The following is a 57,322-nucleotide window of genomic DNA, read 5'->3' on the forward strand; positions in this document are numbered from 1 at the left end:
GAGCGCGCGGCGGAGCGGTACGACGCCGAGCGGCTCGTACGACGCGTTCAGGACCAGGACATGCGGCACGGATGCCTCCTCGGGCGTCGGCGGCGCGTGGCTCGCGCCGGGACGATCTGGTAGTCAGTCTCCCCTCTTGCCTGGTGAACGCGCCACCATCTCCCGGTAACGGGCTGGGAGTGTTTTCGACCACATGTGATGCATCCCCCGAACCGAGCCTGGTTCACCCTCCAGGCGTCCGACCTGTTTCTTTACGTTCCCGGCGGTGTGATCACGCCCTCTCCCCAGGAGAAGGCAACGATGCACACACGATGCCCCGATAGTGTGGTGGACCTGCCCGTCCGGTGACCTTTCCGTGACCTTGACCGCCATGCCGGGGGGCAGGTTGCTGCACCTGGAGGTACCTGCCGTGTCCTTGCCCGCCGCCCTGCCGGCCGCCGGTTCGTCGCCGTCGCCGTCTCCCTCGGAGTCGCCGACGGTGACGGTGCCCACGCTCCAGGACGCCCAGGAGAGCGCGACGAACGCGGCCAGCTGGGTCGAGCAGAACTGGTCGACCTGGCTGGCGATCGGCCTGCGCGTCCTGCTGATCGTGGTGATCGCGGCGGTGCTGAGAGTGGTGGTGCGGCGGGCGATCACCAAGCTGATAGACCGGATGACCCGGACCGTGGAGTCGGTGGACGGCACCGCGCTCGGCGGGCTGCTGGTCAACGCCGAGCGCCGCCGGCAGCGTTCGCAGGCGATCGGTTCGGTGCTGCGTTCGGTGGCGTCGTTCCTGATCCTGGGCACGGCGGCGCTGATGATCCTGGCCACGTTCCAGATCAACCTGGCGCCGCTGCTGGCCTCGGCCGGTGTCGCCGGTGTGGCGATCGGTTTCGGCGCGCGCAACCTCGTCACGGACTTCCTCTCCGGTGTCTTCATGATCCTGGAGGACCAGTACGGCGTCGGTGACACGATCGACGCGGGCGTGGCCTCCGGCGAGGTCATCGAGGTGGGCCTGCGGGTGACGAAGCTGCGGGGCGCGGACGGTGAGATCTGGTACGTCCGCAACGGCGAGGTCAAGCGCATCGGCAACCTCTCCCAGGGCTGGGCGACGGCGGGCGTCGACGTGACCGTGAAGGCGAACGAGGACCTGGACCGGGTCAAGGCCACGCTGGACGAGGTCGCCGAGAAGATGAGCGCGGAGGAGCCCTGGAACGAGCTCCTGTGGGGGCCGATCGAGGTCCTCGGTCTGGACAGCGTGCTGCTGGACTCGATGGTCGTGCACGTCTCCGCCAAGACGATGCCCGGCAAGTCCCTCACCGTCGCCCGCGAGCTGCGCTGGCGCATCAAGCGTGCCTTCGACGCGGCGGACATCCGCATCGTGGGCGGCGCGACGGCCGCGCTGCCGGCCGAGGAGGAGCCGGCCGACCCGGCGGCCGCGGTGGCGGCCCCGTCGGCCCTCGCCAACCCGGACTCGCCACAGGTGGCGGCGACGACCCCCATCACCCCGCCCCGCGCACCGGCCTCGGGCTCGGCCGCGGGGAAGTAGGGGGACACAACGCCGAGTGGGGAAGTAGGGGAACACAACCCCGCACCACCGACCGCCGACGCCCCCGAGGTAACGAGTCCGTTGCCTCGGGGGCGCTTTGCGTGGGACGCCCTTGACGGCCCCTTCGCCCTGGGCTTACGTTCCCTTCCAGCCAATAGGAAACTTTCCTAACAGTGATCTAGGGGCGGTCCGCCGATGATCAGCCGGTGGACTTCCCTCCCAGGTCACTGAGAAGCTGGGCAGTTGAAAGGCAGGTGTCGACCCACATGGCAGGAACCGCCGGTACGCCGGGCACTCCGCGCGTCCTGCGCGCCATGAACGACCGCGCCGCCCTGGACCTCCTCCTGGAGCACGGGCCGCTGTCCCGCACCCGGATCGGCAAGCTCACCGGCCTGTCCAAGCCGACCGCCTCCCAGCTGCTGGCCCGCCTGGAGGCGGCCGGGCTCGTGCTCGCCACCGGCACCACCGAGGGCCGCCCGGGACCCGGCGCCCAGCTCTACGAGGTCAACCCCGCGGCGGCGTACGCCGCCGGCCTCGACGTCACGCCCGAGCGCATCCTCGCCGCGGTCGCCGACATCACCGGCCGCACGGTGGGCTCGTACGAACTCCCCACCCCGGGACGGCGCCCGGCCCGGCCCGTGGTCCAGCAGGTCACCGAGGCCCTCGACGGCGCCGTGAAGGCCGCCGGGCTCGCCCGCGACGACGTCCACCGGCTCGTCATCGGCACCCCCGGCGCCTTCGACCCCAACACCGGCCGGCTGCGCTACGCCTCCCACCTGCCGGGCTGGCACACCCCGGCCCTGCTGGACGAACTCGCCGCCGCGCTGCCGATGCCGGTCGAGTACGAGAACGACGTCAACCTCGTCGCCGTCGCCGAACAACGGCTGGGCGCGGCCCGCGGCCACGAGGACTTCGTGCTGCTGTGGAACGAGGGCGGTCTCGGCGCCGCCCTGGTCCTCGGCGGCCGGCTGCACCGCGGCTGGACCGGCGGCGCGGGAGAGGTGGGTTTCCTTCCCGTCCCCGGCGCGCCGCTGGTGCGACAGGTCACCAAAGCCAACAGCGGCGGCTACCAGGAGCTCGCCGGCTCCCAGGCCATCCCCCAACTGGCCCGCCAGCTCGGCATGGAGCACATCCCCTCCGGCCCCTACGCCGAGGCCGCCGCCGCCCTCGTCGAACGGGCCGCCGCCGAGGACACCGTCCTGGGCCGGCTGCTGCTGCAGACGTACGCCACCCGGCTCGCCACGGGTCTGGCCTCCCTCGTCTCCGTGCTCGACCCCGAACTCGTCGTCCTCAGCGGCGCCTCGCTGACCGCCGGCGGCGAGGTGCTGCGCGCCCTGGTCCAGGCCGAACTGGAGGAGCTGGCCGCCTCCCGGCCCCGGCTCGTGGTCGGCGACGTCCGCGAACACCCCGTGCTGCGGGGCGCGTTGGAGAGCGCGCTCGCGGCCACCCGCGACGAGGTCTTCGACACCTCGCGCTGACCTCGGCCCCACCCCCCGTCCCGCACGCTTCCTCCGCCCTTCCCGTCCCGCCCCTGGGAGACCTCGCCATGCCCGAAAAGTCCAGGAAAGTCGCACCCGGTGTGTCCCGGAGGACGGCCGTCGCACTGGCCGCCTCCGCCTCCCTCGCCCTGCTGGCCACCGCCTGCACCGGCCAGTCCTCCTCCGGCGCCGACGACGACGCGTCCAAGGAGACGACCATCAACTTCTGGCACGCCTGGAGCGCGCCGAACGAGGTGAAGGCCGTCAGGTCCCTGATCGCCGGCTTCGAGAAGGCCCACCCCAACATCCACGTCAACGTCGTCGGCAACATGACCGACGACAAGATCAACCAGGCGCTGCGCACCGGCGGCGCCAAGGCCCCGGACGTCATCTCCTCCTTCACCACCAACAACGTCGGCAAGTTCTGCTCCTCCGGCGCCCTGGTCGACCTCAACCCCTTCTTCGAGAAGTCCGGCGTCGACCCGGAGAAGACCTTCCCGAAGCCGATGAACGAGTACACCCAGTTCGACGGCAACCGCTGCACGGTGCCGCTGCTCGGGGACGCCTACGGCCTCTACTACAACAAGACCGCGTTCAAGAAGGCCGGCATCACCAGCCCGCCCAGGACCTGGTCCGCGTTCGAGGCGGACGCGAAGAAGCTGACGATCCCCGACGGGAACGGCTACCAACAGTTGGGTTTCATGCCGGACTACCACGGCTGGGAGACCACGACCGAGCACTACTTCGCGCAGTTCTCGCCGACGTACTTCGACAAGAACGGCAAGTCCACGCTCGCCACCGATCCCGCCTTCCAGGCCGGTTTCACCCTCCAGAAGAAGCTGGTCGACGAACTCGGCGGCTTCAGGAAGCTGGAGGCCTACCGCTCCAAGCTCGGTGACGAGTGGGGCCCCAAGCACCCCTTCCACACCGGCCAGGTCGCCATGCAGCTGGACGGCGAATGGCGCCTCGGGATGGCCCTGGACGCCAAGCCGGCGTTCGACATCGGCGTCGCCCCGCTGCCCGTCCCCGACGACCAGGCCGACCAGTACGGCAAGGGCTACATCACCGGCACCATCGCCGGCATCGCCGCCACCAGCCACAAGCAGAACGCCGCCTGGGAGTTCGTCAGGTACATCACCACCAACACGGACGCGGTGGTCGGCTTCGCCAACGACATCCACAACGTGCCCTCCACGCTGGCCGCCCTGAAGTCGCCGAAACTGAAGTACGACCCGCGCTTCAAGACGTTCCTGGACATCGCCGCGAACCCGTACTCCACCACCACGCCCGCCTCCATCAACGGCGGTGTGTACCTCACGACGATCCAGCAGCTCGGCTACGACTACGAGAGCGGCAAGGTCACCGATCTCAAGGCGGCCCTGAAGTCGACGGCCGCGCAGATCGACACGGACATCGCGCAGGCGCGGTGATGACCACGATCACCCTGGCGTCGAAGCGCCGGCGCTCGGCGCTTCGCACCCTCGCCTTCATGTCGCCCTGGCTGATCGGCTTCGCGGTCTTCTTCGCCTATCCGCTGATCTCGACAGTCTACTTCTCGTTCATGCACTACGACGGCTTCAAGGCGCCGACGTGGAGCGGGACGAAGAACTGGACGTACGTCTTCGAGCACTACCCGTTCTTCTGGCCGGCCCTGCGCAACACCCTGTGGCTGGTCGTGGTCATGGTGACCTTGAGGGTCGTCTTCGGCCTGGGCGTCGGCCTGCTGATCACGAAGATCAAGACGGGCACGGGGGTGTTCCGCACCCTGTTCTACCTGCCCTACCTCGCCCCGCCGGTGGCCGCCACGATGGCGTTCGCCTTCCTGCTCAACCCCGGCACCGGCCCGGTCGACTCGATCCTGGAGAAGGCCGGCATCCCGGCCCCCGGCTGGTTCAACGACCCCTCCTGGTCCAAGCCCGCCCTCACCCTGCTCGCCCTGTGGGGCATCGGCGACCTGATGGTCATCTTCATGGCCGCCCTGCTCGACGTCCCGCAGGAGCAGTACGAGGCGGCCGAGCTGGACGGCGCCTCGGCCTGGCAGCGCTTCCGGTACGTCACCCTTCCCAACATCTCGCCCATCGTGATGTTCGCCGTCGTCACCGGCGTGATCCAGACCATGCAGTACTACACACAGCCCCTCATCGCCGGGAAGGTCGCCTCCGGCGTGATCCAGGGCGCGGGCACCCAGTTCGAGCCCGGCTACCCGGAGAAGTCGACCCTGACCCTCCCCCAGCTCGTCTACAACCTCGGTTTCCAGCGCTTCGACTACGGCTCCGCGTGTGTCGTCGCCCTCGTCCTGTTCGCCCTGTCCATGGCGTTCACCGCGTTCCTGATGCGGCGCCGGGGCGGCCTCAACCTGGCAGGTGACTGACCATGGCCCAAGTGCTGGACAAGCCGGTGCAGGTGAAGGCGCCGGTGTCGCCGGCCGAGCGCACCGCCCGCCGCCGCACACTGCTGGAGTGGATCGCGATCCACTCGCTCGGCGTGGCGGCCGCCCTGTTCTTCACCCTGCCGTTCGTGTTCGTGTTCCTGACCTCCCTGATGAGCGACACCCAGGCCCTCAGCCGGGACCTGATCCCGCACACCTGGGAGTGGGCCAACTACAAGAAGGTCTTCGACACCCCCGGCTTTCTGACCTGGTGGAAGAACACGCTGATCTACGCGGGACTGGGAACGATCCTTACGGTCGTCTCGTCCCTCCCGGTGGCGTACGCGCTCGCCAAGTTCCGCTTCCCGGGCCGCAATCTCGCGCTCATGCTGGTCATCTCGATGATGATGCTGCCGCCACAGGTGATCATCATCCCGATGTACCTGTTCTGGGCGAAGCAGCTGGACCTGTCGGGCACGCTGTGGCCGTTGATCATCCCGATGGCCTTCGGTGACGCGTTCTCCATCTTCCTGCTGCGCCAGTTCCTGCTGACCATCCCGAACGAGTACGTCGACGCCGCCAAGGTCGACGGCTGCGGCGACCTGCGCACCCTGCTGAAGGTCGTCGTCCCGATGGCCAAGCCGGGCATCGCCGCCGTCGCCCTCTTCCAGTTCTTCTACGCCTGGAACGACTACTTCGGCCCCCAGATCTACGCCTCGGAGAACCCGGGCGCCTGGACGCTCAGTTACGGCCTGGAGTCCTTCAAGGGCGCGCACCACACCGACTGGAACCTCACCATGGCCGCGACCGTGCTGGTCATGGCCCCCGTGATCCTCGTGTTCTTCTTCGCCCAGAAGGCGTTCGTCGAGGGCGTCACGCTCACCGGAGTGAAGGGTTGATCCCGTATGAAACTCACCGTGGTCGGCGGAGGCTCGACCTACACACCCGAACTCGTCGACGGCTTCGCCCGGTTGCGTGACACGCTGCCCATCGAGGAGCTCGTCCTGGTCGACCCGGCCGCCGAGCGGCTGGAGCTGGTCGGCGGTCTGGCCCGCCGCATCCTCGCCAAGCAGGGCCACGGCGGCCGGGTCGTCACCACCGCCGACCTGGACGCCGGCGTCGAGGGCGCCGACGCCGTGCTGCTGCAGCTCCGCGTCGGCGGGCAGGCCGCCCGTGAACAGGACGAGACCTGGCCGCTGGAGTGCGGCTGCGTCGGCCAGGAGACCACCGGTGCCGGCGGGCTCGCCAAGGCGCTGCGCACGGTGCCGGTCGTCCTCGACATCGCGGAACGGGTGCGCCGGACCAACCCGTACGCCTGGATCATCGACTTCACCAACCCCGTCGGCATCGTCACGCGCGCGTTGCTCCAGGCGGGCCACAAGGCGGTCGGCCTGTGCAACGTGGCGATCGGCTTCCAGCGGAAGTTCGCCGGGATGCTCGGCGTCTCCCCCGCCGACATCCACCTCGACCACGTCGGCCTCAACCACCTGACCTGGGAGACCGGCGTCCGCCTGGGCGGCCCCGAGGGCGAGAACGTGCTGCCCGGGCTGCTCGCCGAGCACGGCGAGGCGATCGCCGCCGACCTGCACCTGCCGCGCGCCCTCCTGGACCGCCTGGGCGTGGTCCCGTCCTACTACCTGCGCTACTACTACGCCCACGACGAGGTCGTGCGGGAACTGCGCACCAAGCCGTCCCGGGCCGCCGAAGTGGCGGAGATGGAGCGGCAGTTGCTGACGATGTACGGCGACCCGGCACTCGCCGAGAAGCCGGCGCTGCTGGCCAGGCGGGGCGGCGCCTACTACTCCGAGGCGGCCGTCGACCTCGCCGCCGCGCTGCTCGGCGGCGCGGGATCGCCGTACCAGGTGGTGAACGCGCTCAACCGGGGCACGCTGCCCTTCCTGCCCGACGACGCGGTGATCGAGGTGCAGGCCGCCGTCGGACCCAAGGGGCCGACGCCGCTGCCCGTGCCGGCCGTGGACCCGCTGTACGCGGGCCTGATGGCGAACGTCACCGCCTACGAGGACCTGGCTCTGGAGGCCGCCCTGCGCGGCGGCCGCGACCGGGTCTTCCGGGCGCTGCTCGCCCACCCCCTCGTCGGCCAGTACGCGTACGCCGACGCCCTCACCGACCAGCTGATCGCACACAACCGGGAGCACCTCGCGTGGGCCTGACCGCACGTGTCCTCGCCGTCGACGCGGGCAACAGCAAGACCGACGTGGCGGTCGTGGCGGCCGACGGGCGTGTCCTCGCCACGGCCCGCGGCGGCGGGTTCCGGCCGCCGGTGGTGGGCGTGCGGGCGGCGGTGGACGCCGTCGCCGAGGCCGTCGCGGAGGCCTTCGCCGCCGCCGGGGCGGAGGGGGTCGACCACGTCTCCGCCTGCCTCGCCAACGCCGACTTCCCCGTGGAGGAGGAGCAGTTGGCGGCGGCGCTGCACGCGCGCGCGTGGGGCACGACCGTCGAGGTGCGCAACGACACGTTCGCGATCCTGCGGGCGGGCGTCACCGAACCGCGCGGGGTCGCCGTCGTGTGCGGCGCCGGCATCAACTGCGTCGGCATGCGCCCCGACGGCCGCACCGCCCGCTTCCCGGCCATCGGCCGCATCTCCGGCGACTGGGGCGGCGGCTGGGGCCTGGCGGAGGAGGCGCTGTGGCACGCGGCCCGCGCGGAGGACGGCCGCGGCGGCCCCACCGCCCTGGCCCGCACCCTGCCCGCGCACTTCGGCCGCGCCTCGATGCTCGCCCTCATCGAGGCCCTGCACCTGGAGGAGATCGCCCCCGCCCGCCGTCACGAGCTGACCCCGGTGCTGTTCGCGACCGCCGCCGACGGCGACCCGGTCGCCCGCGCGCTCGTGGACCGGCTGGCGGACGAGGTGGCGACCATGGCGACGGTCGCGCTGACCCGTCTGGACCTGCTGGAGGAGGAGACACCGGTGCTGCTGGGCGGCGGCGTGCTGGCCGCCCGGCACCCCCAACTCGACGACGGCATCAGGGATCTGCTCGCCGTGCGCGCCCCCAAGGCGGTGCCCCGGGTGGTGGCCGCTCCGCCGGTGCTGGGGGCGGTGCTGCTGGGGCTGGACCGGACGGGGGCGCGCGCCAAGGCGCAGGAGCGGGCGCGGGCGTACTTCGGGGGGTGAGCTCACGGGAACCGAACGGATTCCGGCGGCGTATTCATGGGCAGGGGGGTGCTGCGGGCATCGCGTCGTGACGTATACCGGACCGGCAACGCACTGCGATCCGATCAAGATCCAGTGAAGGCTGGTGCGGATGTCAGTGCCGACGGCGATACTGGCGGCGACGGATGACCATGGGGGAGGTCAACAGTGACACACCCGCCGAAGAGCAGCGCGGCGCCACCGGGATCCGGCGTGCCCACCATGCCGGCCGTCCCGCCACAGCCGGGACAGCCCGCCTCCCCCACCTCGCCGGGCCCGTCCCCCGCCGCCCTGCCCGCGCCGGAGCGGCGCACCGCCTTCGCCGAGGGCGTCGACCGGCTGCGCGCGGCCGCCGTCACCGAGCCGGGCCGGCTGCGCATCATCGGCGCGCTGCTGGCCCTGCTCGTCGTCGCCTTCGGGGCGGTGACGGCCTGGCAGATGACGGAGCGTTCGTCGGCCGCCGACGACGTGCTCCACCGCAGCCAGCCGCTCAGTTCGGACGCGGCCGACATCTACCGCTCGCTCGCCGACGCCAACACCGCGGCGGCCAGCGGCTATCTCGCGGGCCCGCAGGAGAAGCCCGGGATGCGCCGGCGCTACGAGGGCGACATCGGCAACGCCGCGACCAAGCTCGTCACGGCCGCCGCCAGTTCCGACGCCGGGTCCCGCTCCGCGCGGACCATCGCCGAGCTCAACAAGCTGCTGCCGCAGTACAAGGGCCTGGTCGAGACGGCTCGGTCCAACAACCGCCAGGGCTACCCGGTGGGCGGCGCCTACCTGCGCGCGGCCAACGAGCTGATGCAGCAGCGGATGCTGCCCAGGGCCGAGGACCTCTACCAGCGCGAGAACCAGCGGCTGCGCGCCGACTACGCGGACGCCAAGGCGTTCCCGTGGGCCGCGATCGGCCTCGGCGTCGTCGTCCTGGGCGCGCTGGCCTGGGCCCAGCGGCGCACCTTCCTGCGCACCAACCGCGTCCTGAACCACGGCCTGGTCACCGCCTCGGCCGCCTGCGTGGTCGTCCTGCTGTGGCTGGTCGTCGGCCACACCGTCGCCCGCGCCGGCCTGAAGGACTCCTACGACCACGGCGTGCGCTCCCTGGACGTCCTGCACGACGCCCAGCTCGCGTCCCTGACCGCCCGCAGCGACGAGAACCTCACCCTCATCCGCCGCGGCGCGGACACCAAGGACCTCGGCAACGACAGGACCGTGGACGCCTACTCCTGGGGCTACGACGACCAGATCGGCAAGCTGGGCACGTCCCTGGACAAGGCCGAGGCGCTGGCGGACGACGCGGCGGGCAGGAAGCCGGTGACGGACGCGAACAGCTACATGCAGGCCTGGAAGGACCGGCACGGCGTCGCCCAGAGCATGAACGACAAGGGCGAGTACCAGCAAGCCCGCGACAAGGTCATCGGTGTCGGCGCGGACCCGACGAGCGTGTGCTTCGACAACATCGACAAGGCGCTCAAGGACGCGCTCGCCCATGAGCAGAGGGAGTTCAGGCAGGCCGCGGGCGACGGCCGGGACGCGCTGACCGGCCTGCCGACCGGCGCCGCCGTCCTCGCCGTCCTGGGCGCGGCCGGCGCGGTGCTCGGCATCGGGCGCAGGCTGTCGGAGTACCGGTGAGAGGGGGCGGGAGGATGAGTGCACGGCGGAACACACCACACACCGCACACCGTCTGGCGCAGCGACTGCGCTCCAGCCTGCGCGGCTGGGGCGGGGTGGGCGCGATGGCCGTCGTCTGCGTCCTCGCCGCGCTCTTCGCGCTGGTGCTGCCGCTGAGCCTGTCCCGGGGCGCCGACGGCAGCACCGGCACCGGCGGTCAGGGAGTCGCCCAGGGCCGCCAGGCCAAGGCGGAGAAGTGCGTCGACCCGCAGGACCGCAGTCTCTCGCCGTCCGGCGGCGACGGAAGGACGCCGACCCTGGACAGGATCAAGGCCCGCAAGGACCCGCGCCTGATCGTCGGCGTCGACACCAACAGCTACCGCTGGGGCTACCTGAACCCCAACAACATCTCCGGCGCGCTGGAGGGCTTCGACATCGACCTCGTCCACCGGATCGCCCAGGACCTGCTCGGCGACCCGGACGCGGTCTCCTTCAAGGCCATCCCGACCAACCAGCGCATCCCGGCGATCCAGAGCGGCGCGGTCGACATGGTGGTGCGCACCATGACCATCAACTGCGACCGCCTGAAGCAAGTGGCCTTCTCCGCCCCCTACTTCACCACCGGCCAGCAGGTCCTCGCCCCCAAGACCTCGACGATCACCGGGTACAACGAGAGCCTGGCGCACAAGAAGGTCTGCTCGGCGCAGGGTTCCACCGCCTACGACAACCTCAAGGCGGACCGGGGCGACGAGATACCCGCCTCCACCGACATCTCCACGCTGGTGCCCAACCAGCTCGACTGCCTGGTGAAGTTGCAGCTCGGCGAGGTCGACGCGGTCGTCACCGACGGCGCGCTCGCCGCCAGCCAGGCCGCTCAGGACCCGACGGTGGAACTCAAGGGCACCCAGTTCACCACCGAGTACTACGGCGTGGCGATGAAGCTGGGCGCGGACGATCTGGTACGCCAGGTCAACCGGACGCTGCAGAACTACGTCAAGAGCGGCGGCTGGGCCGCCTCGTACGAGAAGTGGCTGCACCCCACCATGGACACCGGCGGCAGGAAGTCGGCGTCGGCGACCCCTCCCGCAGCCCACTACAAGTGACGGACGATCGACACTGACGACAGGCAACACGACGGCACACGACAGCAGCGAGAGGTGATCGATGGGCGTCACGGACCCCGCCGGGCCGGTGATGGACCGGGACGAGGTGGACCGTGCGCTGGCGCGGCTCGGCGCCGAGCACGAGGCGATCGAGACCTCGCTCCTCGCGCTGCAGGACCACGCGGGCCGCAGGCTCCTCGAAGGCGCCCAGCTGACCGGCGTCACCAAGGAGCGCTGGCAGGCCACGGAGGCGTCGATCACCCTGCTGTGGGCGTACTTCGACGCCTACACCGACGCGCTGCACACCGCCCGGGAGATCCGTGCCCGCCGCCGCTGGTCCAGCCGCGAGGACCTGGTCGAGCTGACGGAGCTGCTGCGCGGCGAGTCCGTCACGGTCGCCGGTTCCGCCACGGCCACCGCCAACGCCCCCACGCTGCACGGCCCTTCGGGCAAGCTCAGCGAGGCCTTCTCGCTGTCGGCGCTGGTGGACCGGATGAACGAGCTGTACGCGACGAGCCTGGACATGGTCGTCGCCTGCGACGCGGTCTGGTCGGCGCTGCCCGCCCGCATCGATTTACTCGCCGCCGAACTCCAGCGCACCCGTGCCCTCGCCCACTCCGTCGGCGTACGCCCCGGCGAGCACCCGGCCGGTGACGACCTGGAGCGCATCACGCGCACCCTGACCTCCCTGCGCGAGCAGGTCGTCTCCGACCCGCTGGCCTACTGGGTGCCCGCGCAGGGCAGTTCCGCCCCCGGCGGCGGCAAGCCGGACACCACCGTGTACGACCGTGAGGCGCGCGCCCTGGAGGACGTGCGCCGGGAGATCGACGCCGTTCTGACGGTCCGTCAGGACGCGGAGGCGCGGCTGGTGAAGCTGCGGGACGTGCTCTCCCGCGCCGACCGCACCCTCGCCGAGGCGCGCACCGCGCGCGGGGAGGTCCTCGCCAAGATCGCCGCGACGGAGGTGCCGGTGGTCAGCGGCCCGCCGACCGCGCTGCAGGAGCAGCTGGCGACGGCGGCCGAGTACCGCCGGCACGCCCAGTGGCACCGGCTGTCCCCGCTGCTGGAGTCGCTGGAGCAGAAGGCGGAGGACGAGCTGCTGCGCGCCCGCGAGTCGCTCACCGCGGTCACCGCGCCGCTGGCGGTGCGCGCGGAGCTGCGCGGCCGGCTCGACGCGTACAAGGCGAAGGTGGCCCGGCACGGCCTGGCGGAGGACCCGCTGCTCGTCGAGCGCTACGACGCGGCGCGCCGGATGCTGTGGAGCGCCCCCTGCGACCTGCGCGTCGCCGAACAGGCCGTGCTGCGCTACCAGCAGGCGGTCGCCGAGCTGCTCGGCGGGCCGCGCGTGCCCGGACCGGGCGGACCCGAGGACCGTGTTGACCGTAGGGGGGAGGCGTCGTCATGAGTCAGGCGGGGCAAGCCTGTCAGCGGCCGGGCTGCGACGGATCGTACGAGGACGTCGGCGGCGGTGAGCTGTACTGCGACACCTGCGGACTGGCACCGGTGGTCTCGGCCAGGGCCGCGGGGACGGGCCCGGCGGGCTCGGCGCCCACCGGGGGCGGCGGGGGCGAGAAGGGTTCGGCGGGCAGCGGCAGCGCGCGCTCCACGGGCCGCGCCAGCTCCCGTACGTCCTCGCAGTCGTCGAAGTCCCGGCGCTCGGTGTCGGGGCGGCTCTCGCGCTCCCTGTCGGGCAGGTCCACGAGCCGGTCGGTGTCGGTGCGCAGCTCCGGTTCCGGCACGGGCAGCAGCGGCCGGGGCCGGCTGGGCGCCGGGCTGGTGCAGGTGCCGGCCGTGCCGCGGCCCGATCCGCGCGCGATGGTGCTGGACAACCCCGAGGTGCCCGAGCGCAAGCGGTTCTGCTCGCGCTCGGACTGCGGGGCGCCGGTGGGCCGTTCGCGCGGCGACCGGCCCGGGCGCACGGAGGGGTTCTGCACCAAGTGCGGCCACCCGTACTCGTTCGTGCCGAAGCTGAAGTCCGGTGACGTGGTGCACGGCCAGTACGAGGTCGTGGGCTGTCTGGCGCACGGCGGGCTGGGCTGGATCTACCTCGCGGTGGACAAGGCGGTCTCCGACCGGTGGGTGGTCCTCAAGGGCCTGCTGGACACCGGCGACCAGGACGCCATGGCGGCGGCGATCTCCGAGCGGCGCTTCCTGGCGGAGATCGAGCACGCCAACATCGTGCGGATCTACAACTTCGTCGAGCACCTCGACCAGCGCACCGGTTCGCTCGACGGCTACATCGTCATGGAGTACGTCGGCGGCAAGTCGCTCAAGGAGATCGCCAACTCCCGCCGCACGGCGGACGGCAAGCGGGACCCGCTGCCGGTGGAGCAGGCGTGCGCGTACGGCATCGAGGCGCTGGAGGCGCTCGGACACCTGCACAGCCGCAACCTGCTGTACTGCGACTTCAAGGTCGACAACGCCCTCCAGACCGAGGACCAGCTCAAGCTCATCGACATGGGCGCGGTGCGCAGGATGGACGACGAGGAGTCGGCCATCTACGGCACGGTGGGCTACCAGGCGCCGGAGGTCGCGGAGGTCGGGCCCTCGGTGGCGTCCGACCTGTACACGGTCGCGCGCACCCTCGCCGTGCTGACCTTCGACTTCCAGGGCTACACGAACGTCTTCGTGGACTCGCTGCCCGACCCCGACAACATCGAGGTCTTCCGCCAGTACGAGTCCTTCTACCGGCTCCTGGTGCGCGCCACCGACCCCGACCCGGCCCGCCGCTTCGCCTCCGCCCAGGAGATGAGCGAGCAGCTCACCGGCGTCCTGCGCGAGGTCGTCTCGCTCCAGACCGGCCGCGCCCGCCCCGCCCTGTCGACGCTGTTCGGCCCCGAACTGCGGGTGACGGACACGGAGTTGTTCCCCAAGCTGGCCGGCGAGGTGTCCCGGCTGGGGGCGCGGGCGGCGCGCAAGGGCACGCGGCCGTCCCCCGCGTCGCTCTCCGCGAACGGCACCCCCGCCCTGGTCAAGCCCGTCCACACCCCGACCGCCGCCCTCGCCCTGCCCGTCCCGCGGGTGGACCCGGCCGACCCCAGCGCCGGTTTCCTCGCCGGTCTGCTGACCACCGCGCCGACCGAGCTGCTGGCCGCGCTGGCCGCCGCGCCGGCGCAGTCGGTGGAGACGCGGCTGCGGCAGATCCGGGCCTGGCTGGAGAACGGCGACTTCGCGACCGCCGTGAACGCGTTGCAGGCCCTGGACAAGGAGCGCCCCGACGACTGGCGGGTGGTCTGGTACCGGGGTGTCGCGGCCCTGGTGACCGGCGACCACGAGGAGGCCGCCCTCGCCTTCGACGCGATCTACGACGCCTTCCCCGGCGAGATCGCCCCCAAGCTCGCCCTCGGCCTGTGCGCGGAGGTGCTCGGCCAGCTGGACAACGCCGCCGAGTACTACCGCCTGGTGTGGTCGACCGACCCCAGCTACGTCAGCGCCGCCTTCGGTCTGGCCCGCGTCCAGCTGGCCGGCGGCGACCGGCGCGGCGCGGTGCGTACGCTGGAGTCGGTGCCGGAGTCGTCCATCCACTACACGGCCGCCCGCGTGGCCGCCGTACGGGCGCGGCTGCGCGGCCGCACCGCCGCCCCCTCCGACGTACCCTTCCTGGACGACCTGACCGCCGCCGCCGGACAGGTCGAGGCGCTGGAGGCGTACGGTCTGGACCCGGCGCGCCGGGAGGAGTTGTCGGCGGAGGTCCTCGGCTGCGCGCTGGACTGGATACTCTCCGGTGGCCAGGCCGCCCGGCCCGACGGGCGGCGCGCGCTGCTCGGCAGCGACCTGGACGAGCGGGGCCTCCGCTTCGGCCTGGAGCGTTCGTACCGCACGCTGGCCCGGCTCGCGCGCGGCGGCGAGGAGAGGATCGACCTGGTGGAACGTGCCAATCGTTACCGCCCCCGGACGTGGGTGTAGTTGATGTCGCAGATGCCCCAGCGGGCCGCCCTGTCGAACTGCCCGAGCTGCGAGGAGCCGCTTGAGTCGGGTGACCGTTTCTGCGGTGCCTGCGGATACGACCTGTCCGCGGTGCCCGCCCGGCCGGACGACCATCCGACCATCGCGCTGAACGGCGCGGTGCCGCCCCCGCAGACGGACGGCTCCGACTGGCCGGTGGCCGCCGGCCCGGCCGGCTCGCCTGCGCATCTGCCGGCGGAGCTGCCCGGCACGGACTCCGGTGGGGGCCCGCTGCCGCCGGAGCAGGCGCCGCCGACGGGATCGCCGGTCTCCCCGGCCTCCGGCGTGCGCTTCGACCGGCCGCCGGAGCCCGAGGAGTACCCGCTCCAGGCGCCCGACCCGCGCCTGGCCGACCTCGCGGCCGGCACCGAGGAGGCCAGGACGTGCGTGGCCTGCCGCGCCGGCCGCGTCGACGACGACGGCTACTGCGAGCACTGCGGACACGCCCAGCCGCGCGAGCGCGACCACATGGAGCGCGACCTCGGCCCGGTGGCCGCCGCCGTCAGCGACCGCGGCCTGCGCCACCACCGCAACGAGGACGCGTTCGCCGTCGGTCACACCACCCTGCCCGACGGCACCCCCGCGAACCTGGCGATCGTGTGCGACGGCGTCTCCTCGGCGACCCGCCCCGACGACGCCTCGCTCGCCGCCTCCGACACCGGCAGCGGCGCGCTGCTGACCGCCCTGCCCCGCGGCACCCACCCGCAGCAGGCCATGCACGACGCGATCGTGGCCGCCTCGCACGCGGTCAACGCGCTCGCCGTCGAGCCCGCCACCGCCCGCGAGCACTCCCCGCACCAGAACGCCCCCGCCTGCACCCTGGTCGGCGCCATCGTCACCACCGGTCTGCTGGTCGTCGGCTGGGTCGGCGACAGCCGCGCCTACTGGGTGCCCACCGACCGCACCTCGCCGCCGGCCCGGCTCACCGAGGACGACTCGTGGGCCGCGCAGATGGTCGCCGCGGGCCTGATGAGCGAGGCGGAGGCGTACGCCGACGAGCGCGCCCACGCGATCACCGGCTGGCTCGGCGCGGACGCCTACGAACTGGAGCCGCACACGGCTTCCTTCAAGCCGGACCGGCCGGGTGTGGTGGTGGTGTGCACCGACGGGCTGTGGAACTACGCGGAGACGGCCGAGGAGATGGCCGAGATCGTCCCGACGGACGCGGCGGTACGCCCGCTGCACTGCGCCCGGGTGCTGGTCGGCCACGCCCTGGACGGCGGGGGCCACGACAACGTAACAGTGGCGGTCGTGCCGTTCCCGGCGGTGCCCCAGGGGGCAGGATCGGGCTGAGGTCGTACACGGGGAGACCTCGGGGGGCCGGAGGGGACCGGTCCCCGCACACTCGGTGCCCTGCCGACGCGGGGATTTCAAGGGGGATTTGAGCAGGTATGGCCAATTTCTCGAAGTCGAACGTGCCGCAGTTCTCGGTGGACGTGTACCAGAACGAGTACCTGCCCGAGGGCGGCCGGGAGGTCAACGCGATCGTCACGGTGACGGCCACCGGGGGCGGCACGATCGGAAGCGCGGTCGCGGCGCCGCACCTGTACGCGCCCGGCCAGGGTCCCTCCGCGGGCGTGGCGATCATGGTGGACTGCTCCGGCTCGATGGACTATCCGCCGACGAAGATGCGCAACGCCCGGGACGCGACGGCCGCCGCGATCGACACCCTGCGCGACGGAACGCACTTCGCGGTGATCGGCGGCACCCACGTCGCCAAGGAGGTCTACCCCGGCGGCGGCCGGCTCGCCGTCGCCGACGCCACCACCCGGGCCCAGGCCAAGCAGGCCCTGCGCAAGCTCAGCGCGGGCGGCGGCACCGCCATCGGCACCTGGCTGCGCCTGGCCGACCGCCTGCTGTCCTCCGCGGACGTCGCCATCCGGCACGGCATCCTGCTCACCGACGGCCGCAACGAGCACGAGTCGCCCGAGAGCCTGCGGGCGGCCCTGGACTCCTGCGCCGGACGGTTCACCTGTGACGCCCGGGGCGTGGGCACCGACTGGGAAGTGAAAGAAGTCACAGGGATCGCCTCCGCCCTGCTCGGCACCGCCGACATCGTCGCCGACCCGGCCGCCCTGGCCGCCGACTTCACGCAGATGATGGAGAAGGCGATGGGCAAGGAGGTCGCGGACGTCGCCCTCAGGCTGTGGACGCCGGTGGGCACCTCCATCAAGTTCGTCAAGCAAGTGGCGCCCACCGTGGAGGAGTTGACCGGCCGCCGCACCGAGGCGGGCCCGCGCGCCGGGGACTACCCCACCGGCTCCTGGGGTGACGAGTCCCGCGACTACCACGTGTGCGTGGAGGTCCCCACGGCCGCCGTCGGCCAGGAGATGCTCGCCGCCCGGGTCTCCCTGGTCGTCCCGCAACCGGACGGCAGCGCCCACAACTTGGGCGCCCAGGGCCTGGTACGGGCGGTGTGGACCGACGACATGGCCGCCTCGACCTCGATCAACCCGCAGGTCGCCCACTACACCGGGCAGGCCGAACTGGCACAAGCCATCCAGCAAGGGCTCGATCTTCGCAAAGCGGGCGATTTCGACGGAGCAACGGCCAAACTGGGCCGGGCCGTTCAGCTCGCCAGCGCCTCCGGAAACGCGGATACTGCGAAACTGCTTGCGAAGGTGGTGGACGTGGTCGATGCCGCGACGGGTACTGTGCGACTGAAGGCGAAGGTCGAGGAGGCCGACGAGATGACTCTCGAAACACGGTCCACAAAGACTGTTCGTGTAAAGAAGTGACACCAGGCGTGCGCACGGCGTGACCCACGGCGTGCGCGCGCGGAACGAGTAGGACCCTGAAGGAGAGGGGGAAGCGCCGACATGCCGACCTGCCCGAACGGACACCAGTCGGGTTCCGACGACTGGTGCGAGGTCTGCGGTCACCGCATGGCCGGTGCCGTGCCTCCGCCCCCGCCCCCGCCGCCCCCGCCCGGCGGTGGCTACGGCTTCCCGCCGCCCGGCGGCCAGCCCGGCCCCGGCCAGCCCGGCGGCCGTCCGCACCTGTCCGCCGTACCGGACCCCGAGCCGGAGCTGTGCCCGCAGTGCCGCACGCCCCGCGAGGGCGGTGCGCCGTTCTGCGAGGAGTGCCGGTGGAACTTCCTGACGAACACCGCCACCTCGTACACCCCGGCCGCCCCGCGCCCGCCGGCCCCGGGTCCGGCCGTGCGCTTCCAGCAGCCGCCGGGACCGCCTCCGTCGTACGGCGGCGGTGACTCGTACGAGTACCAGAGCTCCCGGCCGTCCCAGATGAACCGGCCCGCGGAGCCGATCCCGCCGTTCGGCAGCGAGCCGTCCGGCCCCTCGAACTTCGGCCCCGGCGGCCCAAACGGTCCGTCCGGCCCGTCCAACTTCGGCCCCGACCCGTCCCGCCCGGTCCCACCCCCCGGCCCCACGCCGACGTCGGGCCCCGGCGGCTTCGGCAGCCCGGACGGCCCCGGCCGCCCCGGTGGCTTCGGCGGCCCCGACGGTCCCGGCCGGCCCGCTCCCGGCGGTTTCGGCGGCCCCGACGGTCCCGGCCGGCCAGGCGCCGGAGGCCCCGGCGGCTTCGGTGACCAGGGCGGCCCCGGCCGTCCCGGTCCGGGCGGCCCCGGTGGCCCGAACGGTCCCGGCGGTCCCGGTACGACGGCGGGTGGTCCGCAGGCCTTCCAGCAGGCCGGTGCGCCGGCCCCGCCCGGCTTCCCGCAGGAGACCACCCGGCCCCCGCAGGGCGGCCCCGGCGGTCCGTCCTTCGGCGGCGGTGACGACGACTGGGTGATCTCGCCTCCGTCGTCGGGCCCCGGCGCTCCCGGTGGCCCCGGCGGTCCCGGTCAGGGCGGCGGCTACGGCTACCCGCAGCCCGGTTCGACCCAGGCCCCGCCCCCGCCCGGCCCTCCCTTCCCGCAGCAGCCGGCGACCTGGACGGCCACGATCGGCCCGGACCGCGAGTACTTCATGGCGATGATGCAGCGCTCCGGCCCCGAGGCCGCCGGTCTCAACCTGCCGGCGTACTCGCCCGAGCAGCAGCGCACGCTCACCGGCAACCAGATCACCATCGGGCGCCGCCGCCACTCCACCGGCGACACCCCCGACATCGACCTGTCGGTGCCGCCGGAGGACCCGGGCGTCTCCCACCAGCACGCGGTGCTGGTCCAGCAGCCGGACGGCAGCTGGGCGGTCGTCGACCAGAACTCCACCAACGGCACCACGGTCAACGGCTCCGAGGACCCCATCCAGCCCTTCGTGCCGGTCCCGCTGCAGGACGGCGACAAGGTGCACGTGGGCGCCTGGACGACGATCACGATCCGGCGCGGCTGAGCCTCAGTCCGGCAGGGGCCAGACGTACGGCCCCTCCGGGCCGTCCAGCCACGCCCACTCCTTCTCGCCGCCGACGGTGAGGCCGTAGCGCTGCCGCGGCGGCCGTCCCTCGCGTTCCCACAGGGCGTGGGCCTCCTGCGGGTCGAGGCCGCCCCGGGTGAGGGCGAGCAGGAAGCGGAAGAGGTCGTGGTCGCGGGCCTCGTGCGGCACCGGGCCCAGGTGCGCGGGCTCCTGATCGGGGCGGGATGCGCCGCGCAGCGGCACGAAGTAGGCGGGCGTGGACAGGAAGTGGCCCTCGGCGTGGCCGGGGTCGCGGACGGTGAGGGCGACCAGGCCGGTGGCGAGCGGGGCCAGGATGCGGGCGCCGGGGGCGCACTGGGCGAGCCAGGCCCGGGGGACCGAGGTCAGCGCGCAGGTCGCGATGATCCGGTCGAAGGGGGCGCGCTCGGGGACGCCGCGGGCGCCGTCGCCGGTGACGACGGCCGGATGGTGTCCGGCGGCGGCCAGGTGCTGCCGGGCCGCCTCGGTGATCTCCGGGTACAGGTCGATGGTGGTGACGAGGTCGTCGTCGCCGAGCCGGTGGGCGAGCAGGGCCGCGTTGTAGCCGGTGCCGGTGCCGATCTCCAGCACCCGGTCGCCGTCGGCGACCCGCAGCTCCGCCAGCATCCGCGCCATCAGCGAGGGCTGGCTGCTGGAGGAGACCAGGTCGCCGTCGCGCAGCCGGGTGGCGAGCGGGGCGTCGGCGTAGGCGCCGCGCAGCCACTTCTCGCGGGCCGCCGGATCGGGGCTCTCGCCCCAGCGCCGCTCGTAGCCGCCCCGGACGCCGACGTAGTAGTACGGCACGAACACGTGCCGCGGCACCGCCTCGAACGCCTCCCGCCAGCCCGGATCGTCCGCCCAGGCCCCGCTCGCGTCGATCTCCCGCACCATCGCCGCCCGCGCCGACGAGGCGACGGCGTCGAGTTCCCCACCGAGAGCGTGTACGCCCATGGCTCCACAGTAGGTCCTAGGGCCCAGGTCCTCGTCCTCCGCGTCTGAGAGCATGGAGGGCGTGAAAGAGATCCGGCGCGGCACGCTTGAGACGCAGACCTTCTACGAGCAGGTCGGCGGGGAGGAGACCTTCCGCCGCCTCGTCCACCGTTTCTACGAGGGCGTGGCCGAGGACCCCGTTCTGCGGCCGATGTACCCCGAGGAGGACCTCGGGCCGGCCGAGGAGCGGCTCACGCTGTTCCTGATCCAGTACTGGGGCGGCCCGACGACGTACAGCGAACGCCGCGGCCACCCCCGGCTGCGCATGCGCCACATGCCCTTCACCGTCAACCGCGAGGCGCACGACGCCTGGCTCCGGCACATGCGGGTCGCCGTCGACGAACTCGGCCTGCCCGAGGAGCACGAGCGCCGCCTGTGGGACTACCTGACGTACGCCGCGGCCTCGATGGTGAACGCCCCGGACTAGACACGACCGGTCACAATCCGGTCAAGGCCCGTACACAAGCGCTTACAAGCGGCCCCTCCCCTCTGACAGCATCGCCCGGAGGTCTGGACAACATCTGGACGGCCACGGGGGGGTCGGGGTGTCTGCGTTCGGCGCGGTCGCGAGGTTCGTGCTGCTGCGCGCCCGCGCCCATCGCCCGCTGCTGGCCGCCGCCCTGCTGACGGTCCTGCTGACCGCGGCCGTCCTGGCCACCCTCACCGCCTACTCGGCCGCGATCGGCGACGCGGCCCTGCGCCACTCCCTGGCCGCCCCCGCGAACGCCGCCGACGCCGCCCTGATCGTCAAGGCCGACGTCCCCGCCGCGCACCGCGCCGCCGCCGACGCGGCCGTACGCCAAGGCGCCAAACGCGTCTTCGACGGCCTCCCGGTGACCGTGCGGACCCTGGTGCGCTCGGGCCCGTACGCGCTGCCCCGCTCCCTCCAGCCGCCCGCCGAGCGCTCCGGCGACCCCGACCTGACCCTCTTCGCGGCCCTGGACCAGGGCGAGGTGCGGATCGTGGGCGGCCGCATGCCCCGCCCCCGGCCCGGCGGTGCCGTGGAAGCCGCCCTCCCGCAGAGCGCCGCCCGCGCCCTGGGCCTGAAGCCCGGCGCCCGTCTCACCCTCGCCGACCGGCTCGGCGGCCCGAAGGTGCGCGTCACGCTCACCGGCGTCTACCGGCCCGTGGCGACCGACGCCCCCTACTGGCGGCTGGACGACCTCGGCGGCCGGGGCGTGCGGACGGTCGGCTTCACCACGTACGGCCCCCTCCTGGCCGCCCCCGCGGACCTGACCCGGGTGAGCGCCGGGCAGTCGGCCTGGCTGGCGTCGGCCGACTTCGCCACGCTGACCACCGGCCGCATCGACGCCGTACGCGCGGCGGCCCGCACCGGCAACGCGACCCTGCGCCGGCAGCCCGCCCTCAGCGGCACCACCGCCGCGAGCACCTCCCTGCCCGACGTCCTCGACCGCGTCGAACGCTCCCTGCTCGTCGCCCGCTCCACCCTCCTGATCATCGCGCTCCAGCTCGCCCTCCTCGCCGCCTGCGCCCTGCTGCTGGTGGCCCGTCTGCTGAGCGCCGAACGCGCGGGCGAGACACGGCTGTTGCGGGCCCGCGGCGGCTCCCGGGCCCGGATCGCGGCCGTCGCCGCCCTGGAGGCGCTGTTCCTCGCCCTGCCCGCGGTGGTGGCCGCGCCGCTGCTGGCGGGCCCGCTCACCCGGCTGCTGGCACAGCGGGGCGCGCTGGCCCGCATCGGGCTGCACCTGGACGTGCCGGCCGGCGGGCGGCTCGGGGTGTGGCTGGTGGCGGCCGGAGTCGCCCTGGGCTGCGCCCTCGCCGTGACGCTTCCGGCGCTCACCTTCGAGGGCTTCCGCGCCGGCCGCGCCCGGGCCCTGCCCGCTGCGGTGCGCGCGGGCGCGGACCTGGGGCTGCTGGCGGTGGCCGGGGTGGCGTACTGGCAGCTCGGGCGGCAGGGCGCGGTGAGCGCCGGGCGGTCGGGCACGCTGGGCATCGACCCGCTGCTGGTCGCCGCGCCGGCGCTGGCGCTGCTCGCCGGCACGGTGCTGACCCTGCGCCTGCTGCCGCTCACGGCCCGGCTCGCGGAGCGGCGCGCGGCCGGCGGGCGGGGGCTCGCGGCGGCGTTCGCGGGCTGGCAGCTCAGCCGCCGGCCGACGCGCGCCGCGGGGCCGGTGCTGCTGCTGGTGCTCGCCGTCGCGCTGGGCATGCTCGCCATCGGGCAGGGCGCCTCCTGGGCACGCTCGCAGCGCGACCAGGCCGACTTCGCGGCCGGGGCGCCGGTGCGCGTGCTGGCCGCCGGCGAGGACGACCTGGGGCGCACGGAGACGTACGCGGCCGTCCCCCACGTCCGCGCGGCCACCCCCGCCGTACGCACCGAACTGCCGCTGTCCGGCGGCCGTACGGCGGCCGTGCTCGCCCTCGACACCGCCCACGCGCGGGACACGCTGCTGCTGCGCCGGGACCTGGGAACCGGGTCCACGCTCACCGGACTGGCCCCCACCGGGCACACCGCCGGGACGCACGTCCCCGCGCACACCGCCCGGCTGCGCCTGACGGCGACCCTGCGCACCTCCCGGGACCAGGGCACCGTCGGCGACGTGATCGTCACCCTGGAGGACCGCTACGGCACCCCGTTCCAGGTGCCGGCGGGCGAACTCCCCGCCGACAACCGGCCGCACACCCTGGACGTCGGCGTCGGACCGGGGCCGATGACGTTCACCGGGGTGCAGCTGGTGCTGCCCCAGCCGTTCGGCCACGCCGAGCAACAGCGCTTCTCACTCGACGAGTTGACGGCGACGGGCGCGGACGGCAGCGCGCGGCGGCTGTCCCCGCCGACCGCCTGGACGGCGGCCGTGCGCAGCGACGGGGACGTGTCGTCGCCGGTCGCGGACACCAACCCGACCCAGCCCACGGTCAGTTCGTCGGGCGTCGCCTACGGCACCGGGTACATCCCGCCCGAGGACACCTGGGCGGTCTCGTCGTTGACGGTGCGGATGCGGGTCCGCCAGCCGGCGCAGCGGCAGATCACCGCGGTCGCCACCGACCGCTTCCTGGACTCGGCGGGAGCGCGGGTCGGGCAGGAGGTCGACGTCGCGTTCGGCGGCGAGAACGTGCCGGTGCGGATCGTGCGGTCGCTGCGCGCGCTGCCGACGACCGGCGGCGCCAACGGCGGCGCCCTGCTGGTCGACCTGCCGTCCGTGAACCGGGAGTTGGAGGCGCGGTACGGGGAGAGCGTCACGCCGACCGAGTGGTGGCTGGGCGTCGACGCGGGCACGTCCGCCCGGGTCGCCGCGGATCTGCGGAAGCTGCCCGAACTCGACCCCGAGCAGGTCGTGGTGCGGGACGAGACGGCCGCGGGGCTGCGGGACGACCCGTTCGGGGCGGGCCCGGAGGCGGCGTTCGCGGTGGCGGCCGGGGTGGCCGCGGCGCTGGCCGCGGTCGGGTTCGCGGTGAGCGCGGCGGGCTCGCTGCGGGAGCGGGGTGCCGAACTCGCCGTGCTGCGGGCCCTGGGCGCGCCGCGCCGACGGCTGGCCCGGATGATCGCCGTGGAGCAGGGGGTGCTGGTGGGGCTGGCGCTGGTGGTCGGTACGGCGCTGGGGGTCGCCCTGGCCCGGGCGGTGGTCCCGCTCATCGTCCTGACCGCCCAGGCGACGCGCCCGGTCCCGGAGGTGCTGGTGCGGCTCCCGCTGCCCGGGGTGGCGGTCCTGCTGGCGGCCGTGGCGGCGGCTCCGCTGCTGGTGACGGGGGCGCTGGCGGTGCGGCGGGCGGATCCGGCGGTGTCGTTGCGGGAGGCGGGGGGTGAGTGACGTGAGAGCACGGCTCGGCGGACGGGCGCCGAACGGCGCCGTAGCCCCCTGGGTCCGCACCCGCCTGCGCACCGCCCCCGGTGCCGCCTGCGCGCTCGCCGTGCTCGTGGCGTTGACGGCGTGCCTGGCGGCCGCGTTCCCGCGCGCCGTCGACCGGTACGAGGACGCCGGACTACGCCGGGCCGTCGAGCGGGCGCGCCCGGCGAGCACCAGCGTGGGCGTCTTCGCGCGCCAGCCCGACCTCATGCGGCCGCAGCCGGTACGGGAGCAGGCCCTGCGGCCCGGAACGCTCGCCGCCCAGTACGCGAAGATCCTCGCCCGCGTCCCCCGGCCGCTGGCCGCCGACCCGCGCCAGTCGACGTACGGCGTACGCACCGCGAGCCCCCAGGCGGTGGACGACCCCTGGCTGCCCCGGCCGACCGGGCTGCCCGCGCAGATCGTCCTGGCCGCGCAGCACGATCTCGCCGGACACGCGACGGTCCGCGCCGGACGCCTGCCCCGCGCCGACGACTCGGTGACCGCCGCCACACCCGAGGTGGAGGCCGCGGTGAGCGCCGAGACCGCCGAACGCCTGCACATCAAGGTCGGTTCGGTGATCCACGTGCCCGGTGTGCAGCGCGCTCCCCTGGCGGTCCGCGTCACCGGCATCGTCACCCCGCGCGCCCCGCAGAGCGCCTACTGGGCGACCCAGCCGCTCCTGCACACGCCCAGCCTGGTGCTCGTGCCGGGCGGCGGCGCCGACGGCGACCGGTACTGGCTCGGCACCCTCCTGCTCGCCCCGGAGGCGGCCCCGGCGATGCTGGGCACGGCCGGAAACCCCTGGCGCTACTGGCAGTTGGCGCCCGCGACCGGCGACCTGCACGCCTACCAGGTGACCGGCCTGCGGTCCGCGCTCGCCTCCCTGGAGGGCGGCCCGGCGCTGCGCGGCATCCGCACGCTGACCGACTCCACCGCGGACGTGGACACCGATTTCGACGACGTGCTGGGCGATTTCGCGGACCTGCGCGACGGCGTCCGCCCGCTCGTCGCCGTCGCCGCCTTCGGCACCGGCACGGTCGCCGCGGTCGTCCTGCTCATGGCGGGCGGCCTCACCGCCGACCGCCGCCGCACCGAACTGACCCTGCTGCGCGCCCGCGGCGGCTCCCTGCGGGGCATGACGGCACGCCTGCTCGCGGAGACGGCGGTGGTCGCGCTGCCGGCGGGGGCGGCGGGCCTGGCGGTCGCCCTGCTCGCGCTGCCGGACGCCCGCCTGCCGTACGCCGTGGGCGCGGCGGTGGCGGTGACGGTCACCGCCTGCCTGGCCCTCCCCCTGCGCGCCGCGTCCGCGCACCGGGTCGTCCGGCTGCACGACGGCCGTACGGACGTCGTGTCCCTACGGCCGTCCCGGCGCCGTACGGTCGCGGAGCTCACCCTGGTCGCGGTGGCGCTCGGCGCGGTGGAGACCCTGCGCCGGCAGGGCGCCGACGGCGACCAACTGGCCGCCCTCGCCCCGGTGTCGGTGGGAGTGGCGGCGGCCCTGCTCCTGGTCCGCCTCTACCCGCTCCCCCTGCGCGGCCTGGCCCGTCCGGCCGCCCGGCTGCGCGGTGCGGTCGGCCCGCTGTCCCTGGCCCGCGCGGGCCGCACCTCCACCTCGGCCGTCCTGCCCCTGCTGGCGCTGCTGACGGCGCTGACCACGGCGGCGTTCGGCGGCTCGGTCCTGGCGGGTGTGCGCGACGCCCGCGCCCACGCGGCGCTGCTGGCGGTGGGCGCCGACGCGCGCGTGGAGGGAACGGGCGCCCTGCCCACCGGACTTGGGGAACGCATCCGGCGATCGCCCGGCGTACGGGGCCTGACCGCGGTGGCCGTCGCGTACCAGGCGAAGCCGCATGCCGAGGAGCGGTCGGTGCCGCTGGCGGGCGTGGACCCGGGCCCGTACGCGCAGTTGGCGCGCCGGACGGGCCTCGGGGCTTTCGGCGCCGGTGAGTTGAGGGCGCGGGAGGCCGACGGGGCGCTGCCGGCGCTGGCCTCCCCCACGGTCGCCCGGACCTACGGCACCCGGCCCTTCCCGGTGCGCCTGGAGGACGGCACCCAGGTCACCGTCCGCATCACGGCCGTACGGGACCGCACGCCCGCCGTGCCCGGCGACGACTTCCTGGTCGTCGACCGCGCCGGGCTGAGCCGGGAGGCGGCCCGGCCGACCGTGCTGCTGCTGACCGGCGCCCGCCTGGACGTGGGCGCGCTGCGGCGGGCGGCGGGCGGCGCGAGCGTCCGGACGCGGGCCGAGGAGGAGGCCCGGTACGTGGACTCGCCCCTGCAGTCCGGCGCCGAGCGCGTGTACACGGCGGCGGTGGCCGCGGGGGCGGGGTACGCCGTACTGGCCCTGCTCCTGTCCCTGGTCCGGGCCGCCCCCGAACGCCGTGCCCTCCTGGCCCGCCTGCGCACCATGGGCCTGACCCGCGCGCAGGGCCGCCGCCTGCTGGTCCTGGAGTCCCTGCCGCAGGCGGCCCTGGCGGCGACCGGCGGCGCGCTGACGGGTTGGGCGACGATCCACCTCCTGTCCCCCGGCATCGACCTCACGACCATCGCCCTCGCCTCCGCCCAAACACCCCTGGGCGAGGCCCGGTTGCGCCCCGACACCCTGTCCCTGACCCTCCCGGCACTGGCGATCCTGACGGTGACGGTGGGGGTGGCGGGGATGCAGGCGTGGTGGACGGGACGCCGGAGCTCGGTGGCGGAGCTGCGGGTGGGGGACGGGCGTTGAGACGAGATGGGGATACGCCGAAGGGCCGGGCATCGAGGCGAAAAGGGGACACGCCGAAGGGCCGGGCACCGAGGCGAAAAGGGGATACGCCGAAGGGCCGGCGACGAGCGGCACGAGTCGGTGCGAGTCGAGGGGACGGGCGTTGAGGCGATGAGCGGTATGAGTCGAGGAGACCTTGGATGACGACGACCAACCCCACCCTCGCCGACCTGGCGCACCGCGCCGCCGAGAAGCGCAACCGTCCCGCCTACGGCCACGACGCCCTGATCACCTGCGACCGCCTGGTCCGCATCTTCACCACCGACGGCATCGAGGTCCAGGCCCTCCAGGGCCTCGACCTGCTGGTCCGCGAGGGCGAGCTGATGGCGCTGGTCGGCGCCTCCGGCAGCGGCAAGTCCACCCTCATGAACATCCTCGCCGGCCTGGACACCCCCACCGCCGGCGCCGCCCGCGTGGCCGGCCACGACCTGCTGACGATGACCGCCAGGGACCGCCTGACCTACCGCCGCACCACCGTCGGCTTCGTCTGGCAGCAGACCTCCCGCAACCTGCTCCCCTACCTCACCGCCGCCCAGAACGTCACCCTCCCCATGCAGCTGTCCGGCACCCGCAAGGGCCGCCGCTCGAGAGCCGAACGCGCCATGGAACTACTGGAGTTGCTGGAGGTGGCCGACTGCCACAGCCGCCGCCCGCACCAGTTGTCCGGCGGCCAGCAGCAACGCGTCGCCATCGCCGTGGCCCTCGCCAACGACCCCGCGGTCCTGCTCGCCGACGAACCCACCGGCGAACTCGACTCGCACACCGCGGAACAGATCTTCGGCGCCTTCCGCGCCGCGAACGAACACCTCGGCACGACCATCGTCATCGTCACCCACGACCAGGCCGTGGCCGGCGAGGTCCGCCGCACGGTCGCCATCCGCGACGGCCGCACGTCCACGGAGGTCCTGCGCCGCAGCGAGGTCGACGAGGTCACCGGCCACGAGACGGTCGTCGCCCGCGAGTACGCCATGCTCGACCGCGCCGGCCGCCTCCAGCTCCCCGCCGAGTACACGGAGGCGTTGGGCATGCGCGACCGGGTGGCGCTGGAACTGGAGCGGGACCACATCGCCGTATGGCCGGACGACAGTGCGGACGGGCGGTGACCGGGCTCAGCGGACGCTGACGCCGAGGAGGGCGCCGGCCCCCGCCCGCCGTACGGCGATCGATCCGTAGGGCGTACGCAGCCGCAGCCACGGGCCCGACGAGAACAGGTCGGCCGGCGTCCCGGCCCTCAGGAAGCCCACGGACTGCGCCGCGTGCACGGCCCGGACCGGAAGGGGTGTCTCGCCGACCGTGCGGGACCAGATCTCCCGCCCGATCCGGTCGAGTTCGGCCCTCGTACGCCGCTCCGGCGCCAACTCCCTTGTGCGGGACCGGAATTCGGCCACCGCCGCGCCGACCATCGCGCGCAGCGCGTCCGGCGCGGGCAGTCCGGGCTCCGGCCGCCATCCGCCGCGCGGCGGCAGCACCCCCGCCCACGGCGGCCCGGTGACGGCTCCCGGAACGCCCGCCGTGGCGCCCGACTCGTCGATCGTTTCCAGGAGTTCACCGGCGGAGACGGTCACGTCGAGCGTGACGTCGAGGCCGTTCTCGTACGGCTTGGCGAGCCGCACCGCGCGGATCGCGAGCACCTCGAAGGAGGCCGGCCGCCCGAAGACGGCGAGCGCGGTACCGGCCGCCTGGAGCCGGACCGCGGCCGCGCGGTCGTAGTGGAGCAGCCGGGAGAGGAAGGCCGCGAGGTCCGCCGCCTCCCCCTCGTCGGCGAGGTGGAGGACCGTCATGCGGCGACGGCCTCCTCCTCGTCGTCATCCATGTCGTCGTCGTCCATGTACTCCCGGAGGAACTCCCGTTCCTCCGCGGTGATCCGGCGGGGCCGCTGCGCCTCGAAGTCGAACGGCACGATCACCGTGGAGGCGCGCACATAGACGACGTCGCCGTCCTTCACCTCGTAGGAGAGGGTGAAGGAAGCGGCCCGTATCTCGGTGACCCACAGCTCGATGTCCACCGGGTGGTGCCGGTGGACGAGCTGCCGTTTGTAGTCGATCTCGTGCCGGGCCACCACCGACCCCTGCTTGAAGTCCTTCTCCGGGCGGAAGAGGAAGTCGATACGGGCCTCCTCCAGGTAGCGCAGGAAGACCACGTTGTTGACGTGGCCGTACGCGTCCATGTCGGCCCAGCGCAGGGGGCAGCGGTAGATGTGACGCAAGGTCGATCAGCCCCGGGTCAGCTTCTTGTAGGTGGCCCGGTGCGGACGCGCGGCGTCCGGACCCAGCCGCTCGATCTTGTTCTTCTCGTACGACTCGAAGTTGCCCTCGAACCAGAACCACTTGGAGTCACCCTCGTAGGCGAGGATGTGCGTGGCGACGCGGTCCAGGAACCACCGGTCGTGGGAGACGACCACGGCGCAGCCGGGGAACTCCAGCAGCGCGTTCTCCAGGCTGGAGAGCGTCTCCACGTCGAGGTCGTTGGTGGGCTCGTCGAGGAGCAGCAGGTTGCCGCCCTGCTTCAGGGTCAGCGCGAGGTTGAGCCGGTTGCGCTCACCACCGGACAGGACGCCGGCCGGCTTCTGCTGGTCGGGGCCCTTGAAGCCGAAGGCGGAGACGTAGGCGCGGGAGGGCATTTCGACCTGGCCCACGTTGATGTAGTCCAGCTCGTCCGAGACGACGGCCCACAGGGTCTTCTTCGGGTCGATGTTCTCGCGGCTCTGGTCGACGTACGAGATCTTGACGGTCTCGCCGACCTTGATGGTGCCGGAGTCCGGCTCCTCGAGCCCCTGGATCATCTTGAACAGGGTCGTCTTGCCGGCGCCGTTCGGGCCGATGACGCCGACGATGCCGTTGCGCGGCAGCGTGAAGGAGAGGTCGTCGATGAGCACCTTCTCGCCGAAGGCCTTGCTGAGGTTGTTGACCTCGACGACGACGTTGCCCAGGCGCGGGCCCGGCGGGATCTGGATCTCCTCGAAGTCCAGCTTCCGCATCTTCTCCGCCTCGGCGGCCATCTCCTCGTACCGCGCGAGTCGGGCCTTGGACTTGGCCTGGCGCCCCTTGGCGTTCGACCGCACCCACTCCAGCTCTTCCTTGAGCCGCTTCTGCCGCTTGGCGTCCTTCTGACCCTCGACCTTGAGGCGCGCGGCCTTGGTCTCCAGGTAGGTGGAGTAGTTGCCCTGGTAGGGGTAGGCGCGGCCGCGGTCGAGTTCGAGGATCCACTCGGCCACGTTGTCGAGGAAGTACCGGTCGTGGGTGATGGCGACCACGGTTCCGGCGTACTTCGCGAGGTGCTGCTCCAGCCAGTTCACCGACTCGGCGTCGAGGTGGTTGGTGGGCTCGTCGAGGAGCAGCAGGTCGGGCGCCTCCAGCAGCAGCTTGCACAGCGCCACGCGACGCCTCTCACCGCCGGAGAGGTTGGTGACGGGCCAGTCGCCGGGCGGGCAGCCCAGGGCGTCCATGGCCTGCTCCAGCTGGGCGTCCAGGTCCCAGGCCTCGGCGTGGTCCAGCTCCTCCTGGAGCTTGCCCATCTCCTCCAGCAGCGCGTCGGAGTAGTCGGTGGCCATCAGCTCGGCGATCTCGTTGAACCGGTCGAGCTTGCCCTTGATCTCGGCGACACCCTCCTGGACGTTCTCCAGGACGGTCTTCTCCTCGTTCAGCGGGGGCTCCTGGAGCAGGATGCCGACGCTGTACCCGGGCGACAGGAAGGCGTCGCCGTTCGACGGCTGCTCGATCCCCGCCATGATCTTCAGCACGGTCGACTTGCCGGCACCGTTCGGGCCGACGACACCGATCTTCGCTCCCGGCAGGAAGTTCAGGGTGACATCATCGAGGATCACCTTGTCGCCGTGCGCCTTGCGCGTCTTGCGCATGGTGTAAATGAACTCAGCCAAGAGAAACCGTCCGGCAGCTTGAAATCTGGCAGTGGGCAGATACACCCCATCTTGCCGTACGGCTACCCCTGGGCGGAAACGCGTATGGCCGAGGGCCTGTGACCTGGGGTTTTCGTGTACGCCGACGGGGCGGCCGGCTCGCGTTCGCCGTCCGGGAGGACGGCCGCCCGCTGGGGTCTGCCTCACTGGAGCCGGGGACCGCCCCGCCGATGCCGTCCCATGGCCGGACGAGAACCGGCACCGACCGGGTCTGTCGATTTCCGTCCGAGACGGATCGCATTTGCCGGGCCCTGCAATTCAGGAAAAACAATGCCGCAGCGCTGTGTGATATACGCCTCCGTGGGCATAACAGGCGCTACAGCAATATCCCAGAATGCGGGGAAAACATGGTCGATCCCATCACCGCGACGATTGCCCTGATCGCCAAGAGTGCCCTTGCCGCGAAAGGAGCCGGCGCCGCGCACGCCGTCTACTACGGCTCCCACGCAGGCGCCTCCGCCGCTGCCGCGCACGGTGGCCTGCACGCGGGAGCGGTGCTCGGGGGCATCGCGCACCAGGCCGGGGGCATCCTGGCCGTCAAGGTCGCGGCCACGACCGTGGCCGGGGTGACGTTCCTCAACCTGTATCGCCGGGCGACCGACGACGCCTATGACGTCGTCAAGCGCAGGTTCGGTCGGACATGGCTCTCGCCGAACGAAAAGCGCGAGATCCTGGACAGCGCGTACACGGCAGCGAAGAACGATCTTCAGGCCAGGGGCATTTTCATCAGCGAGCAGACGATGCGGGAAGCCAACAGCCTTTACCGGCGGGAAAGGTACACGCTCGGCGCGTGAATGCGCAGAAAAGGAAAAGGTGCGGACCTCGTCCGCACCCTTTCTCTCGGTTCTGGACCTACCCCTGCGTCTCCTTCTTGCGGACCAGCACCAGCGCCGCCCCGCCGATCACCACCAGGCCGATGGCGATGCCCGTGATCAGCGGGGTCGCCGTGGAGCCGCCCGTCGCGGCGAGGTTGGTGTCGTCGGCCGCGGTGCTGCCGCCCACCGTCGCGGGACTCGGCTCGCTCAGGATCTGGGTCGCGTCGCCGCCCGTTCCCACGGCCTGGGTCGTCTTGCAGTCGAGGACCCCGGTGAAGCGCTGCTCGAAGCCGGACGGCCCCGTGATGGTGAAGTCGTACGCCTGGTCCTCCTGCAGCACGATGGTCACCGTGCGCGACTCACCCGCCGGGATGCTGTGCTCGACGCCCATGAGCTCGAAGGTGAACTCCTCGTCGCCCCGGTTCGTCGCCGTGATGTCCACGCCGCCCTTGGCGCAGTTCTTCACCGCCGACAGGGCCGGTATGGCCCCCTGCTTCGCCCACACCGCACTCGCCGTCGCCGAGACCGTCGACTCGCTGGACCCGGCGAGGATCTGCGTCTGACTGCGGCTCTCGGAGGTGAAGGCGCGGCCCACCGGGACGGTGGTCGACGCCTGCGCGGTGAGCTCGGCCGAGCCGTCCGCCGCGTCCTCGGGGACGTCGAAGAAGACCTGGCTGCCGTCGACCGCGCTGGTCAGCGGCTTGCCGTCCTTGCCGACGAGCCGTACGCCGCTGATCGCCGCGTCCACCGGCGGCGTCAGCGTCACCGCGGCCGCGTTGGTGTGCACGGTGACCGGGCCGAGCAGCTCCCCGGGGTGCCCGGAGACGGCGGGCGGGTCGAGCGTCAGCGACGCCCGGGGCTCGGCCACGTCGACCGCGTTCTTCTGGAGGTAGTCCGCGAGCTTCTCGGCGCCCGGGTCGACGGCGTCGACGTCGGCGCCGTCCGAGTAGCGCCAGATGGCCACCTGGGTGCCGGCCGCCGCGTCCTGCTCGGTCAGGCCGCCCTTGACGCCGGCCTTGGCGGCCAGCGACGCGAGGTCGTTGACCTGGGGGTAGGAGTTCTGCAGGATCCAGCGGATCCGGCCGGCGTTCTTGTTGGCGCCGAGCGAGGTGCCGCTCCACGGCGTCTCGTGGTACTTGGCGTCCCGCTGCGTGGGGTTGTGGATGTCGACGCAGTACGTCTGCAACATCCCACCGCCGTCCACCGACATCTCGAACAGCCCGGCCGAGACCTGCTCGTCGCCGCCGTCGTCGTGGATCACGGCGGCGCCGTACGTCTTGAGGCCGCCTATGGTGGCCGTCGCCCCGCCCTGGCCCTGTGTCGTCTCCTCGGCCGCGGCGGCCGTCCCGGCCCCGGTCAGCACTCCGGCGGCGAGCAGCCCGGACGCGAGCGCGGCGGCGGCGAGGCGGGCCGCCCCTCGCCCGCGCAGGGACAGCGCAGAGAACGAAGCAAACACCAAATTCCCCTTCGAGCAGGACCATTGGCGTGGGGGGTGTGGTCCCACCAGCAGAATCCGAAGCCCCGAGAACCCCCGGAGCTCTCAGGTCCAGAGAACCCCCGGAGCTCTCAGGCCCCGAGAGCCCCGAGAGCCCCGAGAGCCCCGAGAGGCTCGGAAGCCTTGCCCGGCATCCTAGGGACGCCGCCGCACCACGATTCCCGGTCGTACCGTCACACCGGTGATCCGACTCGGAATCGTTATCGCCTACACAGCCTGTGAGCAGGGCTTATCGACAAATCCACCGGCTGTTCGCAATGCATCGGCCGATAAGCCGCACTCGTCTCATCTCAGGATGTTGCCTGACATCACGTCACCACAGCGGGCTCCGACTCCTGTTGAGCCGCCGGCTCGTCCGCATCCCCAGCCGGCGTCTCCCAGTTGGGCTCCGGCTGCTGAGGTGTGGTGACGGCGGTCCCTTCCGGCCGTGCCGCCCGCCGGAAGGCCGACGTGCCGCGCGCCAGGTCGTGGCCGATCGCCACCGCGTCGAGGTCCGCCGACGTCCAGCTCTGCCCCTCGCGCACGTCCGTGCGCACCTTCAGCCTGCCCTGCACGATCACGGGGTCGCCCACGTTGAGCGACGCCGCCGCGTTCGTGGCCAGCTGCCGGTTGGCCCACACGGTGAAGAAGTTGGTGTGGCCGTCGGTCCAGACGTTCTTCTCCCGGTCCAGATAGCGCGCGGTCACCGCGAGCCGGAACCGCGCCGACGGCCCCGAGGCGAGCTCCCGGTACACCGGCTGGGTCGCCACGTTGCCCACGGCGCAGATGATCGTCTCGTTCATCGCGTATCGCTTCCCTCCCTGACACGCGTACGGGCCCCTCCCGTACGGCTGCCCCGACACGCGTACGGGCCCGTCCCGTACGGCTGCGTCTGCCGCCGCGACCACGCCGTTCGCGATCGCCGCACCGCCAGACTGCCTCCGTCGGGCCGGGCCCGCAGAGCGCTGTGGATCACCGCCCGCCTGTGGAAAAACCCATCACCCGGACGAGGGACAGGTGATCGACGCGCCGCCGTTCACCTCGCCCCCGCCCCGACCCCCGTGACCCGGCCGTACTGCTCGCGCACCTCCCGGTAGCGCAGCAGTTCCGCCGCCACCGGATCCAGCACCCGGGCCCGTCCGCACCCGGCCGCCGCCTCCCGCAACCGCCGTTCCGCCTCCGTGCCGTACCGCCGGGCCGGCCCCCGCGCCGCCATCCGGCAGCCCCACTCCACGAGCGGCCCGCCGATGATCCCGGCCACCATCAGCAGCACCGGCACCCCGAGGTTGGGCGCCATGAATCCGATGATCTGACCCAGCAGCCACAGTCCGCCCACGACCTGGAGGATCGTCATGGACGCCTGCGCCAGTACGGCCGCAGGCCACCAGCCGGGCCGCGGCGGCCGCCCCGGCGGCAGTCCGGCCCGCGCCGCCAGGTCGTCCAGCGCCTCGGGCAGCCCCTGGGAGCCTCGTACGGCCGCCTCGCGCACCGCCTGCGCCCACGGCGCGGGCAGCCCGGCCGAGGCCCGGTCCGCGAGTGTCCGTACGGCGTGCTCGACGCGCTGGCGGGCCGTGGCCTCCTCGTCCACCTGCGCCCGCACCGGCAGCCGTCCGGTGGGGGCTTCCCGCCGGTCGTGGTACCACCGCCACAGCCGCAGCCAGGGCGTCCCGCACGCGCGGTTGGCGTTGCGCATCCAGGCGCGTTCGGCGGCCTCGCCCGCCGCGGTGGCGCCGACCGCGTCCGCGAGCCGGGCGGCGAACTCGTCGCGCGCCTCCTCGCTCAGCCCGGTCCGCCGGCGTGTCGCGTACACCGGCCACAGTCCGGCCGCCGCGGCGTCCACGTCGGCGGCGATCCGCCGCGCGGGTGCACCGCGTTCGGTCACGAACTGGCCGAGCGCCTCGCGCAGTTCGCCGACGCCGTCACCGGTGAGCGCGGACAGCGCCAGCACGGTGGCACCCGGCTCGCCGTACTCCCCCAGGGCGATCCCGTCCTCGTCGAGCAGCCGCCGCAGGTCGTCGAGGACCTGCTCGGCGGCCTCTCCGGGCAGCCGGTCGACCTGGTTGAGGACGACGAACATGACCTCGGCGTGGCCGGCCATGGGCCGCAGATAGCGCTCGTGGAGGATGGCGTCGGCGTACTTCTCGGGGTCGACGACCCACACGACCGCGTCGACGAGCGCGAGGATCCGGTCCACCTGCTCGCGGTGCTGCACGGCCGCCGAGTCGTGGTCGGGCAGGTCGACGAGGACGAGCCCGCGCAGCTGCGCGTCCGCGTCGCCGTTGTGCAGCGGGCGGCGGCGCAACCGGGGCGGGATGCCGAGCCGTTCGATGAGGCTCGCCGCCCCGTCGCTCCAACTGCACGCGATGGGCGCGGCGGTGGTGGGCCGTCGTACGCCCGTCTCCGAGATGGTCACCCCGGCCAGCGCGTTGAACAGCTGCGACTTGCCGCTGCCGGTCGCGCCCGCGATGGCGACGACGGTGTGCTGCCCGGACAGCCTGCGCCGCGCCGCCGCCTCGTCCAGCACCCGTCCGGCCTCGGCGAGGGTCCTGCTGTCGAGGCGGGTGCGCGAGAGCCCGACGAGCTCGCGCAGCGCCTCCAGACGGGCGCGCAGGGGGCCGTCGTAGGCGAGGGGCGCGGGCGTGTGGTTGCGGGTCTCCACGGCGGCGGGCTCGGCGGCGGTGGCGTCGGCGGTGACCCGCCGGGCGATCAGCCCGTCGTCCCAGGGGCCGGCGGAGTCCGTAGCGTCCGTAGCGTCCGTGGCGCACGAAGAGCCCGGGTCCGTACGACCGGAGGTGGCGGAGTCCTTACGACCGGAGGTGGCGGAGTTCTTACGAGCGGAACCGCCCGCACCCGTACGGCGGCGGCGGCTGGTGTCGCAGTCGTCGTCCACGCGTGCGTGGCCGCTCTCTTCAGGGCCGTCGTCGCTCCCTCCGGAGATGCCGTTTTCGGAATCGTTCTCCCCGGGGAGGGCGTTTTCGTGGTCGTCGTCCTTGGTCACCGTGTCCCCCGCGTGGTCGGCGTGCTCGGTGTGGTCCTGGTCAGTGACGGCGGTCACCGGTCACCTCTCCTTCTGCAGTACGGACAGCGCGGCGATGAGTTCGGCCTGCGGCTCGGGGTGGACGTCGAGGGCGTCGAGGGGCGCGAGACGACGCTCGCGCTCGGCGTGCAGCACGCGGTCCACGTGCTCGGCGAGCAGACGTCCGCCACGGTCGCGCAACCGCAGCGCGCCGTGCGCGCCGATCCGCTCGGCGAGCCCCTCGCCGGCCGAACGCGCCCGCCGTCCGCCGAGCAGCGCCGTGGCGACCAGCGCGGCGACCGCCTCGGGATCCGGTGCGGCACCGCGGTCGAGGTCGCGCACCTCGTCCTCGGCGAACTCCTCCAACTCCCGCCGCCAGCGCCGTACGGCCAGACCGATCCGGTGTTCGGCGCTCTCCAGGGAGGGATCGCGGTCGGCGAGTTCGGGGGCGTGCGAGGCCGGTTCGCGCCGCCAGGCCTCGTCGACGCGCTCGTCGGCGGCGGTGACCGCGCACAGCAGCAGCGCCGCCAGGCTCTCCACGAGGGCGTCCAGGAGCTCGCCGGCGGTGCAGTCGAGCGGGAACGCGCGCCAGCGCTTGAGGGCGTCCCCGGCGAGTACGGCGCCGGCCTGCAACCGCCCTCGCACGCGCGCGTGCTCGCTGTCGTAGGCGGCGTCGACGGCGGAGGTGAGGCGCAGCGCGGCGGCGTACTGCGCGGCGGCGGCGCCGGCCAGTTCGGGCATGCGGGACTTGAGCGAGTCGAGTACTCCACGGGCGGTACGGGCCATGGCGTACTGGCGTGCGGCGGGGTCCTGGGCGTGGTGCACGAGCCAGGTCCTCAGCGACGCCACGGCGGTGGCCGGCAGCAGGCCGCCGCCCCAGGCGGACTCGGGCAGTTCGGGCACGGTGAAGCGCGGCACGTCGCCGAGGCCGGCCTTGGTCAGGAGCGCGGCGTACTGCCGGGACACCTCGGAGACCACCTGGTGGGGCACCCGGTCCAGGACGGTCACGAGGGTGGCGTCGTACTCCTTGGCGGTGCGCAGCAGATGCCAGGGCACGGCGTCGGCGTAGCGCGCGGCCGTGGTGACCATCACCCAGATGTCGGCGGCGCAGATGAGTTCGGCGGCCAGGACGCGGTTGTCGGCGACGAAGGAGTCGACGTCGGGCGCGTCGAGGAGGGCGAGTCCGCGCGGGAGCGTGTCGGCGGTCTCGACGCGCAGCACGCGCGCGGGGTCCTCGCCGGGCAGCAACAGGTCGTCGGACGGCTCCCGGTGGGGCACCCACACGCGCGTGAGGTCGGGCAGTACGCGCATGCCGCTGAACCAGTGATGGTCCTCCGGATGGCACACCAGCACCGGCGTCCGGGTGGTCGGCCGCAGCACGCCGGCCTCGCTCACGCGCCGCCCCACAAGGGAGTTGACGAGGGTCGACTTGCCGGCCCCGGTCGAGCCGCCGACCACGGCCAGCAAGGGCGCTTCGGGCTCCCTCAACCGGGGCACCAAGTAGTCGTCGAGCTGTGCGAGCAGTTCGTCGCGGTTGGCACGCGCGCGTGGCGCCCCCGCCAGGGGCAGCGGGAAGCGTGCGGCGGCGACACGGTCGCGGAGGGCGGAGAGTGCGTCGAGCAGCTGAGGCCGTACGTCCAAGGTCACCACATGCGAAGAATGCCCAATTTTAGGGGATATCTAAAGCATATGGGCATGTCTGCGCGCCGACTGGACACAAGGGACGGAAGGGGCGACTGGGACGAGGGCAAAGCCCAGGCATAACGAGTGCACAACACCCGGTGCGCGAGGCGCCAAAAGCGATGCACGATTCGTACCTGCCTGCGATTATCAGGACCGCTTCACCGAACCTCCACATCGAGCCACGGAGGCGAAGCAACAGGGACAAGGTCGCGGGAGCCCTATCCTTGTCCCCGGCAACGTCACGGAACGGCCCACACCCGGGCACCCACGACAGAGGCCACCACACCGGCCCCCGTAGCTCAGTGGATAGAGCAGGCGCCTTCTAAGCGCTTGGCCGCAGGTTCGAGTCCTGCCGGGGGCGCCGCCGCTACTTTGCGTGTTTCCGCAGGTCAGATGGGGCATCCGCCGCGACGATGTCGCCGCCGGCAAAACCGGCGCCCTGTTCACCCGGGCCGAGGGCCGCGACGCCATCGACGTCGACGGCCTGCTCAGGACCGGCTACAGCCGCGAGCGCTGATCGAACTCGCCACACAGGACGACGCCGGATCCGACCGACGGATGTTCGCCGACGCCCTCCGCCGTGTGCAGCGCTGCACCGACCAGCAACATGCCGCCTACGTCCTCGACACCCAGGCAGCCGCCGCGCCCCGCCAGCAGTTCAACGACTGGCAACAACTGCACGGCTGGCACCCCGGCCGCCGCCGCGAGACGTCCGGTGGCCCGTCGTACCCGGCAGGCAGCCGAGCAGACGGCACAACTGCCTGGCGGGGTCGGAAAGGCCCTGGCAGGCCAGGGCGAGAACCGCGCTCACCGATGGGGTCCTGTCCTCCGAGTGTGGTTGGCCGCCGGTGCCGAATACCAGTACCGCGTCGTTGAGGCTCAGCTGAGGGCGCTTCTCCACCAGCCCTTCGCCGGCCGCGCGCAGCGCCAGCGGCAGGCCGCTGCGGATCCCGAGCAGCGCCCGGGCCGCGCCGTCCGCGTCCGTGACGCGCCAACTGCGTACGACCTCGACCGCCGATCGCTCGTCGAGCGGTTTGGGGGGAAGGGCCACCACCACGCCGTCCCATGGCCGGCCCCGGCAGGCCGGTGCGGCTGGGGAACACGAACAGACCGGTGGCCGGGGCGGACTTCGGCTGTCTGACGGGGCGTCGTCGATGACGAGGGTGTCGCCTGCGGCGGTGACAGTGCGGAAGAGCGCGGTTCGCTCGCGCAGGTCCGTCTGCCTTCCAGGACGGCGCAGAGGTGACTGCCGGGGTAGGACGGCTCAAGCGCCCTGGCGGCGCTGTCCGTGCCGAAAACCCTGTCCGCGCAGGTCAGGGTTTCGGCACGGACACACCAGCGCAGGACCACAGGCCAGGACGCGCTCACCGCCTCACGACCGCTCAGCTACCTCGGCGGGCTCGCTCGACGATCTCGTCCTCCTTGAGCGGCACATCGTGGTGACTGAGGCAGATCGGCACCTGGATCTTGCTGAATCCGGTCCCCTCGCTTGCGGCGTTGAACATGCCGGCCTTGAGGCCGGCGAGGTTGTCGAGGACTGCGTTCCGCGCCTGTGCCATGGTCTTGGCCGCCTCGATGTGGGCGGGTTGTGTGAGCCGGCCGATGAACTGGTTCACGGTGTTGCCCAGCGCCTGGTTGTGGATCCCCCTGGGGAGCTGTGAGGCGAGGACCATCCCGAGTCCGTACTTGCGTATCTGGCGGATGAGTTCGACCGTGCTGTCCGTACTCGGATTCGACGCACCGGAGGGCACGAAGTTCTGCGCCTCGTCCATGACCAGCAGCCCGCCCAGGGCACGGTCGCCGACCGGGTGTGCCCTGAACCATGAGAACAAGGTCGCCTGGAGGCGGCTGACGAATTGGGCCGGTCCATCGCCGGACAGGCCGATGAAGCTGATCACCGAGATACGGGCGGCCTTTCCCGGCGACGGGATCAGGAGCATGCCTGGATCGGCGGGTGCGCCGGACTCCCCGAACAGCGGGTCGGTTTCCATCGCGGCTTCCAGCGTGTCCGCCATCTGAACCGCGAAGCGGCTGGTCCTGCTGTTCACGATGTCGCTCGGGGGCTCGGCGAGCAGCTCGACGAAACCGGCCAGGGTCTTGCCGCCGTCGCGCGCGTACCGTTCGAGGGCACGTTTGAGGACCCCCAGCTGCTGGGTCGCGCGAGCACTGCTGCCGCGTACACCGGCATGTGGCGCGAGTGAGGTCACGGTCGACCTGACCAGACGGGGGAAGTCGTCCTCGTCGTCGAGGACGGGACCGAAGTCGGGAAGCGGGTAGAAGGAGATCGGACGCCCCCGGTTCAGACCCGGTGTCCACACCACCACTTCGACATCCGCGAAATAGCGTCGGGCCTCGCGCTCATGGTCGTCCGTCCAACCCTTCGGCGGGCGCGACCAGGGGTCGCCGAGCCGTGCGAGGTCGTCGTTCGGATCCAGCACGATCGCCGAGACGCCGCGCAGAGCGCACTGCTCCACAAGCCGCTTGATCAGGACCGTCTTGCCCGATCCCGCCCCGCCCACCACCGCGGTGTGCATCCGGAGCCGTTCCATGGGCACCGCGAACGAACGGCCGCCCCGGACCGTGGTTCCGACGACGATGTCGGTACGAGCGGGCTCGGCGTCCTCCGGTGTGCCCGCCGCATCCACCGCCGCCCTGGAGCCGACTTCCGTGGTCGCGATGCCGAGATGCTGCCGCAGGTCTGCCAGCACCGGCGCGAAGACCTCGATGCGGGAAGCGGGGCGCTCCTGTCGCAGCCATTCGTCCAGGCCTGGCGTACGGTCGTCGAGCATGGCCCGGAGGGCGGCCAGGGTCCGGAGGTCGGCGGCGCCGATCGGTAACGACACCCCGCCCCGCGCCTCGAAGTCGTCCTTGATGTCCTTGGTCTTGGGGCCGCTCGGGTACGGCGTGTTCCGCAGCAGGATCAGCCGGCGGCTCGCCAGGTCGGCCGTCAGGCCGGCCTCCACGGCCGCGTTACGGATCCGGTTCTGGGCGGCGATGGCGTTGTTCGCGGCGATCGCCCGGAAGGACCAGTGGAATTCGTTCTCGCTGGCCTCGTCCACGACATAGCGCAACCGGGCGTGCAACGCCGCCTTGCGGCCGAAGTCGGTCTCGATGGAGAACCGCGTCTCGTCGGCACCCAGTTCCCTGACCAGACTCCGCAGCCCCGCGCCCAGCAGGGCAGGCATCAACCCGTCCTCGGTGGTGGGGTCGAGCGGCCCGAGGTCGTCCGCCTCGGCACGGAGCTTGTCGAAGGGCTCCGTGAGGGTGCTCGGGTTGACGGCCCTCGCCGGTGCGGGCGGTGCGGCCGCCGTGGGCTCTGCGCCTGCCAGGGAGATCAGTTCGGCCACCGTGCCGGTCTGCAGACACGCCTCGATGTGCTTCTGGACCCGGATGAGCAGCCGCCGTGCGGTGTAACGGTGTGGGGCTTCGGCCAGCGCCGCCGAGGTGACCGGCCAGGTGGGATACGGCGGAGTGAACCCCACCGACTCGTAGGAGGCCCGGAAGCGGCTGCTGACGATGGCGGCGGCGGTGGCCTCGTCGGGAATCGCGCCGAGCGTCGGCAGAACCTCGAACCGGTCCAGGGCCGACCGGACCGCCGCCCGGGAAATCTGCTCCCAGGTGTCCTCGTGGCACGCCACGACCATCAGGGTCCGGCGGGCTTCCTCCCGCAGTTCCATCAGGCCGGTGGCGATCTCACCGCTCAGCCGCTTCGCGGCCCGGCCCTCGCCGGAGGCGGGCGACGTCAGCGACGACGTCTCCGCGGCGGACACCAGGGTGTCAAGCTGGTCGAAGGCGAAGACCAGCGGTCCGACCAGGGCGAACAGGCGCGTCAGATCGCGGAGGACGAGTTGAGCCTGTCGCACGCCTGGCGACATCCCCCAGGCGGCGCGCTTGTCCCCGTCGTCGTCGTTGAGCGCGAAGTAGGCCCTGCCGATCTCCACGCGATCGCCGGTGGAGGCTATGAGCGCCAGCGCGCGGGCCGTGTCCGCGGCCTCGTTGCCCACCTGCCGGTCGATGGTCCGGATACCCCGGACGAACGCATCGACATGGGCGCGCGTCAACTCGCGCCGGCCAGTGACGGCGGTATGGGTGTCCGTGTCCAGACGAGCCTGACGCGAAAGCCTGTCGAGCAGGCGAATCAGTTGTTCCTGGCCGCCTTCATCCTCCCGGTAGAGACTGTCGACGAGACTGTTGGCGGCGCTCTCCCAGAAGTTCCGGCCGGTGACCAGCTTGATGTAGAAGAAAGAGCCGCCGCGCTCCTGGATCTCGTGGCGGGTCCAGCCGAGCAGATGCGTCTTGCCCGAGCCGCTCTCGCCACGCACCACGGTCGCAACCGGCGAGTGGGCGCGCTCGACGGCGCCCATCGCCCTCCTCAGCCGCCGGAACACCTCGGGATGAAGGCCGTCGACATGGTAGGAGGTCACCGGTGTCCAGATCTCTTCCTGGGTCAGCGCGGTGTTGATGTACAGCGTCTCCAGGGCAGCGAGTTCCCCGTTCACGCCGGTCCGATCCGCAGCAGGTGGCGCGGTTCGCCGCCGATGTCGACGGCGGCTTTGCGGTCCTCGTCGCTGAGCGTGCGCCGGTTGAGCTCGCCCATCAGATGTACGTCGGGCTGCTCGATCATCCGGTCGAGTTCGGCGTCGACGGCCCCTCGCGGCAGGTTCTCGAGCCATGGGCGCAGCGCCGACAGTCTGACCCAGCTGCCCGGTTTCCGGCGGACGGTGAGTTCCTTGTAGACCGCGCGGATCCAGTCCTCGACGTCGGGCTGGAAGAACTCGCCGAACTTGGTGCCGGAGCGGGCCAGGTACTGTCCGACGTTCTCCAGCACCGCATAGAGCACCCCGGCCGGAAACTTCGCTCCGTCCGGGCGTCCGGCCACCAGAGCGGACTCGCACCAGGTCCGGCCCGCGGTCGTGAGCTGGTGCGTGTTGACCGCACCGCGCTTCTTGGTCACGATCCGCTCGGCATCCTCGTTCACTCGCCGTCGCACCGCCGCGGTGATCTCCAGGCCGGCGAGTTCGCGCAGTTCCCGGTTGGTCACCGGCCGCGCGACCACCATCAGGGCGAACAGCGACGCATGATCCCGTACAGTCAACTCCGTCGGCACAGACCCCTCCTCGATGAGCCGAAATCCGGTCAGATGTCGAACCCCCGCCCGGGCACCAGTTCCACCCGGCCGGTCACGCTGGACAACTCGCCCATGACAGTGATCTCTCGCCGTTCCCGGTGCGCGGTGATCGCACGGTCGTACGAGACCTGGTCCGGGAGCCGCACCCAGACGGCCCGCCGGGCCAGTTCGGTGTGCTCGGTGCGCAACTCACCGCGGACCTTGATCCGCCACCGGTCGTTGCCGGAGGAGTCGTCATGCAGCCCCTCGACCACACCGGTGACCGTCGCGGCACCGGTGGCGTTGAGGCTGCGAAGCCGCAGGGACGCGGCGTGCAGAAGCGATCCCGAGCTCTCCGGGAACGCGACGACGCGTGACGGCTCATCGAGTGGCTGCGAACGCGCCCACCGGAAGCCAATCTCGAAGGGCTCGCTCCGGTCGAAACCGGAGAGCTCGCTGAGCGCCTTGCACAGATCCGCGGAGACGCCGGCCGTGACGGTCTCGTCGAAGGCTGCGGGCGTGTCCGCCGCTACGGCTGCCTGGGCCGCGCTCACCGCCTCAAGCATCTGGACCAGCACGGCCCGACCGGTGACCTGCTCCCCGCTCGGGGTCCGGGCCGTCGCGTCCGCTGCCACCCGGATCTCGACGACGTAGCTCCCGGCGCGGGAGGGGCCGAGTTCGGCGGCGCGCAAGAGGTCGCCCACCACGCCCGGTTGTCGGCCGGCGAAGGCGAAGTGCGGCCCCTGCACGACGGTACGCGCCGCCGCCGTCAGGACGTTGCGGACGCCCAGAACCGTCTGCGTACCCAGGAGCAGCGAGGTGTAGCCGGGGTCGTGGCCGGTGGGAAACGTGTGGAAGGACTGCTTGTCCAGCTGCGGTCTGGCGATCTCCAGAGCGATGTCGTCCGCCGGCCGGTCCTCCAGCGCGCACAGACAGCGCAGGATCTCCCGTACTCGGAGGTCGTTGTCGCCCATGCCGTCGCGAGCGGGTACCAACACCTCGTAGTCGCCCGGGTGTTGCCAGACACTCGCTCCGCGCCAGCCTTGTGGATCCCGCTCCCAACCCGTTTCCGCCAGATAGCTGGCGATGTCGTCGACCTTCAGCGGGATCGTCATCGATTCCCCTACCAGTCGGACTGCGTCTCGGCGAGCCGGCGCAGTGAGGCGGCGGTGAGCACGTTCGCTGTCGGAACCCTGACCGGACGCTTCCGGTTGCGGTCCGGGTTCTTGATCGGCTCCTCGGAGCGGAGCGAGACGAAGTAGCCGAGGTGATGGAGCATCACCCCGTCGGTGCTCATGACCGCGTACGCCTGGTTGTCGGCGGGGACGCAGATGACGAACAGAAACCGGGGCACGGTGAAGTCGGGACCGGCGAGCCTGTTGAACTGCCACTCGTTGAGCCCGCGGTAGTTCAGGTGGCCGGACGACACGGACGGCGCCGACCATGTCTTGATCTGAGCCTCGACAGTGGGTGACAGCGTCCGTCCGTAGCGGCCGGTGGCGCGGAACCCGAGGTCGACCCCGTCCGCATCGAGATCGCCTTGCAGGACGATCAGCCCTGCCGCAGAGGCCAGCACACGGACGTAGTCTTCGCCGAACTTGCCCTGATGCTGCTTCGCATCGAGCACGAAAGCCCCCCTATGTCCCCCCACGGTGGCACACAGTAGGGGGCATCTTACGGGACGTGCTCACGACTGTCAGAGCCCCATAATGAGCCTTCCGAGAGGTCTGCGAGGGAGACAGCGATCCCCAGCGGAAAGGCCAGCCGCACCACGTGCCGCGTGCGCCGGTCGCGCATGGTCGGCCGCCTCAGGACACCGGCCGTCGCCAACAGGAGCAATGACAAGCTTCCCGACCGAAACCCCCAGCTCAGATCGCCGTCCCTCTGCGCCGCGCCCCGCCGGCACGTTGGTGTCGCTCTCGCCGGCGCTGGCCGGGCCTTCAGCTGAACGTCACCGCCCCGGCCAGGCCCTCCAGCGGGGCCCGTTGCGGGGAGTCGGCCTCGGTGAGCGATGCCCCACGTCAGTGCTCATGCGGCCCCGGCCGGTGGACCGGTCCGTGGGCGTCGTCGCAGTGGTCCGGTGTGGCCGTCGGCGGCGTCGTGATCTGCAGCAGTTCCTCCGCCTGGGCGTCCTCCCCGAGGTGGTCGACCTGGAGGGTCGCGTGGCTGATGCCGTGCCGTTTGCCGAGCAGTTGCTGCAGATGGCGGCGTACGGCGTGGCAGTCGCCTGACGGCTCGACCAGGACGTGGGCGGACAGGGCCGGTTCGCCGGAGGTGATGGTCCACACGTGCAGGTCGTGGATCTCCACGACCAGCGGCTGCCCGGCGAGTTCGTCGCCGATCGCGTCGGGGTCGAACCCGACCGGCGCCGCCTCCAGGAAGATCCGCCCGGAGTCGCGCACCAGCCCGTAGCCCGCCTTGGCCATCAGCGCCACCACCACCAGCGTGGCGATGGCGTCGGCCCGTGCGAACCCCGTCACCACCACGACCAGCGCCGCGACGGCCGTCCCGACGAAGGCGAACAGGTCGTTGAGGATGTGCTGGTAGGCGCCCTCGACGTTCAGGGAGCTGCGGTTGGCCCGGGACAGGCACCAGGTGGCGACCACGTTCACGACGATCCCGGCGAGCGCGGTGGCCAGCATCAGGCCGCCCTCCACCTCGGGCGGGCTGACGAGCCGCCGTACCGCCTCGTAGGCCAGCCAGGCACCGAGCAGCAGCAGCGTCAGACCGTTGGCCTGGGCGGAGAGGATCTCCGCGCGCTTGAGGCCGTACGTGAAGCCGCCGCGGGCCGGGCGGGCCGACAGCCGCATCGCGACGAGGGCGAGCACGATCGAGGCGGCGTCGGTGAGCATGTGCGCCGCGTCGGAGATCAGGGCCAGGGAGCCGGCGACGACACCGACGACGACCTCGGCCGCCATGAACACCGTGATCAGGGCGAGCGCGATGGCCAGCCAGCGCCGGTCGGCGTCCAGCGACACGCCGTGGGAGTGACCGCCGTGTCCGTGGCCGTGGCCGTGCCCGTCACCGTGGCCGTGCCCCTGGCTTCCGTGGTCGTCCATGACGTACGACTTCCCCCCTCGCGTCGAGTGGTCCGGTTCGCAGTGAAACGCATGGTCACGGCAATCGCCAAAGGCTGCACCGGTGACCGTTGTCATCACCGTTAACAACGCCCTGAGCTGCGCGGACGTGACGGCGGCCGGCGAGGCGCTACGGTGACCCGCATGTCTGACACCAGTGCGCCCGCCGAAGTGGTCCTCCTCCCGGTCGGCCGCGTGACGGGCGGCCGGGCCGACGTCCGGGACGACGACTGGGGTGACGTGACGGCCGTCATCCGCCTCGACGCCGGCCGTTTCGGCACCGACGCCGTGGCCGGTCTGGACGCCTTCTCGCACCTGGAGGTCGTCTACCACTTCGACCGCGTGCCCGAGGACCGGATCGAGACCGGCGCCCGGCACCCGCGCGGCAACCCCGACTGGCCGCTCGTCGGCATCTTCGCCCAGCGCGGCAAGAACCGCCCCAACCGCGTCGGCGTCTCCCGCTGCCGCCTGCTGCGCGTGGACGGGCTGGACCTGCACGTCCAGGGCCTGGACGCCGTGGACGGCACCCCCGTCCTCGACGTCAAGCCGTACCTGAGCGAGTTCGGCCCGCAGGGACCCACCAGCCAGCCCGAGTGGGCCACGGAGCTGATGCGCGAGTATTACCGGCGTGCCTGACAACACGACATCCGTACGGCTGCGCTGCGCCGTCCTCGACGACTACCAGCAGGTCGCGACCGAGGTCGCCGACTGGTCCCCGGTCACCGACGAGGTCGAGGTCGTCGGCTTCGCCGAGCACTTCGCCACCGAGGACGACCTGGCCGCCGCGCTCGCCGGCTTCGACATCGTCGTCACCCTGCGCGAACGCGTGCCCTTCGGCGCCGGCCTCCTCGCCCGCCTGCCCCGGCTGAAGCTGCTGGTCGCCTCCGGCATGCGCAACAGCGTCATCGACTACGTCGCCGCCGAGGCGCACGGCGTCACCGTGTGCGGCACGGCGAGCGCCTCGACGCCTCCCGTCGAGCTGACGTGGGCGCTGCTGCTGGGCCTGGCCCGGGGGATCGTCGAGGAGAGCACCGCCCTGCGCTCCGGCGGGCCCTGGCAGCAGACGGTGGGCGCGGACCTGCACGGCCGCCGGCTCGGACTGCTGGGCCTCGGGAAGATCGGCAGCCGGGTCGCCCAGGTCGGCCTCGCCTTCGGCATGCGCGTCAGTGCCTGGAGCCGGCACCTCGACAAGGAACGCGCCGACGAGGTGGGTGTCGAACTGGCGTCCTCCAAGGAGGAGTTGCTGGCGAGCAGCGACTTCGTCTCCGTCCACCTCGCCCTCAGCGACCGCACCCGCGGCCTGCTCGGCCCGGCCGAGCTCGCGCTGCTCAAGCCCACCGCCTACCTCGTCAACACCTCGCGCGCCGCGATCGTCGACCAGGACGCGCTGCTGACGGCGCTGCGGGAGGGCCGTATCGCCGGGGCGGGCGTGGACGTCTTCGACGTGGAGCCGCTGCCCGCCGACCACCCCATGCGCACCGCGCCCCGCCTGCTCGCCACGCCCCACCTGGGCTATGTCTCGCAGGCGAACTACGCGACGTACTACGGACAGGCCGTGGAGGACATCCGCGCCTTCCTCGACGGGGCGCCGATACGGCGGCTGGGCTGAGCCGACCGGGCGGGAGTGCGTGTTCGGGAAGGGTGATGCACCGATGAACGCCGTGACCCTCCGTCAGTGGCGGCGTTGAACGGGGAGTGCGACGGCGAAGTGGTGCCGGCGCACTCCCCGAGTAAGAAGGAGAACGTGATGTCTCGCATCGCGAAGGTCGCCGGCGTGGCGCTCGGCGCGGGTGCCGTCGTCCTCAGCGGCACCGGCCTGGCCATGGCGGACGCGGACGCCAGCGGCGCGGCCGTCGGTTCGCCCGGCGTCCTGTCGGGCAACCTCGTCCAGGTCCCGATCCACATCCCGGTCAACGTGTGCGGGAACACCGTCGACGTGATCGGCCTGCTGAACCCCGCGTTCGGCAACAGCTGCGAGAACGACAGCCACCAGCACGACAAGAGCGGTCACGGCTACGGCGGCTGACGCCGGTGAAGTCGCGGAGCCCCGGCACGTCCAGTGCCGGGGCTCTTCCCCTGTTGAGCGGTCTCAGGCGTAGCGGTAGATCCGGCTGACGTCTTCCAGCTCGTCCGGGGTCACGTCCCACGGCGGCATCTTCTCGTGCCGCGCGACGATCCTGCGGTACTGCTCGCTGCCCGGCCCCGGCGGCGTCACGGGCAGGTAGCGGGCGCCGCGGTGGCGCTGCTGCCAGCGCGACCACTGCAGGTCGACGAAGGCGTGGTGCAGCCAGAACACCGGGTCGTTGACGGAGGCGCCGCCGACCATCGCGCCGCCGACCCAGCGGTGCACGCGGTTGTGGTTGCGCCAGGCGGCGCTGCCCCGCCCGCTCCCCCAGCCCTCCAGCCGGTTGCGGAACCCCTTGGCCGACCGCGAGTCCCAGGGCGCGCTGTCGTAGACGGACTCGGCCAGGGCCGACTCCAGCTCGCTCTTGGCCGGCAGGGCGATCGGATCACGGGAGCGGCCGAGGTCGCGGGTGAGGAACTCCTCGTCGGTGACGCCCTCCTTGAGGGTCCAGTTGCCCTCGGCGTAGGCGAACGGCCCGGTGGTCACCCGGTGGTCCGAGCGGCGCCCGTTGCCGCCGAGGAGGTCGTCGGTCCAGGGCACCGACGTCGTGGTGCGGTCCTTCGTCCAGTCCCAGTACGGCACGGTGACCGACGGATCGACCCGGCGCAGGGCGCGCTCCAGGTCGAGCAGGAACCTGCGGTGCCAGGGCAGGAAGGACGGCGCCATGTGGGCGGTGCGCAGCCCTCGGTCGCCGTCGGAGACGTAGTACTCGATGTGCATCCGCACGAACTCGTCGTACTCGCCCCGCCGTTTGACCTCCAGCAGCGCCCCCACGAACCGCCGCCGCTCGGCGCGGGTGAGGGTGCTGACGTCCTTACGCGTGTACGCCATGGTGTCCCCCCTGGAGAGAGCCGCCCTCCATGTCCGCGTGGTCCGTCATGCCGTCGAGCGCGCGCAGCCGTGCCCGGGGGCCCAGTTCGTCGACGGCCGCGCGGGCCGCCTCCAGCGGGGTCGGGTACGAGCGGTAGTGGTCGACCATGCTCAGCCAGCTGCCGTCGGCGCGGCGCATGAGGTGCAGCGGCCGGGCGTCCACGGTGACCTGCCAGGGGCCGGCGTCGGCGGCGGCCCCGGTGGCGATCATCCGGGAGCCGCGGATGCGCCGGCCGCGGTAGGTCTCGTCGAAGTCGAAGGGGAGTTCCGCCGGCTTTCCGGAACCGGTATCGGGCCGGGAGGCGGCGACGACGGGGACCAGTCCCGCCGCGGCCGCGGCCGCGGCCAGCAGCCCGCGCAGCGCGTCCCGTCGGGCGGGCCGCGCCGGTCCGGGTCTCGTCGCCTCCGGTTCGGCCCGCGCCGCTTCCCTGCCCACACTGACGACCATCGTGTGCTCCTCGTCCGGTTGCGATGTACACACCGGTAACCGCCCGAGGGCCCGCGTGGTCACCCCTCCGGTCCGGCGGGCCCGGGTCCCGTCGCCGGACCCGGGCCGTTCACGGGAAGCCGTTGTGCCGGTACGTCGGTAGTCGGTACGTCGGTGCCGGCGCGGTGCTACAGCCCGGGCCCCAGGCCCAGGTTGGCGGCGGGCACGGTCTGCAGGACCGGGGCGAGGATGCCCGCCTGCGGGAGCTTGGCGTCCGGCAGGCCGAAGTTGTCCGGGTTCGGCCGGGTCAGCGGGGCGTCCACGCTCAGTCCGGGCGCCAGGGTGCGCAGGTCGGAGGCGGGCGCGTCGACGCCGACGTGGTCGAAGCTGTCCCCGAGGGCGTGCGGCAGGGGCGCGCGCAGCCCGGCGCCGGGCAGGCCGCCGGTGACGGGCAGCTGCGGCAGGGTGCGCGCCGGGAGCAGCCGGCCCTCGACGAACTGCGGGCCGTCCGGCTTGCCCGGCTTCGGCAGCGGGATCTCGCCGCCCACCCTGGGCAGTTCCATGTGGAGGGTCTTCTCGGCGCCGTCCAGGGGCACCGGGACGGGGACCGTGCCGACCGCCGCGGCCGGGGCGGCGGCCCCCACGGCGGCTGCCACGCCCGTGACGACGGCGGCAAGGGTTCCTCGGGTGGTCGGCTTCATGGCAGGTGCGGTCCCTTCCAGGGTTCGGGGGCTCAACGTCCGTACCGGCTAACGACCCTGGGGTCCTCACCAGCGCAAGAATCCCCCGGCTGCCGCAGTAGTACGACGAACCGGCGGCGGCCGGTCAGCTCGTCCAGAAATCCCACCAGCGGGTCGGCACCAGCGTGCCGACGATCCCGGTGTGCGGCAGCGGGAGCACCCAGGTGAACTCGTCGAGGAACGCCCGCAACGGCCCGGGCGCCGGCAGGAACCGGTGCCGTACGACGTGCGAGGTCAGGTACCAGAACACCAGGACCGTGGCGACCCACGCCAGACAGCACCACAGGCACAGCGCGCTGATCCGGTACGGGCGCCGGCGAGCAGGCTCATGCCGACGCAGACGACGATGCCGTAGGCGATCAGGCCCAGCATCGGGTTGGGGAACCCCAGGGCCGGCCTGATCGCTCTTCATGACGCTGCCGCAGGACACCACCGGGTTCAGGCTGCATCCGGGGGTGAAGTCCGGGTCCTGGAGCAGTTCGAACGTGTCGAGGGTGATGACCCAGGAGGCCGGCAGCCCGGCCGCGCCGGTGCCCACCAGCGGCAGGGCGAAGGCGCGGCCGCCGCCCGCGGTGCGCGCCGGCTCCCCCGCGTGCCGCCCCTCGGCCACGGCGTCAGGCGCGCAGGCTGCGGGCCGGCAGGACGAGGTGCGCGGCGGCGTCCAGGGTCTCGTCGGCGTTGACGAACTCGGCCAGCGTCTCCGGCTCGACGCTCTTGCCGAGCTCGGCCTCCGGCCAGGCGCGCGTGGTGAAGATCAGGTAGGCGAAGCCGCGGGCGCCGACCGCCTCCAGCCACTCCTGCGGCACGGTGCACTGGGCCTTGAGCCCCGGCAGGGTGACGACGGCCTGGCCCGCGACGACGAGCAGGCTGACCGGGAGACTGGGCCGGGCGATGCCGTCCACCAGTTCCCGGCCGACCGGCAGGCCGTTGTCCGTCAGCAGCCGCTCGACCGCGGCGGACGTCGTCTCCGGGCCGCCCTCGGCGTTGCCGAGGGAGCACACCAGGAGGTGGGGGATGTCGATGCCGTCGGCGTTCTCGCCGCTCCAGGGCAGGACGACGAGGGTGCCCAGGTCGGCGGAGCGGAAGGGCCGGGTTTCGCTTGAGGTTGAGGTCACCGGGCGACCTTAGCGGCGGCGCGCGGGGCGGCCCGGCGCGTTCTCACCCGACCGGGCGAGGGCCGACCGGCCGTCCACACGAACGAGGGACGGCCGCGCACAGCGGGAAGGGCCGATTCCGGGGCTGTGGGAAAGCCACCTGGAACCGGCCCTTCCCGGAATCGGCCCCATCACGGAATCGGCCCGTTTACGGGTCACGTATCGCCGGTGACGCGGAATCAGCCGCCCACGGGCAGCGCGCCGACAATGCCGCCGTTGTTGTTCAGTGCCTTGGTCGCGCCCTTGACGGTGTTGAGCACGGAGTCCTTGTTCTCGGTGTCGAGCGCGTCCGACTGGTGCTGCAGCGGCATCACGTCGATAGGACCCTTGGTGAGCGTGTTCACGGCACCGTTGAGGCTGGTGGGCGTGATGTCGGCGCTGTTGTAGGCGAACGCGGGCGCGGCGGCACCGGCGAGGACCAGGGAGCCGGCAACGACGACGGCGGCCTTCAGGGTCTTCATCGTGTTCCTTTCTTCGGCAACTCACGTCACCCGAGGGAAGTCTGACGCCGTGCCCAACGAGGTGCGCCCGGCGCGGAAACTCCCCCGCCGAGTCCTCATATGAGATCCACTAGTTCGGCAGTCCGGTCGCCGGCACGCTCGGCAGACTCGGCAGGCCGGTCAGGGTCGGCGCGGGCAGCTCGCCGCCGAGCAGGGTCGCGGCGATGGCGTTGACGAGGCCCGTCACGGAGCTGTTGACCGCGGAGACCACCTGGCTGACGTCACCGTTGGTGGCCGCCTCGACCAGGTCGTCGATCGCCTTCTCCAGCGCGGTCAGCGCGTCGTCGACGACGTCGGCGGAGGGCGCCTTGGCGTGCGCGCCGCTCTTGATCAGCGCGGGCAGGGTGTCGGCCGACACGGCGGCGGGCAGGGCCGGTGTCGCGGGCGTGGCCGGCAGCGTCGGGGCCGCGGGGGTGGCCGGGGAGGCCGGCGTCGTGGGCGTGGCGGGGAGGCTGGGCGGGGTGCTCGGCGTCGTTCCGGTGCTCGGGGACGACGGCACGGCCGCGGTGGCCTTGGCGATGGCGTCCGTGACCGCGGTGCTCAGCTTGGCCGCCTCGGCGTCGGAGAGCCGGCCGTTGTCGGCCTTGAGGACGGTGGTCAGCAGGTCGGTGACCGGGGTGAGCACACCGCCGAGGTCGCCCAGGGTGTCGACCTGGGCGAGGAGCGCGTCCGCGCCGGGGACGGGCGCCCGGGACGCCGACTGGGTGCGCTCGCGGGCCGAGTCGGCGGCGACGGCGGCCGGGCCGGCGAGGCCGACCAGGAGGGCGGCGCAGAGGGCGGTGGACGCGAGACGCCGTGCGGGCACAGCACGCATGGGTGTTCCTTTCGATGAGCGTCGGATCTACGCCCACCGTGAATTCGCCGACTGCACCCTGCAACCGAACCGGCACACAGGGTCACCGCACCCGCGCCGTACCGCGCGCGTCGCCGCTGGTGAGGACCGCCTCGGACCCTGCGGGCCGGGCGGTGACCGGCATCCCCCGTTCGGGGCAACGCAGACCGGCCGCGCCCCCGTGGAGGAGTACGGGAGAGCGGCCGGCCAGGGGGGTGGCGCGTGAACGTCAGTCGTTCTCGCACTGGTTGCCGAACGCCGGGTTCAGCAGGGCGATGATGTCGACGGTGTTGCCGCAGACGTTGACCGGAACGTGGACCGGAACCTGGACGACGTTGCCCGACAGCACGCCCGGGGAGTGGGCGGCGGCGCCGTGCGCGTCACTGTCGGCGGCGGCGATGCCCGCACCACCGGCGACGGCCGCGGCGGCAACAGAGGTCAGGGCCAGGCCCTTCGCGATACGCGACATGGAGAGGTACTCCTTGGTGTTGACACAAACACCCGGGCGGGATGCCCGGCGCTGTGTCAACGCGCGGCGCCCGCGCGAGTTGTGCTGCCAAAGGAGTGATCTGTCCGGACCCGGGCTTCACGCTTCCGACACAACTGACCGATTTCACCGTATTGGTCCGGTCAGTCGCTAGAGTTGCGGCCTCCCGACGCCCCGCGGGCGGCACCTCGCCCGCCCCGGACGCCGCACCCTCCGAAAGGGCACGCCGGTCATGCGTTCTTCCCCGGTCCCGCTGCTGCGCCGCGTGACGGCGGGCGCCGCCGCCCTGGTGGCTCTGTGCGCGCCGCTGCCCGCCGCGGCGGCGCCGGTCCCCCCGGCCGCGGAGGCACCGCGCCTGCCGTTCGCCGAGCGCTACCGCGCGCTCCAGCACGGCGGCATCGTCCGCGCGGCCAACACCTCCGTCAGCTGCCGCACCGCCGGCACCGGTGCCCTGCCCTCCTGCCCCGCGGTCCGGGCGGGCGAGGCGGCCGCCAACGGCGACTTCGACATGTTCTACGTCGACGTGGACCAGAACCCCGACACCTACAACTCCTCCCGCGCCGAGGTCCGCCTGCCGGCCGGCTCCCGGGTGACGTACGCGCGGCTGTACTGGGGCGGCAACCTGCGCGTGGGCGAGCAGAAGCCGCCGCGGGACAACGGGCGGGTGCTGATCGCGGAGCCCGGCGGCGCCTACAAGGCCCTCCTCGCGGACACGGTCGTGGGGCACCGCACGGCGCGCGGCGCGGACGCCTTCCAGGCCTCGGCGGACGTCACGAAACTGGTCCGCGACAGCGGTTCGGGCCTGTACACGGTGGCGCAGGTCAACGCGGCGATGGGCCGCTCGGCGGCCGGGGCGTGGGGCGGCTGGACGCTGGTCGTGGCCTACGAGGACGCCGACCAGCCGCTCCGCCACCTCGCGCTGTGGGACGGCTTCGACGCGCTGGACTCCCCCGCCGGGCGGGAGATCCGGCTGCGCGGACTGCGTCTGGCGGCGCACGGCACCGGCCGGGCGGGGCTCGTCGCGTACGACGGTGACCGCGGCCGTACGGGTGACGCGCTCACCGTGTCGGCCGGCCGCGGCCCGGGCACCGCGCTCGCCGACCCGGCCAACCCCGGAGACGACGTGCTGAACTCGACGATCTCCGAGCCGGGGGCGCCCGCGCCGGAGCGTGAGCCCGCGTACGCCAACACCCTCGGCTACGACTCGGACGTCTTCGAACTCGCGAGCGCTCTGCGGCGTGGCGGTGACCAGCTGGCCTTCCGGCTCGTTTCCCAGCGCGACGCGGTATGGGCCGGCGCGCTCTTCGTCCCCGTAGACGCCCGGCAGTAGACGCGTTCCCGCCGTCCTGAGCACGTCCGTGAGCGAGGAAACCCCGCAATGCACCAGTCAGCAACCGGCCCCGGGCCGCGGGTCCTGCACCTGACGCAGCCCGTGGACGGCGGGGTCGCCAGAGTGGTGACGGACCTGGCGCGGGCCCAGGTCGCCGCCGGTCTGCACGTCACGGTCGGCTGTCCGGCCGGCCCCCTCTCCGCCCGGCTGCGGACCCTGGGCGCGGAGGTGGTGCCGTGGGAGGCGACGCGCTCGCCGGGTCCGGCACTCGTGCGCGAGGTACGGCGGCTCGCCCGGCTGATCGAGGAGGTGCGGCCGGACCTGGTGCACGCGCACAGCGCGAAGGCGGGGCTGGCCGGGCGGATCGCCGTACGGGGGCGCATCCCGACCGTCTTCCAGCCGCACGCCTGGTCGTTCGAGGCGGTCGGCGGGATCACCGCGGCGCTCGCGCTGCGCTGGGAGCGGCACGCGGCGCGCTGGTCCGCGCGGACGGTGTGCGTCAGCGAGGCCGAGCGCCACACGGGCCTGCGGGCCGGCATCCGGGCGCGGTGGAGCGTGATCCCCAACGGGGTCGACGCCGGGCACTTCCGTCCCGCGGCCGTGGACCCCGTACGGGCCCGGCTGCTTCCGGACGTGGATCCGGCGGCGCCGCTCGTGGTGTGCGTGGGGCGGCTGTGCCGGCAGAAGGGGCAGGACGTCCTGCTGCGGGCGTGGGACGACGTGCTGCGGCGCGTACCGGACGCCCGGCTGGTGCTGGTCGGGGACGGGCCCGAGCGCGACCGGCTGCGCGGCGCGGCCCCGCAGTCCGTGGTGTTCGCGGGGGCCTTCGCCGACGTCGCGCCCTGGTACCAGGCCGCCGATCTGGTCGTGCTGCCCTCGCGCTGGGAGGGCATGGCGCTCGCCCCGCTGGAGGCGATGGCCTGCGGGCGGCCGGTGGTGGTGACGGACGTGGACGGCGCCCGGGAGAGTCTGCCGGCCGCGCTCGCCCCCCGCTGCCTGGTGCCCCCGGAGAACCCGGCGGTCCTGGCCTCGGCCGTCGCCGGGCTGCTGCTCGACCCGTCGCTGCGCCGGTCGCTGGGCCACCAGGGGCGCCGTTACGTCCTGTCCACGCACGACGTGCGGCGTACGGCCGAGGCGGTGGCGGGCCTGTACCGCGACCTGCTCGACGCCGAGCCCGCCGCGCGCCCCGTGCCCACCGAGTGCAGGGAGCCCATCCACTCGTGACCGCGGAAAGCACCGTCCCCTCCCCCGGCGGGCAGGCACGGGACACCGGATTCTCGCCCGTCTCGGTGATGCCGCCGCGCGGCCAGGAAGCCGGTTTCCGGTTCCCCGCCCGCCGCCCCACGGCACGCCCCTCCTCACCGCTCCCCCTGCTCACCGCGGACCTCGTCGCCGCCCTGGTGGGCGCGCTGGCGTTCAGCGCGAGCCAGCGCCGGCCGCTGCTGGTGGCCCTGCTGGTGGCCGCGTCGATGCTGCTGCGCCCGCACCCCTCGCGGCCGGTGGCCGGCGTCCTCGACGAACTGCCCGCCGTGTGCGCCCGGATCGCGGTCGGCTGGCTCGCCCTGGCCGCCGTCGTGGCCGCCTACGACCCGGACCGGGCGCTGGCCGCGGGCACCCTCGTGACGGGCTTCCTGCTGCAGTCGGCGGCCGGCTGGACGGGCCGCGGCGTGGTGCGCCGGCAGCAGCGCGCGGCCCTGCTCGCCCGGCCGCGCACCGCCCTCGTCATCGGCCCCGCGGCGACCGCCCAGCGCGTGGCCGCCGCCGTGCTGCGCCATCCGGGGTGCGGGGTGCGTCCGGTGGGCATCGTCGCCGAGCAGCCGGACGGCGGCGAGACCCTGCCGGTGCTGACGACCGGCGAGGGCGTGGAGCGGGCCCTGATCCAGAACGGCGTACGGGACGTCCTGGCCGTGCATCCGTCCGTACGGACCCGGCAGGGGCCGCTGCTGCGGGCGCTCGCCGAGTCGGGCTGCACGGTGTGGGAGATCGACGCGGACTCACCGTCGTACGAGCGCGGCGAGCAGCTCGCCGGGTTCTCCTGCCGGCGGCTGGTGATGGGGTCGCGGCGGGGCGGCAGCGCCGGCAAGCGGGTGCTGGACGTGGTGGTGTCCGGGACGCTGCTGCTGCTGGTCGGTCCGCTGCTGCTGGGGTGCGCGGTGGCGCTGCGGCTGGCCGGCGGGCCGGGGGTGGTGTTCCGGCAGGAGCGGATCGGCAAGGACGGCAAGCCGTTCACGCTGCTGAAGTTCCGCACCCACCGCCCGGTCGACGCGCACGAGGCGGCGACCCGCTGGAGCGTGGCCAACGAGCACGACATGCCGTGGCTGTGCCGGTGGATGCGGCGGACCTCGCTGGACGAGCTGCTCCAGTTGTGGAACGTCCTGTGGGGCGACATGAGCCTGGTCGGTCCCCGGCCCGAACGCCCTTATTTCGTCGCCAAGTTCAGCCAGACCTACCCCGGATACGCGGCCCGGCACCGGATGCAGACCGGGATCACCGGGCTGGCGCAGATCCACGGGCTGCGCGGCGACACCTCGATCGAGGACCGCTGCCGGTTCGACAACGCGTACATCGACAACTGGTCGCTGTGGCAGGACATCTGCATCCTGCTGCGTACGGCGGCCGCGCTCGTGCGTCCGACGGGGAGCTGAGCGCGTATGAGTCACGCGCTGACCCTGCCCCGGGTACGGGAGCTGTCCCCGGTGCTGCCGGTGGTGGCCGTGGTCGCCC

At 72.8% G+C, this 57,322-nt stretch carries 50 protein-coding genes, 1 tRNA gene and 1 pseudogene (1 of these 52 cut by a window edge); 28 read left to right on the forward strand and 24 right to left on the reverse strand.

The features are described 5' to 3' along the window. Nucleotides 1-69: pseudogene (locus ACYF6T_RS16530) on the reverse strand (HNH endonuclease); the annotation flags it as partial. A gap of 340 nt (nucleotides 70-409) precedes the next feature. Here ACYF6T_RS16530 and ACYF6T_RS16535 point away from each other — a divergent pair. From ACYF6T_RS16535 to ACYF6T_RS16580, 10 genes are all read left to right on the forward strand, one after another. After that, nucleotides 410-1,528, forward strand: a complete 1,119-nt coding sequence (locus ACYF6T_RS16535) for a mechanosensitive ion channel family protein (RefSeq protein ID WP_461697122.1) — start codon at nucleotides 410-412, stop codon at nucleotides 1,526-1,528. 266 nt (nucleotides 1,529-1,794) lie between these two features. Next, entirely contained in the window at nucleotides 1,795-3,006 is a 1,212-nt protein-coding gene (locus ACYF6T_RS16540; RefSeq protein ID WP_461697123.1) for an ROK family transcriptional regulator, read from the forward strand. A 68-nt stretch (nucleotides 3,007-3,074) separates the two neighbouring features. After that, complete coding sequence (locus ACYF6T_RS16545; protein ID WP_461697125.1) at nucleotides 3,075-4,436, forward strand: ABC transporter substrate-binding protein; 1,362 nt, start codon at nucleotides 3,075-3,077, stop codon at nucleotides 4,434-4,436. After that, nucleotides 4,436-5,377 (forward strand): carbohydrate ABC transporter permease, encoded by a 942-nt coding sequence (locus ACYF6T_RS16550; RefSeq protein WP_461697127.1) that lies wholly within the window; start codon nucleotides 4,436-4,438, stop codon nucleotides 5,375-5,377. Before ACYF6T_RS16545 ends, ACYF6T_RS16550 begins: the two co-directional genes overlap by 1 nt. A gap of 2 nt (nucleotides 5,378-5,379) precedes the next feature. Then, entirely contained in the window at nucleotides 5,380-6,273 is an 894-nt protein-coding gene (locus tag ACYF6T_RS16555; protein ID WP_461697129.1) for a carbohydrate ABC transporter permease, read from the forward strand. A 6-nt stretch (nucleotides 6,274-6,279) separates the two neighbouring features. Beyond that, nucleotides 6,280-7,545, forward strand: coding sequence for a 6-phospho-beta-glucosidase (locus ACYF6T_RS16560; protein ID WP_461697130.1), 1,266 nt, complete (start codon nucleotides 6,280-6,282; stop codon nucleotides 7,543-7,545). Further along, on the forward strand, nucleotides 7,536-8,507 hold the full coding sequence (locus tag ACYF6T_RS16565; RefSeq protein ID WP_461697132.1) for an N-acetylglucosamine kinase: 972 nt from the start codon (nucleotides 7,536-7,538) through the stop codon (nucleotides 8,505-8,507). The genes ACYF6T_RS16560 and ACYF6T_RS16565 overlap by 10 nt, the downstream gene beginning before the upstream one ends. A 186-nt stretch (nucleotides 8,508-8,693) precedes the next feature. After that, on the forward strand, nucleotides 8,694-10,151 hold the full coding sequence (locus ACYF6T_RS16570) for a hypothetical protein (RefSeq protein WP_461697134.1): 1,458 nt from the start codon (nucleotides 8,694-8,696) through the stop codon (nucleotides 10,149-10,151). Nucleotides 10,152-10,165: 14 nt separating this feature from the next. Further along, on the forward strand, nucleotides 10,166-11,233 hold the full coding sequence (locus tag ACYF6T_RS16575) for a glutamate ABC transporter substrate-binding protein (protein ID WP_461697135.1): 1,068 nt from the start codon (nucleotides 10,166-10,168) through the stop codon (nucleotides 11,231-11,233). A gap of 61 nt (nucleotides 11,234-11,294) precedes the next feature. Continuing rightward, entirely contained in the window at nucleotides 11,295-12,638 is a 1,344-nt protein-coding gene (locus tag ACYF6T_RS16580) for a hypothetical protein (RefSeq protein ID WP_461697137.1), read from the forward strand. A 19-nt stretch (nucleotides 12,639-12,657) separates the two neighbouring features. On the opposite strand, the gene ACYF6T_RS16585 is transcribed toward ACYF6T_RS16580, so the two are convergent. Further along, on the reverse strand, nucleotides 12,658-12,972 hold the full coding sequence (locus ACYF6T_RS16585) for a hypothetical protein (protein ID WP_461697138.1): 315 nt from the start codon (nucleotides 12,970-12,972) through the stop codon (nucleotides 12,658-12,660). Between ACYF6T_RS16585 and ACYF6T_RS16590 the strand changes: the two genes are divergently transcribed. From ACYF6T_RS16590 to ACYF6T_RS16605, 4 genes are all read left to right on the forward strand, one after another. Beyond that, the gene (locus tag ACYF6T_RS16590) at nucleotides 12,944-15,139 is read left to right on the forward strand and encodes a serine/threonine-protein kinase (protein WP_461697139.1); all 2,196 of its coding nucleotides are present in this window, start codon (nucleotides 12,944-12,946) and stop codon (nucleotides 15,137-15,139) included. The two genes, ACYF6T_RS16585 and ACYF6T_RS16590, sit on opposite strands and share 29 nt — an antisense overlap. A 3-nt stretch (nucleotides 15,140-15,142) precedes the next feature. Beyond that, nucleotides 15,143-16,471, forward strand: a complete 1,329-nt coding sequence (locus ACYF6T_RS16595; RefSeq protein ID WP_461697140.1) for a PP2C family serine/threonine-protein phosphatase — start codon at nucleotides 15,143-15,145, stop codon at nucleotides 16,469-16,471. A gap of 98 nt (nucleotides 16,472-16,569) precedes the next feature. Continuing rightward, nucleotides 16,570-17,916 (forward strand): vWA domain-containing protein, encoded by a 1,347-nt coding sequence (locus ACYF6T_RS16600; protein WP_461697142.1) that lies wholly within the window; start codon nucleotides 16,570-16,572, stop codon nucleotides 17,914-17,916. A gap of 81 nt (nucleotides 17,917-17,997) precedes the next feature. Continuing rightward, entirely contained in the window at nucleotides 17,998-19,470 is a 1,473-nt protein-coding gene (locus ACYF6T_RS16605; protein WP_461697144.1) for an FHA domain-containing protein, read from the forward strand. A gap of 3 nt (nucleotides 19,471-19,473) precedes the next feature. On the opposite strand, the gene ACYF6T_RS16610 is transcribed toward ACYF6T_RS16605, so the two are convergent. Then, entirely contained in the window at nucleotides 19,474-20,460 is a 987-nt protein-coding gene (locus ACYF6T_RS16610; protein WP_461697145.1) for a methyltransferase domain-containing protein, read from the reverse strand. Between the two features lie 52 nt (nucleotides 20,461-20,512). Here ACYF6T_RS16610 and ACYF6T_RS16615 point away from each other — a divergent pair, with 52 nt between their 5' ends. The 4 genes from ACYF6T_RS16615 to ACYF6T_RS16630 all read left to right on the forward strand — a co-directional run bounded on the left by ACYF6T_RS16615 (nucleotide 20,513) and on the right by ACYF6T_RS16630 (nucleotide 28,148). After that, nucleotides 20,513-20,926 carry a globin gene (locus ACYF6T_RS16615; RefSeq protein WP_461697146.1) on the forward strand — a complete coding sequence of 138 codons (414 nt, stop codon included), beginning with the start codon at nucleotides 20,513-20,515 and terminating at the stop codon, nucleotides 20,924-20,926. Between the two features lie 118 nt (nucleotides 20,927-21,044). Beyond that, complete coding sequence (locus ACYF6T_RS16620) at nucleotides 21,045-24,266, forward strand: FtsX-like permease family protein (protein WP_461697147.1); 3,222 nt, start codon at nucleotides 21,045-21,047, stop codon at nucleotides 24,264-24,266. Further along, a complete protein-coding gene (locus tag ACYF6T_RS16625; RefSeq protein WP_461697148.1) occupies nucleotides 24,259-27,006 on the forward strand; it encodes an FtsX-like permease family protein in 2,748 nt (915 codons plus the stop codon). Before ACYF6T_RS16620 ends, ACYF6T_RS16625 begins: the two co-directional genes overlap by 8 nt. A gap of 179 nt (nucleotides 27,007-27,185) precedes the next feature. Further along, nucleotides 27,186-28,148, forward strand: coding sequence for an ABC transporter ATP-binding protein (locus ACYF6T_RS16630; RefSeq protein ID WP_461697149.1), 963 nt, complete (start codon nucleotides 27,186-27,188; stop codon nucleotides 28,146-28,148). Between the two features lie 6 nt (nucleotides 28,149-28,154). Here the strand turns inward: ACYF6T_RS16630 and ACYF6T_RS16635 are convergent, their stop codons facing one another. From ACYF6T_RS16635 to ettA, 3 genes are read right to left on the reverse strand one after another with little or no spacing between them, the layout of a single operon-like run. Then, nucleotides 28,155-28,826 (reverse strand): hypothetical protein, encoded by a 672-nt coding sequence (locus ACYF6T_RS16635; RefSeq protein WP_461697151.1) that lies wholly within the window; start codon nucleotides 28,824-28,826, stop codon nucleotides 28,155-28,157. Then, nucleotides 28,823-29,251 carry an acyl-CoA thioesterase gene (locus tag ACYF6T_RS16640; RefSeq protein WP_461697153.1) on the reverse strand — a complete coding sequence of 143 codons (429 nt, stop codon included), beginning with the start codon at nucleotides 29,249-29,251 and terminating at the stop codon, nucleotides 28,823-28,825. The genes ACYF6T_RS16635 and ACYF6T_RS16640 overlap by 4 nt, the downstream gene beginning before the upstream one ends. A 6-nt stretch (nucleotides 29,252-29,257) precedes the next feature. Continuing rightward, nucleotides 29,258-30,922 carry an energy-dependent translational throttle protein EttA gene (gene ettA / locus ACYF6T_RS16645; protein ID WP_461697154.1) on the reverse strand — a complete coding sequence of 555 codons (1,665 nt, stop codon included), beginning with the start codon at nucleotides 30,920-30,922 and terminating at the stop codon, nucleotides 29,258-29,260. Nucleotides 30,923-31,308: 386 nt separating this feature from the next. Between ettA and ACYF6T_RS16650 the strand changes: the two genes are divergently transcribed. Further along, on the forward strand, nucleotides 31,309-31,755 hold the full coding sequence (locus tag ACYF6T_RS16650; RefSeq protein WP_461697155.1) for a hypothetical protein: 447 nt from the start codon (nucleotides 31,309-31,311) through the stop codon (nucleotides 31,753-31,755). Between the two features lie 58 nt (nucleotides 31,756-31,813). On the opposite strand, the gene ACYF6T_RS16655 is transcribed toward ACYF6T_RS16650, so the two are convergent. From ACYF6T_RS16655 to ACYF6T_RS16670, 4 genes are all read right to left on the reverse strand, one after another. Beyond that, a complete protein-coding gene (locus ACYF6T_RS16655) occupies nucleotides 31,814-33,232 on the reverse strand; it encodes a Cys-Gln thioester bond-forming surface protein (RefSeq protein ID WP_461697157.1) in 1,419 nt (472 codons plus the stop codon). 347 nt (nucleotides 33,233-33,579) lie between these two features. Beyond that, on the reverse strand, nucleotides 33,580-34,053 hold the full coding sequence (locus tag ACYF6T_RS16660) for a single-stranded DNA-binding protein (protein WP_461697158.1): 474 nt from the start codon (nucleotides 34,051-34,053) through the stop codon (nucleotides 33,580-33,582). Between the two features lie 233 nt (nucleotides 34,054-34,286). Continuing rightward, entirely contained in the window at nucleotides 34,287-36,305 is a 2,019-nt protein-coding gene (locus ACYF6T_RS16665; RefSeq protein WP_461697160.1) for a YfjP family GTPase, read from the reverse strand. A 3-nt stretch (nucleotides 36,306-36,308) separates the two neighbouring features. Next, on the reverse strand, nucleotides 36,309-37,916 hold the full coding sequence (locus ACYF6T_RS16670; protein WP_461697162.1) for a dynamin family protein: 1,608 nt from the start codon (nucleotides 37,914-37,916) through the stop codon (nucleotides 36,309-36,311). Nucleotides 37,917-38,237: 321 nt separating this feature from the next. Between ACYF6T_RS16670 and ACYF6T_RS16675 the strand changes: the two genes are divergently transcribed. Next, nucleotides 38,238-38,310: transfer RNA gene (locus tag ACYF6T_RS16675), tRNA-Arg, on the forward strand. Between the two features lie 15 nt (nucleotides 38,311-38,325). Next, a complete protein-coding gene (locus ACYF6T_RS16680; protein ID WP_461697163.1) occupies nucleotides 38,326-38,466 on the forward strand; it encodes a hypothetical protein in 141 nt (46 codons plus the stop codon). A gap of 141 nt (nucleotides 38,467-38,607) precedes the next feature. Here ACYF6T_RS16680 and ACYF6T_RS16685 read toward each other — a convergent pair whose 3' ends face one another. The 6 genes from ACYF6T_RS16685 to ACYF6T_RS16710 form a co-directional block, all read right to left on the reverse strand. Further along, a complete protein-coding gene (locus ACYF6T_RS16685; RefSeq protein ID WP_461697164.1) occupies nucleotides 38,608-39,006 on the reverse strand; it encodes a hypothetical protein in 399 nt (132 codons plus the stop codon). A 325-nt stretch (nucleotides 39,007-39,331) separates the two neighbouring features. Then, nucleotides 39,332-42,448: a helicase HerA domain-containing protein gene (locus ACYF6T_RS16690; RefSeq protein WP_461697165.1), complete on the reverse strand. Its 3,117-nt coding sequence runs from the start codon at nucleotides 42,446-42,448 to the stop codon at nucleotides 39,332-39,334. Next, on the reverse strand, nucleotides 42,445-43,056 hold the full coding sequence (locus ACYF6T_RS16695; protein WP_461697167.1) for a hypothetical protein: 612 nt from the start codon (nucleotides 43,054-43,056) through the stop codon (nucleotides 42,445-42,447). The genes ACYF6T_RS16690 and ACYF6T_RS16695 overlap by 4 nt, the downstream gene beginning before the upstream one ends. 29 nt (nucleotides 43,057-43,085) lie before the next feature. Continuing rightward, nucleotides 43,086-44,171, reverse strand: a complete 1,086-nt coding sequence (locus ACYF6T_RS16700; protein WP_461697168.1) for a hypothetical protein — start codon at nucleotides 44,169-44,171, stop codon at nucleotides 43,086-43,088. A gap of 8 nt (nucleotides 44,172-44,179) precedes the next feature. After that, a complete protein-coding gene (locus ACYF6T_RS16705; RefSeq protein ID WP_461697169.1) occupies nucleotides 44,180-44,683 on the reverse strand; it encodes a DUF4365 domain-containing protein in 504 nt (167 codons plus the stop codon). A gap of 394 nt (nucleotides 44,684-45,077) precedes the next feature. Then, nucleotides 45,078-46,115 carry a cation diffusion facilitator family transporter gene (locus tag ACYF6T_RS16710; RefSeq protein ID WP_461697171.1) on the reverse strand — a complete coding sequence of 346 codons (1,038 nt, stop codon included), beginning with the start codon at nucleotides 46,113-46,115 and terminating at the stop codon, nucleotides 45,078-45,080. Nucleotides 46,116-46,277: 162 nt separating this feature from the next. On the opposite strand from ACYF6T_RS16710, the gene ACYF6T_RS16715 reads away from it, so the two are divergent. The 3 genes from ACYF6T_RS16715 (at nucleotide 46,278) to ACYF6T_RS16725 (ending at nucleotide 48,159) form a co-directional block, all read left to right on the forward strand. Next, entirely contained in the window at nucleotides 46,278-46,769 is a 492-nt protein-coding gene (locus tag ACYF6T_RS16715) for an SAM-dependent methyltransferase (protein ID WP_461697172.1), read from the forward strand. Further along, on the forward strand, nucleotides 46,762-47,742 hold the full coding sequence (locus ACYF6T_RS16720) for a D-2-hydroxyacid dehydrogenase family protein (protein ID WP_461697173.1): 981 nt from the start codon (nucleotides 46,762-46,764) through the stop codon (nucleotides 47,740-47,742). Before ACYF6T_RS16715 ends, ACYF6T_RS16720 begins: the two co-directional genes overlap by 8 nt. 138 nt (nucleotides 47,743-47,880) lie before the next feature. After that, nucleotides 47,881-48,159, forward strand: coding sequence for a chaplin (locus tag ACYF6T_RS16725; RefSeq protein WP_461697174.1), 279 nt, complete (start codon nucleotides 47,881-47,883; stop codon nucleotides 48,157-48,159). Nucleotides 48,160-48,222: 63 nt separating this feature from the next. Here ACYF6T_RS16725 and ACYF6T_RS16730 read toward each other — a convergent pair whose 3' ends face one another. The 8 genes from ACYF6T_RS16730 to chpG form a co-directional block, all read right to left on the reverse strand. After that, nucleotides 48,223-49,089: a tyrosinase family protein gene (locus ACYF6T_RS16730; RefSeq protein WP_461697175.1), complete on the reverse strand. Its 867-nt coding sequence runs from the start codon at nucleotides 49,087-49,089 to the stop codon at nucleotides 48,223-48,225. Further along, the gene (locus ACYF6T_RS16735) at nucleotides 49,073-49,576 is read right to left on the reverse strand and encodes a tyrosinase cofactor (protein ID WP_461697177.1); all 504 of its coding nucleotides are present in this window, start codon (nucleotides 49,574-49,576) and stop codon (nucleotides 49,073-49,075) included. Before ACYF6T_RS16735 ends, ACYF6T_RS16730 begins: the two co-directional genes overlap by 17 nt. 167 nt (nucleotides 49,577-49,743) lie before the next feature. After that, nucleotides 49,744-50,256 carry a hypothetical protein gene (locus ACYF6T_RS16740; protein ID WP_461697179.1) on the reverse strand — a complete coding sequence of 171 codons (513 nt, stop codon included), beginning with the start codon at nucleotides 50,254-50,256 and terminating at the stop codon, nucleotides 49,744-49,746. A 124-nt stretch (nucleotides 50,257-50,380) separates the two neighbouring features. Beyond that, the gene (locus ACYF6T_RS16745) at nucleotides 50,381-50,905 is read right to left on the reverse strand and encodes a vitamin K epoxide reductase family protein (RefSeq protein ID WP_461697181.1); all 525 of its coding nucleotides are present in this window, start codon (nucleotides 50,903-50,905) and stop codon (nucleotides 50,381-50,383) included. A gap of 4 nt (nucleotides 50,906-50,909) precedes the next feature. Then, nucleotides 50,910-51,410 (reverse strand): DUF5949 family protein, encoded by a 501-nt coding sequence (locus tag ACYF6T_RS16750; protein ID WP_461697182.1) that lies wholly within the window; start codon nucleotides 51,408-51,410, stop codon nucleotides 50,910-50,912. A 218-nt stretch (nucleotides 51,411-51,628) separates the two neighbouring features. Beyond that, a complete protein-coding gene (locus ACYF6T_RS16755) occupies nucleotides 51,629-51,910 on the reverse strand; it encodes a hypothetical protein (protein WP_461697183.1) in 282 nt (93 codons plus the stop codon). A gap of 109 nt (nucleotides 51,911-52,019) precedes the next feature. Beyond that, nucleotides 52,020-52,763 (reverse strand): hypothetical protein, encoded by a 744-nt coding sequence (locus ACYF6T_RS16760; RefSeq protein WP_461697185.1) that lies wholly within the window; start codon nucleotides 52,761-52,763, stop codon nucleotides 52,020-52,022. Between the two features lie 247 nt (nucleotides 52,764-53,010). Then, entirely contained in the window at nucleotides 53,011-53,250 is a 240-nt protein-coding gene (chpG, locus tag ACYF6T_RS16765; protein ID WP_461697187.1) for a chaplin ChpG, read from the reverse strand. Nucleotides 53,251-53,500: 250 nt separating this feature from the next. Here chpG and ACYF6T_RS16770 point away from each other — a divergent pair, with 250 nt between their 5' ends. The 4 genes in view from ACYF6T_RS16770 to ACYF6T_RS16785 are tightly spaced (at most 48 nt apart) and all read left to right on the forward strand, a layout consistent with a single transcriptional unit that may run on beyond the window. Next, nucleotides 53,501-54,598, forward strand: a complete 1,098-nt coding sequence (locus tag ACYF6T_RS16770; RefSeq protein ID WP_461697189.1) for a DUF3344 domain-containing protein — start codon at nucleotides 53,501-53,503, stop codon at nucleotides 54,596-54,598. Nucleotides 54,599-54,646: 48 nt separating this feature from the next. Continuing rightward, nucleotides 54,647-55,822: a glycosyltransferase family 4 protein gene (locus ACYF6T_RS16775; RefSeq protein WP_461697190.1), complete on the forward strand. Its 1,176-nt coding sequence runs from the start codon at nucleotides 54,647-54,649 to the stop codon at nucleotides 55,820-55,822. Then, a complete protein-coding gene (locus ACYF6T_RS16780) occupies nucleotides 55,819-57,243 on the forward strand; it encodes an exopolysaccharide biosynthesis polyprenyl glycosylphosphotransferase (protein ID WP_461697191.1) in 1,425 nt (474 codons plus the stop codon). Before ACYF6T_RS16775 ends, ACYF6T_RS16780 begins: the two co-directional genes overlap by 4 nt. 6 nt (nucleotides 57,244-57,249) lie before the next feature. Beyond that, nucleotides 57,250-57,322: the beginning of an O-antigen ligase family protein gene (locus tag ACYF6T_RS16785; RefSeq protein WP_461697192.1), read on the forward strand. 1,241 nt of this gene lie beyond the right edge of the window; the window shows 73 of its 1,314 coding nt (coding positions 1-73); it begins with the start codon at nucleotides 57,250-57,252; the stop codon falls past the right edge of the window.

The sequence above is a fragment of the Streptomyces sp. 7R007 genome, from assembly GCF_054850255.1.

Coding starts and splice junctions, on each gene's coding strand:
- ACYF6T_RS16540 (WP_461697123.1), top strand. CDS start 1,795: ATGGCAGGAACCGCCGGTACGCCGGGCACTCCGCGCGTCCTGCGCGCC.
- ACYF6T_RS16545 (WP_461697125.1), top strand. CDS start 3,075: ATGCCCGAAAAGTCCAGGAAAGTCGCACCCGGTGTGTCCCGGAGGACG.
- ACYF6T_RS16550 (WP_461697127.1), top strand. CDS start 4,436: ATGACCACGATCACCCTGGCGTCGAAGCGCCGGCGCTCGGCGCTTCGC.
- ACYF6T_RS16555 (WP_461697129.1), top strand. CDS start 5,380: ATGGCCCAAGTGCTGGACAAGCCGGTGCAGGTGAAGGCGCCGGTGTCG.
- ACYF6T_RS16560 (WP_461697130.1), top strand. CDS start 6,280: ATGAAACTCACCGTGGTCGGCGGAGGCTCGACCTACACACCCGAACTC.
- ACYF6T_RS16575 (WP_461697135.1), top strand. CDS start 10,166: ATGAGTGCACGGCGGAACACACCACACACCGCACACCGTCTGGCGCAG.
- ACYF6T_RS16580 (WP_461697137.1), top strand. CDS start 11,295: ATGGGCGTCACGGACCCCGCCGGGCCGGTGATGGACCGGGACGAGGTG.
- ACYF6T_RS16595 (WP_461697140.1), top strand. CDS start 15,143: ATGTCGCAGATGCCCCAGCGGGCCGCCCTGTCGAACTGCCCGAGCTGC.
- ACYF6T_RS16600 (WP_461697142.1), top strand. CDS start 16,570: ATGGCCAATTTCTCGAAGTCGAACGTGCCGCAGTTCTCGGTGGACGTG.
- ACYF6T_RS16605 (WP_461697144.1), top strand. CDS start 17,998: ATGCCGACCTGCCCGAACGGACACCAGTCGGGTTCCGACGACTGGTGC.
- ACYF6T_RS16610 (WP_461697145.1), bottom strand. CDS start 20,460: ATGGGCGTACACGCTCTCGGTGGGGAACTCGACGCCGTCGCCTCGTCG.
- ACYF6T_RS16615 (WP_461697146.1), top strand. CDS start 20,513: ATGGAGGGCGTGAAAGAGATCCGGCGCGGCACGCTTGAGACGCAGACC.
- ACYF6T_RS16630 (WP_461697149.1), top strand. CDS start 27,186: ATGACGACGACCAACCCCACCCTCGCCGACCTGGCGCACCGCGCCGCC.
- ACYF6T_RS16635 (WP_461697151.1), bottom strand. CDS start 28,826: ATGACGGTCCTCCACCTCGCCGACGAGGGGGAGGCGGCGGACCTCGCG.
- ACYF6T_RS16650 (WP_461697155.1), top strand. CDS start 31,309: ATGGTCGATCCCATCACCGCGACGATTGCCCTGATCGCCAAGAGTGCC.
- ACYF6T_RS16660 (WP_461697158.1), bottom strand. CDS start 34,053: ATGAACGAGACGATCATCTGCGCCGTGGGCAACGTGGCGACCCAGCCG.
- ACYF6T_RS16700 (WP_461697168.1), bottom strand. CDS start 44,171: ATGACGATCCCGCTGAAGGTCGACGACATCGCCAGCTATCTGGCGGAA.
- ACYF6T_RS16710 (WP_461697171.1), bottom strand. CDS start 46,115: ATGGACGACCACGGAAGCCAGGGGCACGGCCACGGTGACGGGCACGGC.
- ACYF6T_RS16715 (WP_461697172.1), top strand. CDS start 46,278: ATGTCTGACACCAGTGCGCCCGCCGAAGTGGTCCTCCTCCCGGTCGGC.
- ACYF6T_RS16725 (WP_461697174.1), top strand. CDS start 47,881: ATGTCTCGCATCGCGAAGGTCGCCGGCGTGGCGCTCGGCGCGGGTGCC.
- ACYF6T_RS16730 (WP_461697175.1), bottom strand. CDS start 49,089: ATGGCGTACACGCGTAAGGACGTCAGCACCCTCACCCGCGCCGAGCGG.
- ACYF6T_RS16735 (WP_461697177.1), bottom strand. CDS start 49,576: ATGGTCGTCAGTGTGGGCAGGGAAGCGGCGCGGGCCGAACCGGAGGCG.
- ACYF6T_RS16740 (WP_461697179.1), bottom strand. CDS start 50,256: ATGAAGCCGACCACCCGAGGAACCCTTGCCGCCGTCGTCACGGGCGTG.
- ACYF6T_RS16755 (WP_461697183.1), bottom strand. CDS start 51,910: ATGAAGACCCTGAAGGCCGCCGTCGTCGTTGCCGGCTCCCTGGTCCTC.
- ACYF6T_RS16760 (WP_461697185.1), bottom strand. CDS start 52,763: ATGCGTGCTGTGCCCGCACGGCGTCTCGCGTCCACCGCCCTCTGCGCC.
- chpG (WP_461697187.1), bottom strand. CDS start 53,250: ATGTCGCGTATCGCGAAGGGCCTGGCCCTGACCTCTGTTGCCGCCGCG.
- ACYF6T_RS16770 (WP_461697189.1), top strand. CDS start 53,501: ATGCGTTCTTCCCCGGTCCCGCTGCTGCGCCGCGTGACGGCGGGCGCC.
- ACYF6T_RS16775 (WP_461697190.1), top strand. CDS start 54,647: ATGCACCAGTCAGCAACCGGCCCCGGGCCGCGGGTCCTGCACCTGACG.